Source organism: Pseudomonas sp. FP1154 (assembly GCF_030687245.1).
Taxonomy (GTDB): Bacteria; Pseudomonadota; Gammaproteobacteria; order Pseudomonadales; family Pseudomonadaceae; genus Aquipseudomonas; species Aquipseudomonas rhizophila.
In genome coordinates this window covers 402028-457776 of record NZ_CP117465.1, presented here as the reverse complement: position 1 = coordinate 457776, position 55749 = coordinate 402028, and the positions used below count along the sequence as shown (strand labels likewise).

The window sequence follows — 55749 nt, the reverse complement described above, 5'->3', positions numbered from 1 at the left end:
ATTGCGGCTATTCATCCTGCCCAGCGACGAAGGCCTGATGCTCGCCGCACACTGGGAAGCCGAGGCCCATTGCACCCTGCGCGCCCCGGCATCGAGCCTGGTGACCCTGGCCCTGAGCAAGGACAAGACCGCCGTGCTGCATGGCCCTGAGGTGGAACTGGACGGCGACAGCGGCGTGCTGCTGGAGCTGGCGGCGATTCTCCAGGACCTGGAGCTGGACTGGGAATATGAAGTATCCCGCTGGCTCGGGCCGGTGGCCACTCAGCTACTCAGTGGCCATCTGCGCAGCCGCACTCGCTGGTATCGCCAAGGCTTCGCCAGCCTGGGGCAGAATCTGAGTGAATACCTGGCCGAGGAATCGCGTACTCTCGTAGGCCAACGCGAAGCCGACGCCCGCTTTAATGAACTGGACCAGATCAAACTTGACCTGGAACGTCTCGAGGCGCGTTTCGAGCGCCTTTCCCGCTCCCTTGAAACCAAGCGATAACGCATGAAGCTGCTTGCCGTCCGCCGTTTGTTGCGCATCCAGCGCGTCGTGATCCGCTATCGCCTCGATGACCTGCTGTTCGCCCTGCCGCTGCCCTGGTTTTTGCTGGCGCTGCGCTTCGTGCTGCCGTGGCGCTGGTTTCCCCGGCGAACGCTGGACCTGAGTCGCGGCGCACGCCTGCGCCTGGCCTTGCAGGACCTGGGACCGATCTTCATCAAGTTCGGGCAGATCCTCTCGACTCGTCGCGACCTGTTGCCCGAAGACATCGCCGATGAATTGATGATGCTTCAAGACCGCGTGCCGCCGTTCGATTCAAAGGTGTCGGTGGCCCTGATCGAAGAGCAACTGGGCAAGAAGATCAGCGAAGTGTTCAGCCGTTTCGACGTCGAACCGCTGGCCTCGGCCTCCGTGGCCCAGGTTCACGCTGCGCAGCTCAAGAGCGGCGAAGAAGTGGTGGTGAAGGTTATCCGCCCGGGTCTCAAGCCGATCATTGCCCAGGACCTGGCGTGGCTGTTCATTCTCGCCCGGGCCGCCGAGCGGCTGTCGGCCGATGCGCGCCTGTTGCACCCGGTTGACGTGGTCCTGGATTACGAAAAAACCATTTACGACGAACTCGATCTGCTGCGCGAAGCCGCCAACGCCAGCCAACTGCGGCGTAACTTCGAAGGCTCGCCGCTGCTCTATGTGCCGCAAGTCTATTGGGACTGGTGCCGTCCGAAAGTGTTGGTGATGGAGCGTATCTACGGCATCCAGGTCACCGACCTGGCGACCCTGGCCGACCAGCGCACCGACATGAAACTGCTGGCCGAGCGCGGCGTGGAAATCTTCTTCACCCAGGTGTTCCGCGACAGCTTCTTCCACGCCGACATGCACCCGGGGAATATCTTTGTCAGCACCGTGCAACCGTGGAGCCCGCAATACATTGCCATCGACTGCGGCATCGTCGGCAGCCTGACTCCCGAAGACCAGGACTATCTGGCCCGCAACCTGTTCGCCTTCTTCAAGCGCGACTACCGCCGCGTCGCGCAACTGCACATCGACTCCGGCTGGGTGCCGGCCGAGACCAAACTCAACGAATTCGAAGCGGCGATCCGCACGGTATGCGAACCGATCTTCGAAAAACCGTTAAAAGATATTTCATTCGGCCAGGTGCTGATGCGCCTGTTCCAGACCGCGCGTCGCTTCAATATGGAGGTTCAGCCGCAGTTGGTACTGTTGCAGAAAACCTTGCTGAACATCGAAGGCCTTGGTCGCCAGCTATACCCGGACCTGGACCTGTGGAACACCGCCCAGCCGTTCCTCGAACGCTGGATGCGTGAGCGCGTGAGCCCCAAAACCTTGCTGGGCAACGTGCAGAGCCAGTTCGAGCAGCTCCCGCACCTGGCCAACATGACCCGCGACCTGCTCGAACGCATGTCCCAACCCCACGCCCACGATCCCGCGCCGCCGTGGAAAGAGCGCGGGGACGACTGGTTCATGCGCCTGCTCGGCGCCGCTCACCTGGGTGGCGGTGCAGTACTGGCGAGCGGGGGTCCGTTGAGTCAGCTGGGCCACTGGCCCGCCGGCATCATGGTCATCGTTGGTTTGTATCTGGTCGTTCGTCGATAGCCAGCACCGGTTCACGCTGGCACACTGTTTCAAGGCTGGGCCCGTCGACTTGAGATGCGCGGCCCATTGTCGGAGTCGAAGATGAAAAACTGGCAGGACGAGATCAAATGGGACGCTGACGGCCTGGTGCCGGCCATCGCCCAGGATCACAAGACCGGGCGCGTGCTGATGATGGCCTGGATGAACCGTGAAGCGCTGGCCCTGACCGCCGCTGAGAACCGCGCCATCTATTGGTCACGTTCGCGTGGCAAGCTGTGGCGCAAGGGTGAAGAGTCCGGGCACGTGCAGCACCTGCACGAGATGCGCCTGGACTGCGACGGCGACGTCATCATCCTGATGGTCGAGCAGGTCGGTGAGATCGCCTGCCACACCGGCCGTCAAAGCTGCTTCTATCGCGTCTTCGAGAACGGCGACTGGAAAACCGTCGACCCGGTGCTCAAGGACCCGCACGCCATTTATTCAGGACATACCCATGAGTGACACCCTGACCCGCCTGGCCCAGGTGCTGGAAGAGCGCAAAGGCGCAGCGGCCGACAGTTCCTATGTCGCCAGTCTGTACCACAAGGGTTTGAACAAGATTCTGGAAAAGGTCGGTGAAGAGTCGGTCGAGACCATCATCGCCGCCAAGGACGCTGCCATCAGCGGCGACTGCAGTGACGTGATCTACGAGACCGCCGACCTGTGGTTCCATAGCCTGGTCATGCTTGCCCAACTGGGGCAGCACCCGCAGGCTGTACTGGATGAACTGGACCGTCGTTTCGGTCTGTCCGGGCACGTCGAGAAAGCCTCGCGTCCGTCCGCCTGATCAACTTACGAGAGGAATAGCCACATGGGTATTTTTGACTGGAAACACTGGGTCGTCATTCTGGTGGTCGTGGTACTGGTGTTCGGCACCAAGAAACTCAAGAACCTGGGCACTGACGTTGGCGAGTCGATCAAGGGCTTTCGCAAGGCCATGAACGACGACGAAAAACCGGCCGACCCGGCAGCGACGCCCGCTCAACCAGCGCAGCCGAGCCAACCGGTTCACCCACAGGCCACTCAACCTGTGAATGCCCCGCACACCATCGATGTGCAGGCACAGAAAGTCGAAGAGCCGGCCCGCAAAGACTCGTGAGCACTGACTAATGTTTGGGATCAGCTTCACTGAACTGCTGCTCGTCGGCCTCGTCGCCCTGCTGGTACTGGGCCCCGAGCGGCTGCCGGGCGCTGCGCGCACCGCAGGTCTATGGATCGGGCGGCTCAAGCGCAGCTTCAATGCGATCAAACAGGAAGTTGAACGTGAAATCGGGGCCGACGACATTCGTCGGCAACTGCACAACGAACACATTCTGTCTCTGGAGCAGGAAGCGCGGAAAATCTTCACCCCGACCCAGCAGGAGCCGACACCGGTTCAGCCGGCGGTCGAGCCGACGATTGCCCCCCAGGCGCCGGTGGATGACACGCCGCCTGTAGCAGCCGCGCCCGCGAACCCCGTGGAGCCCGCCCCGACAGTGGCGGCACCAGCCGTTCCTAACGACCCTACTTTGCCGCCGCGAGCCCCATGAGCGATATTCCTGAAAACGACCAGCCGATGCCGCTGGTATCGCACCTCACCGAGTTGCGCACCCGCCTGTTGCGTTGCGTGGCGGCGATTTTCGTCATCTTCGCCGGGCTGTTTGCCTTCACCCAACAGATCTACACCTTCGTTTCCACACCGCTGCGCCAGTACCTGCCGGAAGGCGCGACGATGATCGCCACCGACGTGTCGTCACCGTTCCTGACGCCGCTCAAGCTGACGATGATGGTCTCGTTGTTCCTGGCGATCCCGGTGATCCTGCACCAGATCTGGGGCTTCATCGCGCCAGGCCTGTACAAGCATGAAAAACGCGTTGCCGTGCCGCTGCTGGTGTCCAGCATTCTGCTGTTCTACACCGGCATGGCCTTCGCCTACTTCTTCGTATTCCCGTTGATCTTCAAGTTCTTTGCCGCCGCCACTCCCGCGGGCGTGGAAATGATGACCGACATCACCAGCTACCTGGATTTCGTCATGACGCTGTTCTTCGCCTTCGGCGTGGCGTTCGAAATCCCAGTAGCCGTGGTACTGCTGGTGTGGATCGGCGTGGTCGACGTTGCGTACCTGAAGAAAATTCGTCCGTACGTGATCATCGGCTGCTTCGTGGTCGGCATGATCCTGACCCCGCCGGACATCTTCTCCCAGACCCTGCTCGCCGTGCCGATGTGGCTGCTGTTCGAGATCGGCATCCTGTTCGGCGGTCTGGTGCGCAAGCGCCGGGAAGAAGCAGACGATCAGCCGGTCGACGACCATAACGACCAGCCGCCAGCGACCCAAGCGTGAACCTGCTGCTGCTTGAAGAGGCCGACTTCATCGGGCCTGACCGCGTCGTGCTGAGCGATCGCCGCTTGACCCACATGCAGCAAGTGCACCGTAGCGCCGTCGGTGACAGCCTGCGGGTCGGGCGTATCGGCGGGTTGATGGGCACGGCCCAGGTGCTGCGCCTGGAAGCCCATGAAGCCGAACTGCAAGTGACACTCGACCAACCTGCGCCGGTCAAGCTGCCACTGACACTGGTGCTGGCCCTGCCTCGACCGAAAATGCTCCGGCGAGTGCTCCAGACCATCGCCAGCATGGGCGTGCCGCGCGTGGTACTGGTCAACAGTTACCGCGTGGAAAAGAGCTTCTGGCAGACCCCGTTCCTGGAGCCCGAGGCCATTCGCGAACAACTGATCCTTGGCCTGGAGCAGGCGCGCGACAGCGTGCTGCCAGAGATCATCATTGAAAAGCGCTTCAAGCCCTTCGTTGAAGACCGCCTGCCGGCCATGGCGAACGGCACCTGCGGTCTGGTCGGCCATCCGGGGAACTACCCCCCCTGCCCTCGCGCGCTGGAGGAACCCGTGACCCTCGCCATCGGCCCCGAAGGCGGCTGGATTCCTTACGAAATCGACCTGCTGGCCAAGGCCGGACTGCAACCGGTACAACTGGGCGAACGCATCCTGCGCGTCGAAACCGCCGTTACCGCGCTGCTCGCACGGTTGTTCTGACCCCCTGCCGCTTGCCCGTTTTTTGTGGCGAGCGCCAGGATTCTCAGTTCATTTCTACAGATCCCTCCCGCCCCGCCGATACAGCTCCCATAAAACCAATTCAGTGCAGCAAGGGAGAAATCAGCATGTTCCGAATGCTTACCCAGAGTCTGGGAAACGTAAGCGTCAATCGCAAACTCGGCTTCGGCTTCGGTCTGGTGCTATTTCTAACCTTGATGATCGCTTTCACCGGCTGGAGCGGCCTGGGCAATGTCATTAGCCGTGGCGACAAGCTGGGCTACATTTCCAGCCTGAACGAGTTGAGCAAGGACCTGCGCCTGGCACGCCTGGACTACTACACCACGCGGGGTGAAAACGGTCCGCAGGAAGTCAACGATCTGCTTGCCAAACTCGAGACCGGCCTGACCGCAGCCCGCCAGATGATCGAGCAGCCGGCCGACGTGGCGCTGATCGACAAACAACTGGCCGCTGTGGCCGAGTACAAAAGCGCCTTCGCCGAGATGGCCAGCGCCACCGTCAGTCGCGAAGATGCCCGCAGCAAACTCGGCGCCAGCGCCGACAACGCCGTGGCCCGCGTCGCCGAGGTTGAAAAAGCCACGCTGCAAAGCGAGAACGTCGCCCAATTCAACAGCGTGGTATCCCTGAGCAAGGCGATCCAGCAAGCGCGTTATCAGGTTCGCGGCTACACCTACAGCGGTAAGAACGAAGCCCAGCAACCGGCCCTTGACGCCATTACCGATGCCCTCAAACTTCTCGCACGCCTACCGGCGCAGTTGCCTGAGGAGCACTCCGCCAACCTGCAGCAAGCCAGCGATTCGATCAACGCCTACCGTGCGGCGGTCAGTCAGTTTCGCGATTCCCAGCTTGATACCGCCGCGGCGCTCAAGCGCATGACCGAGCAAGGCGAAGTATTGCTTGAGTCCAGCAAAAGCCTGACCGTGTCCCAGACCGCCGTGCGCGACCAGGACGCCGCCCAGGCCAAGACCGTCCTGGTATCGGCTGCCGTGCTGGCCATGTTGTTCGGCGTGATCGCAGCATTGGTCATCACCCGGCAGATCGTCGGCCCGCTGGACCAGACCCTCAAAGTCGCCGAGCGCATTGCCGCGGGCGACCTGACCCACAACCTCACCTCCGAGCGCCGCGACGAACTCGGTCAATTGCAGCGCGCCATGCAGAGCATGACCGTGGGCCTGCGGCAGTTGATCGGCGGCATCAGCGACGGCGTTACACAAATCGCCAGCGCCGCCGAACAACTCTCGGCCGTGACCGAGCAGACCAGCGCCGGGGTCAACAGCCAGAAAGTGGAAACCGACCAGGTCGCCACCGCCATGCACGAAATGACCGCCACGGTGCAGGAAGTGGCGCGCAATGCCGAGGAAGCTTCCGAAGCGGCCGTCGCGGCTGACCAGCAGGCACGCGAGGGTGAAAAAGTGGTCGGCGAAGCCATCGCCCAGATCGAACGCCTGGCCCTCGAAGTGGGTAACTCCACCACAGCCATGGGCGACCTCAAGCGCGAAAGCGACAAGATCGGCAGCGTGCTGGACGTGATCAAGTCCGTAGCCCAGCAAACCAACCTGCTGGCCCTCAACGCGGCCATCGAAGCGGCCCGTGCGGGCGAAGCCGGACGTGGTTTCGCGGTGGTGGCTGACGAGGTCCGCAGCCTGGCCCAGCGCACCCAGAAGTCCACAGAAGAAATCGAAGAACTGATCGTCGGCCTGCAGTCAGGCACCGAGCAGGTCGCGACCATCATGGACAACAGCCGCAGCCTGACCGACAACAGCGTCGAACTGACCCGCCGCGCCGGTGGTTCCCTGGAAAACATCACCCGCACGGTCTCGGCCATTCAGTCGATGAACCAGCAGATCGCCGCTGCGGCCGAGCAGCAGAGTGCCGTGGCCGAGGAGATCAACCGCAGCGTGCTGAATGTGCGCGATGTGTCGGAGCAAACTGCGTCGTCCAGTGAAGAGACGGCCGCTTCGAGCGCTGAATTGGCGCGGTTGGGGGTTCATTTGCAGACGTTGGTGGGGCGGTTCAGGGTTTGATGACTTGGGGCTGCTTACTTGAGTTTTGTGTGTATATCCGTTGCTGCGGTAACGGCGGCAATGGATATGTACTCAGTCAACAAAACCCTGGCCGGCTATCAGCCCGACTTCGCGAGCAAGCCCGCTCCCACAGGTACCGTGTCTGACCTAGCTTTTTGCCAACCCCGAGGCAACGACCAACTCTTCCAGGGCCAACAAATCCGGCACCTTCGCCACATGCTCTCGCCCACTTGTACCGCCGCCTGTTCCAGCCCACACAGCGGTACATCGACGTAGCTCAACTGGGTGTCGAGTTTGTAGGAACGCGGGATACCCTGGACCAGCAGCGCAATGAACCGCAACTCCGGGCGCCCGCCCAGGGCATTGAGCACGACGATGCGCGCACGCTCGCCGATCACGGTTTTCTGGCCGCAGGCCGACTCGAAACTCAGCAACGGGATTTGCCGTTCGCGCCAGCTCACCCAACCCAGGAACCACGGCGGAGTGTCCATATCGAACGCGCTGCTCTGGTAGTCGATCAGCTCGGCCACGGCCACGTTGGGTAAAATCAGATGCCGGTCGGCCAAGGGTAGCAGCAGCCCAGTGATGTGCCCGGTACGCGGGTGAAGGTCATGCATGGGTTTTGCTCCAGCGGGCGATGCTGTCGAGCAGCACCGATTCCTGGTACGGCTTGCCCAGGTAGTCGTTGACGCCGATGGCCATGGCGCGGTCGCGGTGTTTCTGGCCGGTGCGGGAGGTGATCATGATGATCGGCAGGTGGGCCAGGCGCGGGTCATTGCGTACTTGCGTGGCCACTTCGAAGCCGTCCATGCGCGGCATTTCGATGTCCAGCAACATCAGGTCGGGGGAGTGTTCGGCCAGCAGCGCCATGGCATCCACGCCGTCCTTGGCGGTGAGCACGTGCATGCCGTGGCGCTCCAGCAGGCGGCTGGTGACCTTGCGGACCGTCACCGAGTCGTCCACCACCAGCACCAGCAATGCTCGCGGGTGTTCGCCCTCGCCTTGCGCCGCTGCCGGGCGGCGTGGGACCTGATGAGGCAAGGCGCGGATCGGCGCCAACAGGTCGAGAATCAACACCACCCGGCCATCGCCCAGGATCGTCGCCCCCGACAAGCCCTGCACCGCCGAAAATTGCGGGCCGAGGCTCTTGACCACGATCTCCCGGGTCCCGGCGGTAGCGTCCACTTGCACCGCGATATGCCGCTCGCTGCATTGCATCAGCAGCACCGGCAACGGTTGGCTCTGGCCCAACAGTTTCGGGCGAGCGCCGGTTTTCAATAGCTCACCCAGGTAGCACAGCTCATAGCGTTGCCCGGCGTAGGTGTAGGTCGGCGGGTCGAGCTGGTAATAGCCATCCAGTTCAGCGGGCAACACCCGGACGATACTTTCGATGGTGTTCAGTGGGATCGCGTACTGGTCTTCGTGACATTGCACCATCAACGCCCGGTTCACCGCCACGGTAAACGGCAGGCGAATGCGGAAATGCACGCCCTGCCCCGGTGTGGAGTCGATGACCATGCTGCCGCCCAGTTGCCGCACCTCTTCGTGGACCACGTCCATGCCGACGCCGCGCCCGGAAATCTGGGTGATTTTTTCGGCGGTGGAAAAGCCCGGCTGCAAGATGAATTGCAGCACGTCGCGGTCGCTGATGTCGCTGTCCGGTGCCAGCAGACCACGCTTGATCGCCTTGCTGCGCACCGCCTCCAGCGGCACGCCGGCGCCGTCGTCGCGAATGTCGAAAATGATGTCGCCACCTTCCCGGGACAGGTCGAGGCTGATGCGCCCCCGGGCCGGTTTCCCGGCAGCGATGCGCACGTCGGCTGGCTCCAGGCCGTGGTCGACGGCGTTGCGCAGCATATGCTCCAAGGGCGCGGCCATGCGCTCCAGCACGCTACGGTCCATTTCGCCTTCAGCATTGCCAACCACGAACTCCACGTCCTTGCCCAACTCCTGCGCCACTTGCCGCACGATGCGTTTGAGGCGCGGCAACATGCGCTCGAACGGCACCATGCGCGTGCGCATCAACCCTTCCTGAAGTTCGGTATTGACCCGCCCCTGCTGTTGCAGCAGGTTCTCAGCGTCGTGATTGCTGCGTTCGAGGGTTTCCTTGAGATCGAGCAAGTCCGAGGCCGATTCGAACAGCGCCCGGGACAATTGCTGCAACTGGGAATGCCGGTCCATCTCCAGCGGGTCGAATTCTTCGTAGCCCAGGCGCTCGGCCTCGACCTGCTGGCGACTGAGGATCCGGCCCTGGGTTTCGGTATCAAGACGGCGCAACTGGTCGCGCATGCGCTCGATGGTGGTTTCCATCTCGCCCAGGGCCACGCGCGCGTCGTTGACCTGCTGTTCGATACGCCCACGGAAAATCGAGGTTTCCCCAGCCAGGTTCACCAGGTCGTCGAGCAGTTCGGCGGAGACCTTGACCATGTCCGCGCCGTCGCTCGGGGTGCCGGTCTCAGGCCTTGTGGGCGCAGGCGGCGGGGTCGGGGTCGGGGCCGGTTCCGGCGCGGGGACGACTTTGGGCGTCTCGCTGTCCTGCGGATGATTCACCGCCTGGATCTGCGCGATCAGCCGGTCGGCAACGGGGCAGGGGTGGCCGGCGCGTACCGCATCGAGCATCTGCGCCAGCCGGTCATGGCTGCTTTGCAGCAAGGCGAACAGCGCTGGAGTCGGTTGGAGCAGCCCCGCCGACAAGCCTTCATAGAGATTTTCCAGCTCATGGGCCAGGTCGCCGATGGGGACGATTTCCACCATCCGCGCACCACCCTTGAGGGTGTGCAAATCCCGCAACAGCGTTTCCAGGGCCTGACGGTTCGATGGTTCGTCCTGCCAGCGCAGCAGCGCTGAGCCTGCGCTGTCGAGAATGTCAAAACCTTCTTCGAGGAAGATTTCCAGCAGCTCCGGGTCATGTCCGGCCCCCTCGCCCTGGATCGCCCCTGCCGAATCGATTGGGTTCGGCTTGTCCTGACGGAACCGGCGAATGGCGTCGATCAGCGCAACGGGATCGCCCAACGGCTGGCCCTGCTGCAACTGCCCGAGCAGCAGATCGAGGCGTTCGTGACTGCTGCTGAGCAGTTGCTCGAGTTCCTCGCTGTGGCTGTAACGGCGGTCCACCAGCCCTTCGTAGAGATTTTCCAGCTCCTGGGCCAGGTCGCTCACCGGCCGGATATCGGCCATTCGTGCGCCGCCCTTGAGGGTGTGCAAGTCGCGTTGCAACGAGGACAGCGGCGCTGCGTTGTCCGGGTCGGCCAGCCAACGTTGCAGGGCCTGGGCGGCGCTTTCGAGGATGTCCTGCGCCTCTTCGAGGAAGATCGAGGCAATGTCGTCGTCCACTGAGGTCTCAGCAGGGGCGCTGCGCTGCAGTTCCGCTGTCGCGTTACCCAGTTCGCGGATGCTCAGGGTGCGGCTGCCATCGCTACGGATCAGGCCGGTGGCGGATGGGTCCAGGCTCTCTTGGAGCAAGCCGCGCAGGGCCTGCACCCGCTCGGGCTGCGAGTGCACGTGTTGCCCGGCGGCCAATTCATCGAGCATGTCGATCAAGGCTTCATGGGCGCGCTGCGCTTCCTGGAAAAACACGTCGCTGACTGCCAGGCTGCTTTCCTCCACTGCGCCATAGAGATCGAGCAAGGCTTCACAGAGCTCGTCCACCGGGTGCAAGTCGGCCAAGTGCGCGCCTTCGCCGAGGGTGGTCAGCTCGTCCAGCAGTGCACTGAGTTCCTGGCCTTCGCCGGGGTGCTGCTGCCAACGGCGCAACAGGTTTTCGGCATCGAGCAGGATGTCCATGCCCTGGGCGAGGAAGTTGTTGATCAGTTGGGGATCGCGCTTGGTCCGCAAGCCTTTGTCCGGTGCACTGAGGGCCGTTTGCAGGCGCTCGGCCAGCAGCGTTTGGGTTCGCTGGATCAGCTCTTCTGCGCCGGGGATCGGCGCCAGGGGGTCACCGTGCAACTGACGCAAGCCCAGGCGCAACAGGCCCTCGGCCTCCAGCAGCAATTCAGTTTCATCAAGGTCGAGGGCGATCAGGTGCGCCTTGTATTCCCGGGCCAACTGGTCCATCGCGCCGGCCAGCTCGGCAATCGGCAACACGCCGGCCATTGATGCGCTGCCCTTGAGGGTATGCAAGGCTCGCTGCAATTCGTCGTTGGCCTGCAGCGGCAAGTGTTCGGCGGCCTGGTCGAGAAAGCGATTGAGGCTGGCAAGGTGACCCTGGGCTTCGTTGTCGAATATCTTCAGCAACAACGGGTCGAGGGCGGCGACATCCTGGGCGTCTTCATCGTCATCGACGCCCTTTGCCAGCGCATGGGCACGGGCGGCCAGACGGTCGACATCGTCGCGCTGACGCTGGCGGTTGTCTGCAAACTCGCTCACCAGGGCCGGTAGCAACTGCACCGTGTCATCGAGCAACTGCCGGACCGCAGCACCCGGCTCAACACTGCGCTCCAGCACCCGGTTGAGCAGGTTTTCCACAGCCCAGGCCAGCTCACCCAAGACCAGCGCCCGCACCATCCGACCGCTGCCCTTGAGGGTATGGAAGGCCCTGCGCAATTCGGCCAGGGCGCCATGGTCGTCAGGGTGAGCGACCCAGCGCGGCAGGTATTCGCGCAAAACGTCGAGCACCTCGTCGGCTTCTTCAAGGAAGACCTCGCGCAGCTCGTCGTCCACCGGATGCTCGTCCAACGGCGGCGGCAGCAGGCTACCCGGCGTGCTCCGGGCCGGCGGGTTGACCGCCGAGACCGGGCTGGCCAGCATTTGGGCCAAGGACTGCACGGTCTGCGGGTCATCCAGCTCCTGCAAGTCCTGCATGACCTGGGCCTCGTTCGGGCTCAGCACATCGTCAAGCAACGGCACCCGGGCTTCGTCGGGGAAATAACCGAGGGCACCCAGGCTGCGCTCGACCACGTCCAACAAGGGTTCGCCGGGCGTTTCCGGGTCTTCGCTCAAACGTTCCAGGTAATATTCGAGGCCGGTGATTACGTCGGCCAGGTGATCGAGTTCTTCCCAGCCCGGCTGGGCGTGGTCCAACAGCAGATGCTCGCGAATGAAACCATTGCACGCCTCCACAAGGCTGGCGGCGCGGCTCAAGGGGATCATCGCCAGCGCGCCGCGCACCTGGGTCAGCAACGCCGGTAGCGCTTGCAGTTGTTCGCTGTTCCAGTCGGCGTCGATGTAGTCGACGATCATGTCCTTGGCCTGTTGCAGGCAGGTGTGGGCTTCCTTGATGACGATCTGGTGGATCTGGGTCAGGTCTGTGGTGGGCAGGTGGCTGTCTTCAGGGCTCTCGGGCTCGACGGTGCCGACCATGCCGGCCAGAGTGGCCTCGACGTAGAGCAAGGCCCCGGCGACATCCATGAGCGTCGCGTCATCCGGCTCGCGATGACCTTGGGCGAGGCTCAGGACCACCGCCAATTGATCGATGATCACTTTTCGCGGCTGACCGAAGCCGAGCACCGCCAGGGTGTCGGCGATCTGTCGCAGGGGCGCCAGCAGGCTGTCCAGCTCCGAGGCGTGCTGGCGGTCACTGCGTACGAACAGGTCGAGCCGCTCCTTGACCCGCACCAGCTCTTCGCAGAGTGCGGCGAGCACCGAGCGCATGGCATCGCGGTCCGGTCCGGCCAGGCGTGCGCGTTCTTCGTCGACCATGGCGCTGTCGGGCAGCGCGTCGTCCAGTGAGTAGCGTTCTTTCATGATCTGCATCTGCCCGCTGGGATGTTCGGCCTTGGCAATATAGAACAACAAACTCGTCAGCAACTGTGGCGGCGCCGGTTGATTGATGCCTTGCAGGCCCTGGTCCAACAGGCGCTTGAGTTCCTTGTCCGCTTCCTTGAATAAGCTGCGCAGGGCCGGGCTATTGGCGATACGCCCCTCGCGCATGCCTTCGACCAGGGCCGACGCCACCTGCCACAGCGCATTGAGCGGTGCGCCGGCGCACAGCCCTTCCAGGCGGTGGAAGACCTTGGCCAGATAGCCGAGATGGGTGGCGTCGTCCTGTTCGCGCAACAGCCCCACCAGAGCCACTTGCAGGGTCTGGCGCAGTTTGCGCAAGGTGTTGGGCAGGTCAGGCGGTTCGAGTCGCTTCAAGGCCTCGTCACTGAGCGGCGCGATCAGCGGTAACTCTGGACTGAACAGGCTGGTCTCCGACAACAGGCTCTCGCCCCGGGCGCTGCGCAAATCATTGATCAATGGCAGCACCACCAACGGCAGGTCGCGGCGGGCACCTTGGATGCGGTCCAGATAGATCGGCAACTGCCCAAGGGCCTGGCTCAACAGACTGATGGCTTCGTCGCGATGGGCGATGCGGTTGTCCTGCAGGGCGACGCACAGCTGTTCCATCTCCTCGGCCAGCAGCGCGGCACCATAGAACTCGACCATCTGCAGGCCGCCGTGCACCTGATGAATGCACGCCAGGCAATGCGCGAGGGCATCCGCCGCCTGCGGGTCGTCCACCAGGCGATTGAGCGCCAGATGGGCCTGCTTCAGCGTTTCGGCAATCTCGCCCTTGACCCACTCCAGGGCCACATAGTCGTGCCGATCACCCATAACCACTCCAAATCAACAGTCTAAGACGCAGGAACATCAGCCCTTGTGGCGAGGGGATTTATCCCCGCTGGGCTGCGAAGCGGCCCCCTGCAATGCAGAATCCAACATCTATGTCCCAGACCGGCTATTTTGGGACTGCTTCGCAGTCCAGCGGGGATAAATCCCCTCGCCACAAAAGCTTCCTCGCCACATGACCCTTCTCAATATACAGATCCAGCCAGTTACGCCTTGTTCTCATCCGCCGCAGCCGCCGCCGGCAAAGTAAACCCCGACACCGAACGACGCAGCTGACTGGCCATTTTCGCCAGGTTGCCGATGCTCTCGGCGGTGGCGGTGGAGCCGGAAGAGGTTTGCGTGGTGATCTGCTGGATCACGTTCATGGTCAAGGAAATCTGCCCCGCCGAGGTGGTCTGTTGCTGCGCCGCGTTGGAAATGCTCTGGATCAGCGCCGCCAGGGTCTTGGACACGCCTTCGATTTCTTCCAGGGCCACCCCGGCATCCTGGGCCAGTCGGGCGCCACGCACCACTTCGGTGGTGGTCTGTTCCATGGAAATCACCGCCTCGTTGGTGTCAGCCTGAATCGCCCGCACCAGGGTCTCGATCTGCCGGGTCGCCGCCGAAGAGCGCTCCGCCAGCCGCTGCACTTCATCGGCCACCACCGCGAACCCGCGCCCGGCGTCACCGGCCATGGACGCCTGGATAGCGGCGTTGAGGGCCAGGATGTTGGTCTGGTCGGCAATGTCATCGATCAGGCTGACAATGTCGCCGATTTCCTGAGACGACTCACCCAGGCGCTTGATGCGCTTGGCCGTGTCCTGGATCTGCTCGCGAATGTTGTCCATGCCATGAATGGTGTTGTGCACCACCTCGTTGCCTTTGTTGGCGATCTCCACGGAACGCTCGGCCACCGCCGACGACTCGGCGGCATTGGCCGAGACCTGATCGATGGACTGGGCCATTTCATTGATTGAAGTCGAAGCTTCGGATATCTGCTGGGCCTGATGTTCGGAAGCCTGCGCCAGGTGCATCGCCGTAGCCTGGGTTTCCTGCACCGCAGCGGCGACCTGGCCGGCGGTGAGGTTGATGGTGGCCACAAGGTCACGCAGTTGGTCCACCGAATAGTTGATGGAATCGGCGATGGTGCCGGTAAAGTCTTCGGTAACCGAGGCGGTCACGGTCAGGTCGCCATCGGCCAGGTCTTCGATCTCGTCCAGCAGACGCATGATCGCGTTCTGGTTGCGCTCATTCTTTTCTGCGGTTTCACGCAACTGCCGGTTGGTTTCGCGGACCATCACCAGCCCGATCAGGATGATCGACATCAGCGCCAACAGACCCAGCACATAACCACCGATGGCGTTTGCGGAACGCCCGCCGGCCAGGTTTTCGAACGCGGTGGCCAGGTGCGACGCTTCGTCCAGCAAGGTTTGCGACAGGTTGAAGATGTTGCCTGCCGACTCGCGCACCTTGAACAACTCAGGAGAGGTTTCGAGGATTTCGTCCACCGAGCCGGAGACGAATTCGAAGAGTTCGCTGATCTCACTCAGGCGGGCCCGGGCATCGCGGTCCTGTACTTGGGAGATCTTCAAGGCCGGGTCACCTTGCGACATGCCATTGAGCACCTGACCAAAACGTGCGGCATCGCGGCCAAAGGTATCGGCGGCCTGACTGGCGTTTTCATCCCCCGCCAGCACGGTGTTCACCGCCCCGAGAATCCGTTCGGCCAGCAACGACTGGCGCTGGGCCATGGCGACCTGCGCGGCGGGCGCGCCGCGCTGCAGGAGAATTTCGACGACTTTTTCGTACTCGACCTGCAACTGCGGCACGGTTTCGGCGAGGGTTGCCGCCACCTGATGCAGCGACAGCACAGTCTGTTCGCTGGACAGGATGGCATCGGTGTTCTTGAGCAAGCGTTCCCAGTCCAGCTGTACGGCACGCATCTGCGGGCGCAGGGCAGCAGGTGCCGGTGGCAGGCCGGTCACCGGGTCGCCTTGCTTCAGGTAGCCCCAGCGCTGGGCGAAATCATTGCGCGCCTCGCTCAGCAACTTGAACGCCGCAGCCTTGCCGGCGGCCGCCTCGGTGGCGTTCTTCGCGATGCGCTGGGACAGCACCCGCAACTCACCGGCGTGGCCGATGTACTGCTTGTCGTAGTTGGACTGGGTGTTGAGGTAAGCGAAGTTGGCGAACAGCAGCATGATGAAGACAATCAGCGCGACGAACAGCACGATGATCTGCGAACGACTACGCGACGCTTCCAGAGGCTTACCTGTATTTGCTTTGATCATCGGTTCTCGCCTGTACTGCCCAATCCAACCCACTCACCACTGCCAACTGTAAGCAAGCCCTTGTAGTGCAGCCTGCTCAATCAGTGTGACTCTGTGGGAGCAAGGCTTGCCTGCGATGAAAACAACACGGTTTCCCGCCAACCGAGGCGCCGCCATCGCGAGCAAGCTTTGCTCCCACTGGCTCGTTCCCACAAGGGACCGTGTGGCATCTCGTCAAACAGCTACATCCATGAACCCCGGCGAGCGCGTCAGCGCAAACGGGCTGAACACCTGCCACTGCCGTTCACCGCGAAACCGGCCCTTGACGAAGGCCGACTCCGGGCCGTCAAGGTCGTCCATCAGCGTCGGCTCCAGGCTGTCCTGGGCAAAATGCTGCAATCCGAGGACTTCATCCACCAGCAACCCGGTAAAGACCTCGTCATGATCCACCACCAGCACCCGCCGCTGCTTGCGCACGCTCGACAGCTCATGGCCGAAGAAACCGCACAAATCCATCAACGGCAATAAGCGCCCGCGCAGATTAGCCACACCACGAACCCATGGCTTGACCCCGGGCAAATGTGTGTAGCGCGGTTCGTGCAGCACTTCGCTGACTTCGCCCATGGGCGCCACGTACCAGTGTTCGCCGAGGCGAAAACCGATGCCGCTCCAGCTGTCGCCGTGGGTCGGTTGTGACGGCAGGTCCGCCCCCAGCAGCCGGCAACGCCGGTCGATCTGCAGGAGCAGTTCGAAAGCGGTCAGGGATTGGCTCATGGCCGTGTCATCAACCCGCCAGCACGTTGTTCAGGGTCTTGATCAGGGTTTCTTCGTCCACCGGTTTGGTCAGGTAGTCCTTCGCGCCTTGGCGAGTGCCCCAGACCTTGTCGGTGTCCTGGTCCTTGGTGGTGATGATGATCACCGGGATGTGCCCGGTGTCCGGATCCTTGGTCAACTGGCGCGTGGCCTGGAAACCGTTGAGGCCGGGCATGACGATATCCATCAGGACCGCGTCGGGCTTTTCCTGGCGAGCCAGGGCCACGCCGTCGGCGCCGTTTTCGGCCTTCAGGACCTGGTGGCCGTGCTTTTCCAGCATGCCGGTCAGTTTGTACATTTCGGTCGGCGAATCATCGACGATCAGAATTCGTGCCATGGTGTTCCCCATTTTTTGTTGACCCCAGGCCCGATGGCCGAGTGTCATTAATGTGCCTGGTGCGGCTGGACAGCGGCAAAGCCCGGAACATGAGCCCGTATCGCGCCCAGCAGTTCTTCCTTGCTGAAAGGCTTGGTCAAAAACTGATCGGAGCCGACGATGCGCCCCTTGGCCTTGTCGAACAAACCGTCCCGGGACGACAACATGATCACCGGCGTGGCCTTGAAAACGCTGTTGTTCTTGATCAGGGCACAAGTCTGGTAACCGTCCAGGCGCGGCATCATGATGTCGACAAAGATAATGCCCGGATGATGGTCGGCGATCTTGGCCAGGGCATCGAAGCCATCGACCGCCGTGATGACCTCGCAACCCACGTTGCGCAACAAGGTCTCGGCGGTGCGGCGGATGGTCTTCGAGTCGTCGATGACCATGACCTTCAAGGCGCTGGGTTGCTGCTGCGTAAGATGCTCTGCCATTGCCACTGCAAACCGGTTTTTAACGCGTAAGTGTGAACGACAGCGCAAACCCTTGATGTTCAAGGCCCGCACGTCACATGCCAGCCTTTTTAGCACAGTCTCCATCGCCGATCTATCGGCCGCTCGGTACAGTGGTTTTTCCTTGACCGCCAATCTTCCGGGCGCCACTCTGACGCCACTTTTTCACACCATTTGTGCCCATCAATTTTCGAGGAACCAAGCCATGAGCGTACGCGTCGGCATTGTCATGGACCCTATCGCCAGCATTTCCTATAAAAAGGATAGCTCGCTGGCCATGCTGCTGGCCGCTCAGAAGCGCGGCTGGGAGCTGTTCTACATGGAACAGGGCGACCTCTACCAGGCCGAAGGTCAGGCACGGGCGCGGATGAAGCCGCTGAACGTCTTCGCCAACCCCGAAAAATGGTTTGAGCTGGGCGCCGAACGCGATGCGCTGCTCAGCGACCTGGACGTGATCCTCATGCGCAAGGATCCGCCCTTCGACATGGAGTTCGTGTATTCCACCTACCTGCTGGAGCAGGCCGAAAACGCCGGTGTGCTGGTGGTCAACAAACCCCAGAGCCTGCGCGACTGCAACGAAAAGCTGTTCGCCACGCTGTTCCCGCAATGCACGCCGCCCACCATCGTCAGCCGTCGCCCGGACGTGCTGCGTGAATTCGCCGACCATCACGGCGACGTGATCCTCAAGCCCCTGGACGGCATGGGCGGCTCCTCGATTTTCCGTCACACCGCCGGCCACCCCAACCTGTCGGTGATCCTGGAAACCCTGACCCTGCACGGTCAGCAGCAGATCATGATCCAGGGATACCTGCCGGCCATCGTCGATGGCGACAAGCGCATCCTGATGATCGACGGCGAACCGGTGGACTATTGCCTGGCGCGCATTCCCGCAGCCGGCGAAACCCGCGGCAACCTGGCGGCCGGCGGGCGTGGCGAGGCGCGTCCGTTGACTGAAAAGGACCGCTGGATCGCGGCCCAGGTCGGCCCGACCCTGCGGGAGAAGGGTCTGCTGTTCGTGGGCCTGGACGTGATCGGCGAGCACCTGACGGAAATCAACGTCACCAGCCCGACCTGCATCCGCGAGATCGACAACGCCTTCGGCACCGACATCGGCGCGATGCTGATGGATGCCATCGATCAGAAGCTCAAGGCTCGTTGATCCAGATCCTGCTGAAGGAAACCCACATTGCGTTATCATGCCCGGCCTGAAAAAAACGCGATGTTGGTTTCCTTGCCATGACCCTCCCGTCCGATCTGCCCCAAGAGCTCGCCCATCGCGGCGTGCGCCCGGCTGATCGTCTCGGTTTTACCCTGTTCCTGGCGGCATTGATCCACTTGGCACTGCTGCTGGGCGTCGGGTTTGCCACGGTAGAACCCAAACAGATCAGCCAGACCCTGGAAATCACCCTGGCCACCTTCAAAAGCGAAGCCAAGCCACAAAAAGCGGACTTCCTCGCCCAGGAAAACCAGCAAGGCAGTGGCACCCTGGAAAAAAAGGCGACGCCCAAGACCACCCAGATCGCGCCATTCCAGGACAATAAAGTGCAGAAGGTCACACCGCCGCCAGCGGCCAAGCCCGAGGTCCGGGAGACGGCGCCCAAGGCCGCCGTGACCACCGTGGCGCCGAAGCCGAAAAAAGCCCCGGTCAAGGAAGAGGTCAGGCCCGACCCCAAACCCAAGGCCCCGGTGCCCACCTTCGACAGCGCCCAACTGTCCAGCGACATCGCCAGCCTGGAAGCCGAGCTGGCCCAGGAACAGCAGTTGTATGCCAAACGCCCGCGTATCCACCGCCTGAGCGCCGCCTCGACCATGCGCGACAAGGGCGCCTGGTACAAAGATGAGTGGCGCAAGAAAGTCGAGCGCATCGGCAATCTCAACTACCCCGACGAAGCCCGGCGCAAGCAGATCTATGGCAACTTGCGGCTGCTGGTCTCGATCAACCGCGACGGCTCGTTGTATGAAGTGCTGGTGCTGGAGTCCTCCGGCCAGCCATTGCTGGATCAGGCCGCCCAGCGGATCGTGCGCCTCGCCGCGCCGTTCGCACCGTTTACCGGGGACCTGTCGGACATCGACCGCCTGGAAATCATCCGCACCTGGAAGTTCGCCCGGGGCGATCGTCTCTCCAGCAACTGACCCCATCCCCTTGTGGGAGCGAGCCTGCTCGCGATAGCAATCGAACATCCAGCATTGATGTCGCCTGACACACCGCATCGCGAGCAGGCTCGCTCCAACAGGGGTTTCGTGACAGTCTCCGGCATTTGCTGCACATCCCCAGCTTGTCAGTTCGCCCCTGCGCCGCCACACTAGCGCCTATGAAAAACGTCAGCCCCACCTACCTCAAGCATCACTTCCTGATTGCCATGCCACACATGGCCGATCCGAACTTTGCCCACACCTTGACCTACATCGTCGAGCACACGGCCAATGGGGCCATGGGGCTGGTGATCAATCGACCGCAGGAACTGAACCTGGCGGACATTCTTGAGCAGTTGCGCCCGGATGTAGAACCGCCACTCTTGTGCCAGCACGTCCCGATTTTCATCGGCGGCCCGGTGCAGACCGACCGAGGCTTCGTGCTCCACCCGACGGGGCCGTCCTACCAGGCCACCGTGGACCTGGATGGCGTATCGCTGTCCACCTCCCAGGATGTGCTGTTCGCCATCGCTGACGGCGTAGGCCCGGAAAAAAGCCTGATCGCCCTCGGCTATGCCGGTTGGGAAGCCGGGCAATTGGAAGCCGAGCTGGCCGATAACGCCTGGCTGACCTGCCCGTTCGACGCCGACATCCTGTTCAACACCAGCAGCGAACTGCGCCTGGAAGCAGCGGCCAGCCGGCTGGGGGTCAACCTCAGTCTGCTCACCAGCCAGGCAGGACACGCCTGATGGCCCTGCGCTTGCTGCTGGGCTTCGATTACGGCACCAAACAGATCGGCGTGGCGGTCGGCCAGGTGATTACCGGCCAGGCCCGCGAGCTGTGCACCCTCAAGGCGCAGAACGGCGTTCCCGACTGGAACCAGGTCGAAGCGCTGATCAAGGAGTGGAAACCCGACGCCGTGGTGGTCGGCCTGCCCCTGAACATGGACGGCACGCCCAGCGAGATGTGCGTTCGTGCGGAGAAATTCGCCCGCAGGCTCAACGGCCGCTACAACCTGCCTTTCTATACCCACGACGAGCGTCTGACCACGTTCGAGGCCAAGGGCGAACGCCTGGTACGTGGCGGGCAGAAAGGCAGTTACCGCGACAACCCGGTAGACGCCATCGCGGCCGCCCTGCTGCTGCAAGGCTGGCTCGACGCCAACGCCGCTCTGTTCGAAACCTGATTTTTTTGAAAGCGCCGCCAGGGCGCTTTCTTTTAGCGATAAACCGGGCCTCTGACCACCGGCCCGGGAACCTGAAGGAGCCAGCATGAGCCTGCCCAATCCCGCCGAACTGATCAGCCAGATGGCGATTCGTCTCACGGCGCATCTGGAACAACGCGGCATCAGCGAACCGCGCTACATCGGCATTCGCACCGGTGGCGTCTGGGTCGCCCAGGCCTTGCTCGAAGAACTGGGCAGCGATGCGCCGCTGGGCACCCTCGATGTGTCGTTCTACCGCGACGACTTCAGCCAGAACGGCCTGCACCCGCAAGTGCGCCCTTCGGCCCTGCCGTTCGAGATTGAAGGCCAGCATCTGGTACTGATCGACGATGTGCTGATGAGCGGCCGGACCATCCGCGCCGCCATGAACGAACTGTTCGATTATGGCCGCCCCGCCAGCGTGACCCTGGTGTGCCTGCTGGACCTGGACGCCGGCGAGCTGCCGATCCGCCCGAACGTGGTCGGCGCGACGCTGACGCTGGCCGCTCACGAGCGAGTCAAGCTGTCCGGCCCCACGCCGCTGCAACTCGAACTGCAAGACCTTGCCCTTTAACTGCCCTTGTAAGAGTCCATTGCGATGACGCCTCTCGAAACCAAGCGAGCGCTACAGCTCAACGATCAGGGCCAGCTGCGGCACTTCCTGTCCCTCGACGGCCTGCGCCGCGAGCTGCTGACGGAAATCCTCGACACCGCCGATTCGTTCCTCGAAGTCGGGGCCCGGGCGGTCAAGAAAGTCCCGTTGCTGCGCGGCAAGACCGTGTGCAACGTGTTCTTCGAAAACTCCACCCGCACCCGCACCACCTTCGAACTGGCGGCCCAGCGACTGTCGGCGGACGTGATCACCCTGAACGTGTCCACCTCCTCGGCGAGCAAGGGCGAAACCCTGCTCGACACCTTGCGCAACCTCGAGGCCATGGCGGCCGACATGTTCGTCGTGCGTCACGGTGATTCCGGCGCGGCGCATTTCATTGCCGAGCATGTATGCCCACAAGTGGCGATCATCAACGGCGGCGACGGCCGTCACGCCCACCCAACCCAGGGCATGCTGGACATGCTGACCATCCGTCGGCACAAGGGCAGCTTCGAGAACCTGTCGGTGGCTATCGTCGGCGACATCCTGCACTCGCGGGTGGCCCGTTCGAACATGCTCGCCCTCAAGACCCTCGGCTGCCCGGACATCCGCGTGATCGCGCCGAAAACCCTGCTGCCCATTGGCGTCGAGCAGTATGGCGTGAAGGTCTACACCGACATGACCGAAGGCCTCAAGGACGTGGACGTGGTGATCATGCTGCGCCTGCAGCGCGAACGCATGACCGGCGGCCTGCTGCCGAGCGAAGGCGAGTTCTACCGCCTGTTCGGCCTGACCACCGCGCGCCTGGCCGGGGCCAAGCCGGACGCCATCGTCATGCACCCGGGGCCGATCAACCGCGGGGTGGAGATCGAGTCGGCAGTGGCCGACGGACCACATTCGGTGATCCTCAACCAGGTGACCTACGGCATCGCCATCCGTATGGCCGTGCTGTCCATGGCCATGAGCGGGCAAACGGCCCAGCGCCAATTCGACCAGGAGAACGCCCAGTGAAGCTCAGCATTCTCGGCGCACGCGTGATCGATCCGGCCAGCGGCCTGGATCAAGTGACTGACATCCATATCGATGCCTGCAAAATTGTCGCCCTTGGCGCCGCTCCGGCCGGTTTTACCGCCGTCGATACCCTCAACGCCCAAGGCCTGGTGGCCGCCCCTGGCCTGGTGGACCTGAACGTCGCCCTGCGCGAACCCGGTTACAGCCGCAAAGGCAGTATCGTCAGCGAAACCCAGGCCGCCGCCGCCGGTGGCGTGACCAGTTTGTGCTGCCCGCCGCAGACCAAGCCGGTACTGGACACCTCGGCCGTGGCCGAGCTGATCCTTGATCGCGCCCGCGAAGCCGGCAACACCAAGGTCTTCCCTATCGGCGCCTTGAGCAAAGGCCTCGATGGCGAGCAATTGGCAGAACTCATTGCGCTACGCGACGCCGGTTGCGTGGCGTTCGGCAATGGCCTGAACAGTTTTCGCAATACCCGCACCCTGTGCCGCGCCCTGGAATACGCCGCGACCTTCGGCCTGACGGTGATCTTCAACTCCCAGGATCACGATCTGGCTGAAGGCGGGCTGGCCCACGAAGGCCCGACCGCCAGTTTCCTCGGCCTGCCGGGCATTCCGGAAACCGCCGAGACCGTGGCCCTGGCCCGGGACCTGCTGCTGGTGGAACAAAGCGGCGTGCGCGCACACTTCAGCCAGTTGACCAGCGCCCGCGGCGCCGCACTGATCGCCCAGGCCCAGGCTCGCGGCCTGCCCGTCACCGCCGATGTGGCACTGTACCAACTGATCCTGACCGACGAAGCTCTGATCGACTTCAACAGCGTCTATCACGTCCAACCGCCGCTGCGCACCCGCGCCGACCGCGATGGCTTGCGCGAGGCTGTGAAGTCCGGGGTGATCTCGGCCATCTCCAGCCATCACCAGCCCCACGAGCGCGATGCCAAGCTGGCACCATTCGGCGCCACGGAACCGGGCATCAGCAGTGTCGAACTGTTGCTGCCACTGGCCATGACACTGGTGGAAGACGGATTGCTGGACCTGCCGACCCTGCTCGCACGCCTGAGCAACGGCCCGGCCGACGCGCTGCAATTACCGGTGGGTAAACTGGCAGTGGGCGCGGCGGCGGACCTGGTGCTGTTCGACCCGGCGGCGTCCACTGTGGCGGGTGAAGCCTGGCGCTCCAAGGGTGACAACTGCCCGTTCCTTGGCCACAGTTTGCCGGGGGTGGTGCGTTATACGCTGATGGATGGGCGGATTACTCACCAGGCCTGACATCGCGTCGGTCTTATCGCGAGCAGGCTCGCTCCCACAGGGATCTTCGGTGAACACATAACCTGTGAACACCTTGATCCAGTGTGGGAGCGAGCCTGCTCGCGATGCAGGCGACTCGGTCTTAGTGAAAAGCCCCGCGCTTCTGCGCATTGCGAATCGAGACCTGATCGTTCAGCGTCCAGAAGTCATACAGCACCCCCAGGAAAAACACCCCGCCAGTCAGCAGGTAAAGGATGCCGGTGAGCCATTTGCCCTGGTACATGCGGTGCACACCCAGCACACCGAGAAACGTCAGCAGAATCCACGCCACGCTGTACTCGAGGGGACCCGGGGTGAAGCGCAGATCGGCCTCCCGATCCATGGCCGGAATCAGGAACAGGTCGATCAGCCAGCCGATGCCCAACAGGCCGAAGGTGAAAAACCAGATCGTGCCGGTGACCGGCTTGCCGTAGTAGAAGCGGTGGGCGCCGGTAAAGCCGAAAATCCACAAGAGATAGCCGATCACTTTGCTGTGGGTATCGCGTAAAGCGTCCTGCTGATAGCTGTTCATGAATCGCCTCTTTTGCCTCGATAGATAAATTTGTTCGGATTATTTGTGACTTTTTTATGGATTGCCGACAAGCGGTCTCCAGCGTCAGGAACCCGGTAAACCCCCGTGCTGTCTGGGTTCTGTCAGACAATCAGGTCAATATGTCGCAATTATGCGGGTTTCACCTGGGGTTGCGATTCGACAAACGGCCTCGGAACAGTAAAAAAAGCTGTTATAAAGTTGCGCGCTTACCTTCAAGAGCCCTGCCTAATGCGTCCATTTATCAAGACATGGCTAACCATTTGCCTATTATTGCCCCTGGCCGCCCACGCCACCAATCGTGAGCAACGTCTTCCCAACGTCAACGGCTACACCCCCAAATCCCATGTTTCTGCTCCTTCGAGCAAGAACAAGCGAAACGCCCAGCGTTTGAGCACCGCCAATAGCAAGCTGGTTCCGGTCATGACCGCCAAGACAAGCAGCAACGTCTTGAGCCGTGCCGTGAACGTACTGGGAACACCTTACCGTTGGGGCGGCAGTAGCCCAAGCAAAGGTTTCGATTGCAGCGGCCTGGTGAAGTACGCCTTCAACGATGCCACCTTCGACCTGCCGCGCACTTCCAATGCGATGGCCAGCGGTCACGGCCAGAAGGTCGATCGCAAGGACCTCAAGCCCGGCGATCTGATCTTCTTCAAGCTCAAGAGCCGCCGGGTCAACCACGTGGCCATCTACCTGGGTAACGACCGCTTCATCCACGCCCCGCGCCGTGGCAAGTCGGTGACCATCGACACCTTGAACAAGCCGTACTGGAACAGCCACTACGTCCTTGCCAAGCGAGTGCTGCCCAAAGAGTCGAAAGGGATGCAGCTGGTTCAGCGCTGATTTGAAAGTGGCACATTTGCCAGTTCAAGCAAACTGTGGGAGCTAGCCTGTTCGCGATAGCGGTACATCCGTCAACTTCAATGTTGGCTGATCCAACGCTATCGCGAGCAAGCTCGCTCCCACAGGAGGTTTTGTGGCCGATCCTCAGAAGTTATCCGGCGTACGCGCCCGCTCCCGCGCATGTTCGCGACTGATCAGCCCCTTGTTCAGCAAATCCTTCAAACACATATCCAATGTCTGCATCCCCAGCGACCCACCGGTCTGGATCGCCGAGTACATCTGCGCCACCTTGTCCTCGCGGATCAGGTTACGGATCGCCGACGTTCCCAGCATGATTTCATGAGCCGCGACCCGGCCGCCGCCAATCTTCTTGACCAGCGTCTGTGAAATCACCGCCTGCAAGGATTCGGACAACATCGAACGAACCATGGATTTCTCATCCCCCGGGAACACGTCCACCACCCGGTCGATGGTCTTGGCCGCCGAGGTGGTGTGCAAGGTGCCAAACACCAGGTGACCGGTTTCGGCGGCGGTCAGGGCAAGGCGGATGGTCTCCAGGTCACGCATCTCCCCCACCAGAATCACGTCCGGGTCTTCGCGCAGGGCTGAGCGCAGGGCCGTGGAGAAACTTTGGGTGTCGCGGTGCACTTCGCGCTGGTTGATCAGGCATTTGCGCGGCTCGTGGACAAACTCGATGGGATCTTCGATGGTGAGGATGTGATGGTGTTTGTGGGTGTTGAGGTAGTCGATCATCGCCGCCAGGGTGGTGGACTTGCCGGAGCCGGTCGGCCCGGTCACCAACACCAGCCCGCGAGGCGCCTCGGTCACCTTGCGAAACACATCGCCCATCCCCAGGTCTTCCATGGTCAGGACTTTCGACGGGATGGTCCGGAACACCGCACCTGCACCGCGATTCTGGTTGAACGCATTGACCCGGAACCGTGCGACGCCCGGCACGTCGAAGGAAAAGTCGGTTTCCAGAAACTTCTCGTAATCTACCCGCTGCCGGTCGTTCATGATGTCGTAGATCAGCTCATGGACCTGCTTGTGGTCCAGGGCCGGCAGGTTGATCCGCCTCACATCGCCATCGACACGGATCATCGGCGGCAGCCCGGCGGACAAGTGCAGGTCCGATGCGCCCTGTTTGGCGCTGAACGCCAGTAGCTCAGTGATATCCATAGCGCTCCTCAATTCCAGTAGAATGCCGCGAACCTCACCGCTGGCGCTTCTTTAATGTCCACGATAGCAGACAACATTGCTCAGGTTAGATCGCGTATCCGCGCAGCCGAACAAGCCGCCCACCGCGACGAACACAGCGTGCAGCTGCTGGCGGTGAGCAAGACCAAGCCCGCCCAGGCCCTGCGTGAAGCCTATGCCGCCGGCCTGCGGGACTTTGGCGAGAACTATCTGCAGGAGGCGCTGGGCAAACAGGCCGAACTGACCGACCTGCCCTTGATCTGGCACTTCATCGGCCCCATTCAATCGAACAAGACGCGCGCTATCGCCGAACATTTCGACTGGGTGCATTCCGTGGATCGTTTGAAAATTGCACAACGCCTGTCCGAGCAGCGCCCGGCCGACCTACCGCCGCTGAATATCTGCATCCAGGTCAACGTCAGCGGTGAAGACAGCAAATCCGGCTGCACCGCGGCGGACCTGCCCGCTCTGGCCAGCGCCATCAGCGCGTTGCCACGCCTGAAGCTGCGTGGGTTGATGGCGATTCCCGAACCGACCGAGGAGCGTGCCGCCCAGGATGCCGCCTTCGCAGCGGTTCAACGCTTGCAAGCCGATCTGAAGCTACCGCTGGACACCCTTTCCATGGGCATGAGCCATGACCTCGAGTCGGCCATTGCCCAGGGCGCCACCTGGGTGCGGATCGGTACCGCGCTGTTTGGTGCGCGCGACTATAGCCGTAGCTAGCCGTACGCCATGCTGACTCAACTCTCTAATCAAGGACCTGTCATGAGCAACACACGTATTGCCTTCATCGGCGCCGGCAACATGGCCGCCAGCCTGATCGGCGGCCTGCGGGCCAAGGGTCTGGACGCTTCGCAGATCCGCGCCAGCGATCCGGGGGCCGAGACTCGCGCCCGGGTGAGCACAGAGCACGGCATCGAAACGTTCGCCGACAACGCCCAGGCCATCGAGGGCGCGGACGTCGTCGTGCTGGCGGTCAAGCCACAGGCGATGAAAACTGTCTGCGAGGCCATTCGTCCAAGCCTCAAACCCCATCAGATGGTGGTGTCGATCGCCGCCGGCATTACCTGCGCCAGCATGAACAACTGGCTCGGGTCCCAGCCGATCGTGCGCTGCATGCCCAACACCCCGGCGCTGCTGCGCCAGGGCGTCAGTGGGCTGTTCGCGACCGCACAAGTGACCGCCGAACAGCGCCAGCAGGCCGAAGAGCTGCTCTCGGCCGTAGGCCTGGCACTGTGGCTGGAAACCGAGCAGCAACTGGATGCGGTGACGGCCGTGTCCGGCTCGGGCCCGGCATACTTTTTCCTGCTGATCGAAGCCATGACCGCCGCCGGTGAAAAACTCGGCCTGCCGCGCGAAACCGCCGCCAAACTGACGTTGCAGACCGCCCTGGGCGCCGCCCACATGGCAGTGTCCAGCGATGTCGATGCGGCCGAACTGCGGCGCCGGGTGACTTCGCCAGCCGGCACCACCGAAGCCGCCATCAAATCGTTCCAGGCCGGGGGCTTCGAAGCCCTGGTGGAAAAAGCACTCGGCGCCGCCGCGCACCGCTCGGCCGAAATGGCCGAACAACTGGGCCAATAAGGAGCCATTCATGATCGGATTGAACACTGCAGCGGTCTACGTGCTGCAAACCCTCGGCAGCCTGTACCTGCTGATCGTACTGCTGCGCTTTGTGCTGCAACTGGTGCGCGCCAACTTCTACAACCCGCTGTGCCAGTTCATCGTCAAGGCCACCCAGCCATTGCTCAAGCCACTGCGCCGGATCATTCCGAGCGTGTTCGGCCTGGACATGTCGTCGCTGGTACTGGCGATCATCGTGCAACTGGCGCTGATGGCCCTGACCCTGCTGCTGACCTACGGCACCACCGGCAACCCGCTGCAACTGCTGATCTGGTCGATCATTGGCGTGACCGCGCTGTTCCTGAAGATTTTCTTCTTCGCCCTGATCATCAGCGTGATCCTGTCCTGGGTCGCTCCCGGCAGCCACAACCCGGGCGCCGAACTGGTGAACCAGATCTGCGAGCCGGCGCTGGCACCGTTCCGCCGCATCGTGCCGAACCTCGGCGGCCTGGATATCTCGCCGATCCTGGCGTTCCTGGTGCTCAAGCTGATCGACATGCTGGTGATCAACAACCTGGCGGCGATGACCATGATGCCGGAAATCCTGCGCCTGCTGATCTAAAACGCTGCAGCCTTTCCTGTGGCGAGGGAGCTTGCTCCCGCTGGGCTGCGAAGCAGCCCCAAAGCGGGCGCCACCGTATCCCGGACAGTCACGGGCAGCAGCTTTCAGGGCCGCTTCGCGCCCCAGCGGGAGCAAGCTCCCTCGCCACGGGTAAAGCGGCGGACAATCAGCTCCGCCCTTTGCTTGCCGCTTGCCACAGCGGTCTTTAGACTTACGCCTCATTTCAACGAGAGCAGGGTCGATGCCAGCTGCCTTTCCCCCCGATTCCGTTGGTCTGGTGACGCCGCAAATGGCGCATTTCAGCGAGCCCCTGGCCCTGGCCTGCGGTCGTTCGTTGCCAGCCTATGACCTGATTTTCGAAACCTACGGCACCCTCAATGCCACGGCGAGCAATGCCGTGCTGATCTGCCATGCCTTGTCGGGGCATCACCACGCCGCCGGCTATCACAGTGTCGACGACCGCAAGCCGGGCTGGTGGGACAGTTGCATCGGCCCGGGCAAGCCCATCGACACCAACAAGTTCTTCGTGGTCAGCCTGAACAACCTCGGCGGCTGCAACGGCTCCACCGGCCCCAGCAGCGTCAACCCGGACACCGGCAAACCCTTCGGCGCCGACTTTCCGGTGCTGACCGTGGAAGATTGGGTCCACAGTCAGGCACGCCTGGCGGACCGCCTCGGTATCGCCCAGTGGGCCGCAGTGATCGGCGGCAGCCTGGGCGGCATGCAAGCCCTGCAATGGACCATCACTTACCCGGACCGTGTGCGCCACTGCCTGGCAATCGCCTCTGCCCCCAAGCTGTCGGCGCAGAACATCGCCTTCAACGAAGTGGCGCGCCAGGCGATCCTCACCGATCCGGAATTCCACGGCGGCTCGTTCCAGGAACACGGCGTGATTCCCAAGCGCGGGCTGATGCTGGCGCGGATGGTCGGGCATATCACCTACCTGTCCGATGATTCCATGGGCGAGAAATTCGGCCGCGGTCTCAAGAGCGAAAAGCTCAACTACGACTTCCACAGCGTCGAATTCCAGGTGGAAAGCTACCTGCGCTACCAGGGCGAAGAATTCTCCGGACGCTTCGATGCCAACACCTACCTGTTGATGACGAAAGCCCTGGACTACTTCGATCCGGCGGCGAACTTCGACGATGACCTGGCAAAAACCTTTGCAGGCGCCACCGCCAGGTTCTGCGTGATGTCGTTCACCACCGACTGGCGCTTCTCCCCGGCCCGCTCACGGGAGCTGGTGGACGCGCTGATGGCTGCCCGCAAGGACGTCTGCTACCTGGAAATCGACGCGCCCCAGGGTCACGACGCCTTTCTGATCCCGATCCCGCGCTACCTGCAGGCGTTCGGCAACTACATGAACCGTATAACGCTGTGAGGACGCCATGAGAGCCGATCTGGACATCATCCAGGAATGGATCCCCGCCGGCAGCCGCGTGCTCGACCTGGGCTGCGGCAACGGCGAACTGCTGACCTGGCTGCGCGACCACAAGCAAGTCACCGGCTACGGCCTGGAAAACGACCCGGACAACATCGCCGAGTGCGTGGCCAAGGGCATCAACGTGATCGAGCAGGACCTGGACAAGGGCCTGGGCAACTTCGCCAGCAACAGCTTCGACATCGTGGTCATGACCCAGGCGCTGCAAGCGGTGCACTACCCGGACAAGATCCTCGACGAAATGCTGCGGGTCGGGCGCCAGTGCATCATCACCTTCCCCAACTTCGGTCACTGGCGCTGCCGCTGGTACCTGGCGAGCAAGGGCCGCATGCCGGTGTCGGAGTTTCTGCCCTACACCTGGTACAACACGCCGAACATCCACTTCTGCACCTTCGAGGATTTTGAGGCGTTGTGCCGCGAACGCCAAGCCAAGGTCATCGATCGCCTGGCGGTGGACCAGCAGCACCGCCACGGGTGGGCCAGCAAGCTATGGCCTAATCTGTTAGGTGAAATAGGCATCTATCGGGTCAGCAGCCCAGGCCTTGCCGATCATCAGGTCGCGGTGTGAAGCCCGGCCTTACCAGGAGCACGACATGAAACGTCTAGCGTTGTTTCTCATTACCGCCTGCCTGAGCGCCGGAGCCATGGCCGCGGATGTCATCAAGAGCGATCGCAAGGAAGTGTTCGGCGACATCACCGTGCACTACAACACCTTCAATTCCACCTTCCTGACGCCGGATATTGCCGACGCCGCCGGATTGATCCGCGACAAGACCCAGGGCGTGATCAACGTTTCGGTACTCAAGGATGGCAAACCCTTGAAGGCCGAGGTCAGCGGGACAGTCAAGGACCTTACCAGCAGCAGTGTCACGCTGAACTTCAAGGAGGTGGCCGAACCCAACGCGACCTATTACATCGCCCAATACCCGGTGAAACAGCAGGAAACCCGCACCTTCAACATCCAGGTGAAAACGGGCGATAAGATCAACACCCTCAACTTCAACCAGGAACTGTTCCCCGGCGAATGATGAATTTCACCCAACTCGTACTGGCCAGCCACAACGCCGGCAAACTCAAGGAACTCCAGGCCATGCTCGGCGGGTCGGTGCAACTGCGCTCGATTGGCGAGTTCAGCCAGGTCGAACCTGAAGAAACCGGCCTGTCGTTCGTCGAGAACGCCATCATCAAGGCCCGCAACGCCGCGCGTATTTCCGGCCTGCCGGCGCTGGCCGACGACTCCGGGCTGGCGGTGGACTTTCTCGGCGGCGCGCCGGGCATCTATTCAGCCCGCTACGCAGATGGCAAAGGCGACGCGGCGAACAACGCCAAGCTGCTCGAGGCCCTCAAGGATGTGCCCGAAGCCGAGCGCGGCGCACAGTTCGTCTGCGTCCTGGCCCTCGTCCGTCATGCCGACGATCCACTGCCGATCCTCTGCGAAGGCTTGTGGCACGGGCGCATTCTCACCGAAGCCAGCGGCGAGCACGGTTTTGGCTACGATCCGCTGTTCTGGGTGCCAGAGCGCAACTGCTCCAGCGCCGAACTGGGCCCGGTGGAAAAAAACCAGCTGAGTCACCGCGCCCGCGCCATGGCTTTGCTGCGCCAACGCCTGGGCCTGCAATGATCGATGAGTCCCCCGCACCTCTGATCCATGGCGGTGCGCAAACGCCTCGGGCACCGCTGCCAGTGCTGCCGCCTTTGGCGTTGTACATCCACATTCCGTGGTGTGTACGCAAATGCCCGTATTGCGATTTCAATTCCCATGCCGCCAGCCCGCAGTTGCCGGAAGAAGAATACGTCGACGCCTTGCTGGCCGATCTCGACCAGGACCTGCAGGCGGTGTATGGCCGGGAACTGAGCTCGATCTTTTTCGGCGGCGGTACTCCAAGCCTGTTCAGCGCCCAGGCCCTGGGCCGGCTGCTCAAAGGTGTCGAGGCGCGAATCCCCTTCGCCCATGACATTGAAATCACCCTGGAAGCCAACCCAGGGACCTTCGAGCAAGAGAAATTTGTCGCTTACCGGGCACTGGGCATCAATCGCCTGTCCATTGGCATCCAGAGCTTTCAGGAAGCCAAGCTCAAGGCTTTGGGCCGGATTCATAACGGTGACGAAGCTGTGCGCGCCGCCGGCATGGCCCGTCAGGCCGGGTTCGACAACTTCAACCTGGACCTGATGCATGGCCTGCCCGATCAGTCCCTGGACGACGCCTTGAGCGACTTGCGCCAGGCCATTGCACTGAAGCCCACGCATCTGTCCTGGTATCAGTTGACCCTGGAGCCAAACACGGTGTTCTGGAACCAGCCGCCGACCTTGCCGGAGGACGACACGCTGTGGGACATCCAGGAAGCCGGGCAAGCGCTGCTGGCCGAACATGGCTACAGCCAATACGAAGTCTCGGCCTACGCCCAGCCCGGGCGACCGGCGCGGCATAACCTCAATTACTGGAGTTTCGGCGACTTCATCGGCATCGGCGCGGGCGCCCACGGCAAGCTCAGCCATCCGGACGGGCGTATTGTGCGCACCTGGAAAACCCGCCTGCCCAAGGACTACCTCAACCCAGCCAAACGCTTCCTGGCCGGCGAGAAAACCCTGAGCAATGAAGAACTGCCCTTCGAGTTCCTGATGAACGCGCTGCGCCTGACCGAAGGTGTGGACGCGCGGCTTTACCCCGAACGCACCGGCCTGCCTTTGCAGAGTCTGGCTGAAGGCCGACGCGAGGCCGAACAAAGCGGGTTGTTGCGGGTCGAACCGGCACGTCTGGCAGCCACCGAGCGCGGACAGTTGTTTCTCAATGACCTGTTGCAGAAATTTTTGAGCTAATCACACAAGGAAACCCCATGGATCTGGTACTCGACCTGCTCGCCACCGTGTCCCGCTGGAGCCGCAGCAACCTGTCGGAAATCTCCCTGGCATTGGTAGGCTGTCTGCTGGTGCTGTTTGGTGCCGACATCAAGGGCTGGGTCGAACAACGCCTTGGCAATATTGCCGGGGCCTTGCGCGTCCCGCTGATCGCCCTGCTGTGCATGATCGGCAGCGGCGCGGCCTTGATCTACGCCACGCCGTGGGTCGTCCGGGGCTTGAGCCAGTTCAACAACTACAGCCTGGCACCGGTGCTATTGGTGGTGCTGGTGTTGATTGGGGTGGTCGCTGACCGTCGCTGATTTTCGATGTAGCACAGAACGAAATGTGGGAGCGAGCTTGCTCGCGATGGCGGCCTGACAGTCAACATTGATATTGAATGTTATGGCCTCATCGCGATCAAGCTCGCTCCCACAGGGGATCCCATTTCAGCAGGATCTTCTGGTGTTTAAGCCACCTTCTCGAACTTCAAATCCCAAACCCCATGCCCCAAGCGTTCGCCACGGCGTTCGAACTTGGTGATCGGTCGTTCGGCCGGGCGCGGTACGCACTTGCCGTCTTCGGCCAGGTTACGGTAACCCGGGGCGACGTTCATCACTTCCAGCATGTACTCGGCGTAGGGTTCCCAGTCGGTGGCCATGTGCAGCACACCGCCGACCTTCAACTTGCTGCGCACCAACTCAGCGAACGACGCCTGGACGATACGGCGCTTGTGATGGCGGCTCTTGTGCCATGGATCCGGGAAGAACAGCATCAGCCGGTCGAGGCTGTTGTCGGCCACACAGCGGTTGAGCACTTCGATGGCGTCGCAGTCGTAGACCCGCAGGTTGGTCAGTCCTTGGGTCAGTACGCCGTTGAGTAGCGCGCCCACACCGGGACGATGAACTTCCACACCGATGAAATCCTGTTCCGGCGCCGCGGCGGCCATTTCCAGCAGCGAGTGGCCCATGCCGAAGCCGATTTCCAGCGAGCGCGGCGCCGAGCGGCCGAACACCTGGTCAAAGTCCACCGGCGCATCGGCCAGGGGCAGGACAAACAGCGGCGTGCCCTGTTCCAGGCCGCGTTGCTGGCCTTCGGTCATGCGCCCGGCGCGCATCACGAAACTCTTGATGCGGCGGTGTTGGCGCTCTTCGCCTTCTTCCGGGAGGACAGGCGTGTCGTTCGATTCAGTCATCAATGGCTCTTACTTGATCAGACCATCCAGCGGCGAAGATGCGCTGGCGTAGAGTTTTTTCGGCATGCGGCCGGCGAGGTATGCCAGGCGACCGGCCACAATGGCGTGCTTCATGGCTTCGGCCATCAGGATCGGTTGCTGGGCATGGGCGATGGCCGAGTTCATCAGCACTGCTTCACAGCCCAGTTCCATGGCGATGGTGGCGTCGGAGGCGGTGCCAACACCGGCATCCACCAACACCGGAATCTTGGCTTCTTCCAGGATGATCTGCAGGTTGTACGGGTTGCAGATCCCCAGACCCGTGCCGATCAGGCCAGCCAGCGGCATCACCGCGATGCAGCCGATTTCCGCCAGTTGACGGGCAATGATGGGGTCATCGCTGGTGTAGACCATCACGTCGAAACCTTCCTTGACCAGGGTTTCGGCGGCCTTGAGGGTTTCGATCACGTTGGGAAACAGGGTTTTCTGGTCCGCCAGCACTTCCAGTTTCACCAGGTTGTGGCCGTCGAGCAGCTCACGGGCCAGGCGGCAGGTGCGCACGGCCTCGATGGCGTCGAAGCAACCGGCGGTGTTGGGCAGGATGGTGTAGCGATCTGGCGGCAGGATATCCAGCAGGTTCGGTTCGCCCGGGTTCTGGCCGATGTTGGTGCGGCGCACGGCAACGGTCACGATTTCAGCGCCCGAGGCTTCGATGGCCAGGCGGGTTTCTTCCATGTCGCGGTATTTGCCGGTGCCAACCAGCAGACGCGACTGGTAGGTACGACCGGCCAGGACGAAGGGCTTGTCGCTACGAACGATGCTCATGGGAAATCCTCTGTTGGGGTGAGGTTCTTGCGAAATACTGGAAAACCGCAGGGACTAGCCGCCGCCGATGGCGTGGACCACTTCGACGCTGTCGCCATCGTTCAACGTGGTGTCGGCGTGCTGGCTGCGCGGGACGATATCCAGATTGAGCTCCACCGCGACGCGGCGTCCGGTCAGTTCCAGACGGGTCAGCAGGGCCGCAACGGTTTCACCGTCGGGCAGATCAAGGGGTTCGCCGTTCAATTGAATGCGCATGCCGGATGCCGCCATCATTTTTAGGGGCTGGCATTCTAGCCCGATCAGTCTGGACGACCCAAGCCATTCGTCATGAATTGGACCGTGCGGTCAGCCCAACCGCCAGGCGGCAAGCCCCAGGCACAACCAGCCGATCAGGAACGCCACCCCACCGAACGGCGTGATAATGCCCAGTTTGCTGATGCCCGTGAGCGTCAGCAGATACAGACTCCCGGAGAACAGCAGGATACCGATGACAAACGAAATCCCGGCCCAGGTGACGATACGTCCGGGGATGTGCGTGGCCAGCAGCGCGACGCCCAGCAACGCCAGGGTGTGTACCAACTGATAGGTGACGCCGGTATGGAAGATCGCCAGGTAATCGGCGCTCAGGCGATTTTTCAGGCCGTGGGCGGCAAACGCTCCCAGTGCCACGCCGGTGAAGCCGAAAAAAGCAGCCAGCATCAGAAAACTACGCAGCATGAGAACTCCAGTCAGACTCGGTGGACAGGGTCTGTATAATGGCCCGCTCGACGGGTTCGGCCAAGCCATCTCTATGTTGCGTTCATTGTTTCGACGATTCGTTAAAGCCCTGCTCTGGTTCGCCGTCGGCAGCGTTGTGCTGGTGCTGTTGTTTCGCGTGGTGCCGCCGCCGTTCACCGCGCTGATGATCGAGCGCAAGGTTGAATCCTGGTTCGGTGGCGAGCCGATCGACCTGCAGCGTACCTGGCAACCCTGGGATCAGATTTCCGACAACCTCAAAATCGCGGTAATCGCAGGTGAGGACCAGAAATTTCCAGAGCACTGGGGCTTCGACTTCGGTGCGATCCAGGCCGCGCTTACCCATAACGGACGTGGCGGCTCGATTCGCGGCGCCAGCACCCTCAGCCAGCAAGTGTCCAAGAACTTGTTCCTGTGGCCGGGCCGCAGCTGGCTGCGCAAGGGCCTGGAAGCCTGGTTTACCGCGCTGATCGAAATACTCTGGCCCAAGCAGCGGATCCTCGAGGTGTACCTCAACAGCGTCGAGTGGGATGACGGTGTGTTCGGTGCCGAAGCCGCGGCGCGGCATCACTTTGGGGTAAGCGCCGCTGCATTGTCCCGGCAACAGGCCAGCCTGCTGGCGGCGGTCCTGCCCAACCCCCGGGTATGGAGCGCCGCACGCCCAAGCCCTTATGTACTGCGGCGCGCGAACTGGATCCGCCGGCAGATGAGCCAGTTGGGGGGTGACAGCTACCTGCTGGGGCTCAATGACTCGCGGCGGGCGCCTTGGGCCCAATAGCCGAGGCGCTGAAGATCCCCTGTGGGAGCGAGCCTGCTCGCGATGGCGTCGGATCATTCGACATCGTCATCGATTGACCCGACGCCATCGCGAGCAGGCTCGCTCCCACATCAGGGATCTGCGTGGCGTCAAACATTGGCGCACAAAAAAACGCCCCGATCATCACTGATCGGGGCGTTTTTTATTACCGCTACCGCAGGTCAAGCCGCAATCGACACCTTGAGCTTGTTCATCGCGCTCTTCTCAAGCTGGCGAATCCGCTCGGCCGACACGTTGTACTTCTGCGCCAGGTCGTGCAGCGTGGCTTTTTCCTCGGCCAGCCAGCGCTGGTAAAGGATGTCACGGCTGCGCTCGTCCAGCACTTCCAGAGCTTCGTGCAGGTTGGTGTTGGAGTTGTCGCTCCAGTCGGCGTCTTCCAGTTGACGCGCCGGGTCATACCGGTGGTCTTCCAGGTAGTTGGCCGGCGACTGGAAAGCGCTGTCGTCGTCCGCTTCGGCGGCCGGGTCAAAGGCCATGTCATGGCCGGTCAGGCGACTTTCCATCTCGCGTACTTCCCTCGGCTCGACGCCCAGGCTCTCGGCCACACGATGGACTTCTTCATTGTTCAGCCAGGCCAGACGTTTCTTCTGGCTGCGCAGGTTGAAGAACAGCTTGCGCTGGGCCTTGGTGGTCGCGACTTTCACGATGCGCCAGTTGCGCAGGATGAACTCGTGGATTTCCGCCTTGATCCAGTGCACTGCAAACGACACCAGGCGCACACCCATTTCCGGGTTGAAACGCTTGACCGCCTTCATCAGGCCGACGTTGCCTTCCTGGATCAGGTCGGCCTGGGCCAGCCCGTAGCCGGAATAGCTGCGGGCGATATGTACAACAAAACGCAGGTGGGCGAGCACCATCTGCCGAGCCGCCTCAAGATCCTGCTCATAATAGAGACTCTCGGCCAGTTCACGCTCCTGCTCGGGCGTCAGCAAAGGGATGCTGTTCACCGTGTGCACATAAGCCTCCAGGTTCGCACCCGGGACCAGAGCATAAGCAGGTTGCAAAGAAGTGGTCATACGAAAAAACCTCCGACTCACATAACTCGTGCAGTTCAGCACTGCGAAAATTGACCGGGAACCGTAGGACAAGTTCCCACAAAAACCGAAAGGTCAATACGCGCAAAAAACACTATTTTGGAGCAAGCTCACGCAAGTGGCGTGCTACCGCAATCCATGCACCGATATAACCCAACAGCACCGCGCCAAGCAAGAGCGACAGACCGTCGGCGGCTGGCACTCCGGCCAGGGAAAAATCACTGCCGTACAAACCGGCCAGCCCCACTACCGCGTCATTCAGCCAGTCCAGGCCAAACGCCAATACGCCCCAGGACAGAATCCCCGCACCGAAGCCATACAGCGCTCCCATATAAAGGAAGGGCCTGCGTACATAACTGTCCGTACCGCCGACGAGTTTAATCACTTCTATCTCGGTGCGGCGGTTTTCAATATGAAGACGAATGGTATTGCCTATCACCAAAAGTAATGCAGAAACCAGAAGCACCGTCAGACCGAAGACAAATCGGTCGCCGAGCTTGAGGATCGCCGCAAGACGCTCGACCCAGACTAGATCAAGTTGCGCCTGTTGTACCTTCGGCAACTCGGAAAGTCTTTGTCTTAATGCTTCAAGGGTCGGCTTGTCGACTTCGTCGGGTGTCACCAGTACCACACCTGGCAGCGGGTTTTCCGGCAGTTCCTTGAGGGCATCGCCCAGGCCGGACTGCTGCTGGAATTCTTCCAGCGCCTGCTCGCGACCAATGTATTCGGCGTCGGCCACGCCCGGCATGGCCTTGATCTGCTCGCGCAACGCCTGGCCTTCGGCAGGGCTCGCTTCCAGCTGCAAATACAGGGAAATCTGCGCGGCACGCTGCCAGGAGCCACCCAGGCGCTCCACATTACTTAGCAATAATGACAGGCCCATGGGCAAACTCAGGGCCACCGCCATCACCATGCAGGTAAAAAAGCTGCCGATCGGCTGCTTGCCCAGACGCTTGAGGCTGTCCAGCAGGCTGGCGCGATGGCTTTCGACCCAGGCGTGAAACAGTGTCGCGAAATCCGGGCCGTCGTCATCGTCGCGCTTCTTCTTTGGCGGCTGCGGATCGGAGGCTTTCGGAGCCACGCGCTCGGCCACCTTGGGGCTGCGGGTCGCACTCATACGCCAGCCTCCCCGTCACCGATCAGTCGACCGCGTTGCAAGGTGAGCATGCGGTGACGCATGCGCGCGATCAGGGCCAAGTCGTGACTGGCAATCAGCACGCTGGTGCCCAAGCGATTGATGTCTTCGAATACGCCCATGATTTCCGCCGCCAGACGCGGGTCCAGGTTACCGGTGGGTTCGTCCGCCAACAGCAAGGCCGGGCGATGAACGATGGCGCGGGCGATGCCCACGCGCTGTTGCTGGCCGGTGGACAGGTCGCCGGGGTACAGATCGGTCTTGTCCGACAGCGCCACACGCTCCAGGGCCGAATCCACGCGCTTGTTGATCTCGGCCTTGGACAGGCCAAGGATCTGCAAGGGCAACGCCACGTTGTTGAACACCGTGCGATCGAACAGCAACTGGTGATTCTGGAACACCACGCCGATCTGCCGACGCAAGTAAGGAATCTGGGCATTGCTGATGGTGCTCAGGTCCTGGCCGGCCAACAGCAGTTTGCCGGTGGTGGGCCGTTCCATCGCCAGCAGCAGGCGCAGCAAGGTACTTTTACCGGCGCCAGAATGGCCGGTGACAAACAGAAACTCGCCACGACGGACCCGAAAGCTCAGCTCATGCAAGCCGACGTGACCGTTCGGATAGCGTTTACCGACCTGTTCGAAACGAATCATGAGTGCTCCCGCTCGGCAAACAGTGCCTGGACAAAGGGCTCGGCTTCAAAGGTGCGCAGATCGTCGATGCCTTCACCCACGCCGATGTAGCGAATCGGCAGGCCGAACTGCTTGGCCAGGGCGAAAATCACCCCGCCCTTGGCGGTCCCGTCGAGCTTGGTCAGGGCCAGTCCGGTCAGTTGGACGGTCTGGTTGAACTGCTTGGCCTGGTTGATGGCGTTCTGGCCAGTGCCGGCGTCCAGCACCAACAGCACCTCATGGGGTGCGTCGGCATCGAGCTTGCCGATCACCCGGCGAACCTTCTTCAGCTCTTCCATCAGGTTGTCTTTGGTGTGCAGGCGACCGGCCGTGTCGGCAATCAGCACATCGATGCCACGGGCCTTGGCGGCCTGCACGGCGTCGAAAATCACTGAAGCGGAGTCGGCGCCGGTGTGCTGGGCGATTACCGGAATCTTGTTGCGCTCGCCCCACACTTGCAGCTGTTCGACCGCAGCGGCGCGAAAGGTGTCGCCGGCGGCGAGCATGACTTTCTTGCCCTCCAACTGCAGCTTCTTCGCCAGTTTGCCAATGGTCGTGGTCTTGCCGGCGCCGTTGACGCCCACTACCAGGATCACGAACGGCTTGTTCTGCGAGGCAATCACCAGCGGCTGTTCCACCGGTTTGAGCATGTTGGTCAACTCGCCCTGCAAAGACTTGTACAAAGCGTCGGCGTCGGTGAGCTGCTTGCGCGCCACCTTTTGAGTCAGGCTCTGGATGATCACCGACGTCGCCTCGACGCCGACATCGGCGGTCAGCAAGCGCGTTTCGATGTCTTCCAGCAATTCGTCGTCGATGACTTTCTTGCCCAGAAACAGGCTGGCCATGCCTTCGCCGATGCTGGCGCTGGTCTTGGACAGGCCTTGCTTGAGGCGGGCGAAGAAGCCGACCTTGTTCTCTTCGGCGGCAGGCGCGGGCTCTGCGAGAGCTGGTAATTCAACTGCAACAGGCTCCGGTTCAGGGGCAACTGGGGCAGCGACAGGCATGATGGCAGGCGCTGGCACTTCGACGATCGGCTCCACGGCCGGGGCCGCGACAGATGGGGTCAGTGCCGGAATCGGCGGGGCGATATGCGACGCCTGCGCGTCCTCCACCAACGCTACCGGCTCTTCCGCCACGGGCAAGGTCAGCCAGGGGGTTTGCCCTTCGGGTGGGGTCAGCGGTTGCTCGGCCACCGGTTCAGCGCTCGACTCCGGCTCGGGCTCGGCCGGTTGCAATACCGGCTCGGCAATCGGCAGGACAATCGGGGCAGCTTGTTCGGCCACCGCCTCGGCATCGGGCTCAGGCAGCGGTTGCGGCTGTTCGACGACAGTTTCCTGCGGCTTCTTGCGCAGCCATCCGAACAGGCCTTTTTTCTCGCCAGCCGCAGCTGGGGTCTTCTTGTCGTCGTTGGAACCAAACATGGAGGACGGCTATCTCACGGTAGCGACGCGCCACCAGGGCGCCTCGGTGATAAATATTCGATGCTGAACAGACTGCGTTTCACCCAGCTTGTTCACGCGCAACATTTTGTCGAGTTGTCCCCAGGACACCTCAAGGTCGATTTTTTCGAAGGACTGGCACGGCATCATCGGCGAAAACGCTGGGATCAACGAACAAACCCAGGGCTTCTTCCGAGAACCCAAACAACCCCGGACCGAGAAAAGGCCCGATAGGCGTGGCCGCCAGTAAAACGGATCAGTATCCTAGCACCCTCTCGCCCGCCGACGCTAAGACCTAGCGGGCAGCCCAACAGGTTTAAACACGAATGAATGCTCTTGCCCGCCGTGCTGCAGGCCTGCTGCTCAGCACAGTTTGTCTGCCTTTTTCAGCCTTGGCTGCCGATCCACAACCCACCCATGAATTTACCCTCGACAACGGCCTGAAGGTCGTGGTGCGCGAAGATCATCGCGCACCGGTGGTGGTGTCCCAGGTCTGGTACAAGGTTGGCTCCAGTTATGAAACCCCGGGCCAGACCGGTTTGTCCCACGCGCTGGAACACATGATGTTCAAGGGCAGCTCGAAAGTCGGCCCCGGCGAAGCTTCGCTGATCCTGCGCGACCTTGGCGCCGAAGAAAACGCTTTCACCAGCGATGACTTCACCGCTTACTACCAGGTGCTGGCCCGCGATCGCCTGGGCGTTGCCTTCGAACTGGAAGCCGACCGCATGGCCAGCCTGCGCCTGCCGCCGGAGGAGTTCAGCCGCGAGATCGAGGTGATCAAGGAAGAGCGCCGCATGCGCACCGACGACAAGCCGATGTCCAAGGCCTATGAGCGCTTCAAGGCCATGGCTTACCCGGCCAGCGGCTACCACACGCCGACCATCGGCTGGATGGCCGACCTGGAGCGGATGAAAGTCGAGGAACTGCGCCACTGGTACGAATCCTGGTACGCGCCGAATAACGCAACCCTGGTGGTGGTCGGCGACGTCACGCCCGACGAGGTCAAGACGCTGGCCCAGCGTTACTTTGGCCCGGTTGCCCGGCGCGACGTACCGCCAGCGAAGATCCCCTTGGAACTGGCCGAACCTGGCGAGCGGCAGATTACCCTGCATGTGCAGACCCAACTGCCAAGCCTGATGCTGGCCTTCAACGTACCGAGCATCGCCACCGCGACCGACAAACGCTCGGTCAATGCCCTGCGGCTGATCTCGGCCTTGCTGGATGGCGGCTACAGCGGGCGGATCCCGACCCAGCTGGAACGCGGCGAAGAGCTGGTGTCCGGCGGTTCGTCGAGCTACGACGCTTATACCCGTGGCGACACGCTGTTCACCTTGTCGGCCACGCCCAACACCCAGAAAAACAAGACAATGGCCCAGGCCGAGGCCGGTCTGTGGCGCTTGCTCGAACAGTTGAAAACCACTGCCCCGACCGCCGAGGAACTGGAGCGCGTCCGCGCCCAGGTCATCGCTGGCCTGGTGTACGAGCGCGATTCGATCACCAGCCAGGCCACCGCCATCGGCCAGCTGGAGACGGTCGGTTTGTCCTGGAAACTGATGGACACCGAACTCGCCGAACTGCAAAGCGTGACCCCGCAAGATATCCAGAAGGCAGCCCAGCTGTATTTCACCCGCTCGCGCCTGAGCGTCGCGCACGTCCTGCCCGAGGAGAAAGCTCATGAGTGAGCGCAAATCATCGCGTCTTGTGCTGATCGGTGTGGTGTTGATCGCCCTGATCGGCGCCTTGGCCTTTTACCTGTCGCCATCCAATGACACCAACGCCAGCCAGGCGCTGGACAAAGCCAAGGCCAGCAACAAGCTGCAATCTTTGGCCGAACTGGACGGCAAGGCACCCAGCCGTCGCCAGCTCGACGTACAAACCTGGACAACCGCTGACGGCGCCAAAGTGTTGTTCGTCGAAGCCCGGGAATTGCCAATGTTCGACCTGCGCCTGACATTCGCCGCCGGCAGCAGCCAGGACGGCGATACACCCGGCCTGGCGCTGTTGACCAACGCCATGCTCAATGAGGGCGTAGCGGGCAAGGATGTCAGCGCCATTGCCCAGGGGTTCGAAAGCCTCGGCGCCGACTTCGGCAACGGTGCCTTGCGGGACATGGCCCTGGCGTCACTGCGCAGTCTCAGTGCGGTGGACAAGCGCGAGCCGGCGCTGAAGCTGTTCGCCGACGTCGTTGGCAAACCGACCTTCCCCGCCGACTCCTTTGCGCGCATCAAGAATCAGCTGCTGGCAGGTTTCGAGTACCAGAAGCAGAACCCCGGCAAACTGGCGGGGCTGGAACTGATGAAGCGTCTGTACGGTGATCATCCGTATGCCCATTCCAGTGACGGCACCGCGCAAAGCATTCCTGCGATCACGCTGGCCCAGGTCCAGGCTTTCCACGCCAGGGCCTATGCCGCCGGCAACGCGGTGATTGCGCTGGTGGGGGACCTGTCCCGCGCCGAAGCCGAAGCGATTGCCAATCAGGTGTCCGCCGCACTGCCGAAGGGCCCGGCGCTGGCAAAGACCGTGCAACCGGTTGAACCGAAGGCGAGCATCGGTCACATCGAGTTCCCGTCCAAGCAGACCAACCTGATGCTCGCGCAACTGGGCATCGATCGGGACGACCCGGACTATGCGGCCGTGTCCCTGGGCAACCAGATCCTCGGCGGTGGTGGTTTCGGCACGCGACTGATGACCGAAGTCCGGGAAAAGCGTGGCTTGACCTACGGCGTGTATTCCGGCTTCTCGCCGATGCAGGCCCGTGGCCCGTTCATGATCAACCTGCAGACCCGCGCCGAAATGAGCGAAGGCACGCTGAAACTGGTGCAGGAAGTTTTCGCCGATTACCTGAAGAACGGCCCGACCCAAAAAGAGCTCGATGACGCCAAGCGCGAGCTGGCCGGCAGTTTCCCGCTGTCCACCGCCAGCAACGAAGACATCGTCGGCCAGCTCGGGGCCATGGGTTTCTATGACTTGCCGCTCAGCTACCTGGAAGACTTCATGCGTCAGTCCCAGGAACTGACCGTCGAACAGGTCAAGGCCGCGCTGAACAAACACCTGAGCACGGATAAAATGGTCATCGTCACCGCCGGCCCGACCGTGCCGCAAAAGCCGCTGCCGGCACCCACTGAAAAACCTGCCGAGCAACCGCTCGGGGTTCCGGAGCACTAATGGCCCGCCCATCCAATTCCAGCAAGAAACCCGTGCATAACGGTGTGAATCAATTGCGCATCATCGGCGGCCAATGGCGCAGCCGGCGCTTGAGCTTCCCCGACGCGCCGGGCCTGCGCCCAACCCCGGACCGGGTACGCGAAACCCCTGTTCAATTGGCTCGCGCCCTACGTGGCCGGTGCTCGGGTACTCGACCCGTTTGCCGGCAGCGGTGCATTGTTTCTTGAGGCGTTGTCTCGTGGCGCCGCCATGGGGCAGGCGCTGGACGCCAGCAGCCTGGCGGTCTCCAGCCTGAAAGAGCACCTGGGCACACTGCGCTGCACCGTCGGTCAGGTGCAGACCGCCGACGCGCTGCGTTATCTGGACAGCCAGCCAGCGACGCCTTTCGACTTGGTGTTCCTCGACCCGCCTTTCAATCAGAACCTGCTGCCGGCCGTTTGCACTCTGCTCGAAGAACGTCATTGGCTGGCCGACGATGCCTGGGTCTACACTGAAAGCGAAGCCGCCCCGTCCACATTGGGGTTGCCGGGTAACTGGCGCCTGCATCGTGAACAGAAATCCGGACGGGTGTATTACGCGTTGTGGCAACGTGTGGCCGAGGCCGTTGGCTGAACGGCTGGCCAGTGCATCGAGAAATGATCGTGTCTGCTGCATCTGAACACTTCGTCCCGGCCCTGGGCCTTGGCAACCCGCACTTGCAAACCTTGTGGGGACCGCTGTGGCGCAAGACCATCCATATCGCTCGGGAACGTGAGCGCCTGTGGCTGGAAGACGGCGACTTTCTCGATCTCGACTGGCATGGCCCCCACCGAGTCGACGCGCCACTGGTGCTGGTGCTTCACGGGCTGACCGGCTCTTCCAACTCGCCCTACGTGGCCGGCCTGCAACAGGCTCTTGGCAATCAGGGCTGGGCCAGCGTGGCGTTGAACTGGCGCGGTTGCTCGGGAGAACCGAACCTGTTGCCCCGCAGCTATCACTCGGGGGCCAGCGAAGACCTGGCCGCCGCCATCGCCCATCTGCGGTCCCGCCGCCCCTTGGCACCGCTGTTTGCGGTGGGCTATTCACTGGGCGGCAACGTGCTGCTCAAGCACCTGGGGGAAACGGGGGGCGACAGTCAGTTGCAAGGAGCGGTCGCGGTGTCGGTACCGTTTCGCCTCGACCAGTGTGCCGATCGCATCGGACAGGGATTTTCCAGGTTTTATCAGGCCCATTTCATGCGCGAGATGGTGGCCTACGTGCGCAACAAGCAGCGCCAGTTCCAGCACGACGGACGCCACGAGGGTCTGGCGACCCTCACAGCACTGGGCCCCCTGGAAAACATGCGCACCTTCTGGGACTTCGATGGACGGGTGACGGCGCCGCTGCACGGCTTCTCTGACGCGGCGGACTATTACCGCCGCGCCTCCAGTCGCTACTTTCTGGGCGAGATCAGTACGCCGACCCTGGTCATCCAGGCCTGCGACGATCCTTTCGTATTCCCCCACAGCGTGCCCGAACCTGGCGAGCTGTCCGCCTCTACCCAGCTTGAACTGCATGCACAAGGCGGGCATGTGGGCTTTGTCGACGGGAGCTTGCGCCGCCCAGGGTATTATCTGGAGCGGCGAATCCCCGGTTGGCTGGCGGGCCTGTCCTGTAGGAGCTGAGGAGCGCAACAAGGCTGCGATCTCCTGCGGGGCCTGCGTTCAGTCACCGACCGCCACTTGCCTTTGGGGATCGGTGATCCACTCACTCCATGAACCGGCGTACAACCTCCCCAACGGATACCCCGCCAGGCACAAGGCAAACAGGTTATGGCATGCCGTCACGCCAGAGCCGCAATAGGCCACCAGTTCCGTCGGCGAGCGTCCTCCCAATTTCTCGGCAAAGCGCTGCTTGAGCTGGTCGACTGGCAGGAAGCGCCCATCAGCACCCAGGTTCTCGGTGAACGCTGCGCACTGCGCGCCCGGAATATGTCCGGCCACCGGATCGATCGGCTCGACCTCACCCTTGAAACGCGGCAACGCCCGGGCATCGAGCAAGGTCATGTCCGGATCACCAAGACGCTGCTCAAGCGCCTCGGCACTGAGCAACAGGGTCGCGTCCGGCGAACCACTGAAGGTCCCGGGACCGTTGACCGGTGGATCGAGACTCAAGGGCAAACCGGCAGCATGCCAAGCCTTGAGCCCGCCATCGAGGATATAAACGCCAGCGCGCTTACCCAGCCAGGCCAGCAACCACCAGGCCCGGGCGGCATAGGCGCCAGGGCCGTCATCGTACAAAACGATGTCACTGTCGTTGCCGATCCCCCAGGCCCGCAAACGCTTCATCAGGGCCTCAGGCTCCGGCAGCGGATGGCGGCCGGTCACGCCTTTGGTGACCGGCCCACTCAGGTCCCGTTCGAGGTCAGCGAAGGACGCCCCGGCAATATGGCCTTCGGCGTAACTGCGCTGGCCGTAGTCCGAGTCCTCCAGGGCAAAACGACAATCGAGGATCACCAGTCCGGGCTGCGACCGCCTGTGTTCCAGGGCTTGAGGACTGATGAGTTGCGCAATGGGCATAACGGGCTCCTGTGGCTCGATCGAATTTGAATCTTACGCCCCTTCTTCCAGGGTCTGGGCCAGGGGGACATAGAACTCCTTGAACAGCGCATCCACCGCTTCGCGGGCCTGCTCAGTCACGAAACCGGCCTCCAGCACCAGCACTTGATAGACCCCACGCTTGATGGCCTGCTCGCTCAAATGGTTGGAATTTTCCCGTGTGGTGCAGAGGAAACGGACCCAGGACGTGAGGATGATCCAGGCATTGAGGGTGAGGGACTCGATTTGCACCCGGTCCATTTTCAGAATACCGGCGGCCACGAAGCCCTCGTAGATAGCGGTGCCGTGAATCAGGCTACGCTGGGAAAACCGACGATAGCGCGCGGCAAGGTCCGGGTCGCTGTCGAGCAGATGCTCCAGGTCTCGGTGCAGGAAGCGGTAGCGCCACATCGCCGAGAGCAACTCCTGCAGATAGAAACGCTTGTCCTCGACAGTAGCCGCACGGCCTTGGGGCGGACGCAGGAAACTGTCCACCAGGTTTTCGTATTCACTGAACAATACGGCGATGATCGCCTGCTTGTTGGGGAAGTGGTAGTAGAGATTGCCCGGGGACATGTCCATGTGGGCGGCGATATGGTTGGTGCTGACGCTGCGCTCACCCTGCTGATTGAACAGCTCAAGGCTGTTCTGCACGATGCGCTCGCTGGTTTTTATTCGTATGGCCATGGCTTGAGCTTTAATTCGACGAAAGCATTGAACGGCATCTTACGACCTATCGGTCACGGGACAAACCCAAAGGCGTCACGGATGTCGGTTGACTTTTTAGAGCACAAGCTCTAGAAAACACTCACTCTAATACTATCGGTGCCCGCCCATGCCTGCCGACGTTGCTTACCTGCGCGAATCTCAACAGCACCTGGGCGAACTGCAAGCGCTTTTCGACACCCAGCGCCAGGCCTATGCCGCCCACCCCATGCCACCTGCCGAGCAGCGGCGGCAATGGCTCAAGGCGTTGCGCGAGTTACTGAGCAACGAGCGACAAGCACTGATCGACGCTATCAGCCAGGACTTCAGCCACCGCAGTGCGGACGAAACGCTGCTGGCCGAGCTCATGCCGAGCCTGCACGGCATCCATTACGCCAGCCGACACCTCAAGGGCTGGATGAAACCTTCCCGGCGCAAGGTAGGCGTGGCCTTCCAGCCGGCGTCAGCCAAAGTGGTGTACCAACCGCTGGGCGTGGTCGGGGTCATCGTGCCTTGGAACTACCCGCTGTTCCTGGCTATCGGGCCGCTGGTGGGAGCATTGTCGGCGGGTAACAGGGTGATGCTCAAGCTGAGCGAATCGACCCCTGCCACCGGGTTGCTGCTCAAACAACTGCTGGCGCGCATTTTCCCTCAGGATCTGGTGTGCGTGGTGCTCGGCGAGGCTGAGGTCGGCATGGCGTTTTCCAGGTTGCCCTTCGACCACTTGCTGTTCACCGGCGCCACCAGCATTGGCAAGCACGTGATGCGCGCCGCCGCCGAGAACCTGACCCCGGTCACGCTCGAACTGGGAGGCAAATCGCCCGCCATCGTATCCGCGGACGTGCCCGTCAAAGACGCCGCCGAGCGCATTGCATTCGGCAAAACCCTGAATGCCGGACAAACCTGTGTCGCGCCAGACTACGTACTGGTGCCGCAGAACCGTGTCGGCGAATTCGTTGAAGCGTATCGCGAAGCGGTTCGCGGGTTTTATCCGACCCTGACTGACAATCCGGACTACACCGCGATCATCAACGAACGACAATTGGCGCGACTCAACGGCTACATAAGCGATGCCACCAGCAAGGGCGCATTGCTGATCGAGTTGTTCGATCGAGGTCAGGGGCGACGCATGGCCCACAGCCTGTTGCTCAACGTCAGCGATGACATGACCGTCATGCAGGACGAAATCTTCGGCCCGCTGCTGCCCATCGTGCCTTATCAGGACCTGGACCAGGCATTTGCCTACATCAATCAGCGGCCTCGCCCGCTGGCGCTCTACTACTTTGGCTACAACAAGGCCGAACATCATCGCGTGCTCAACGAGACCCATTCCGGTGGCGTTTGCCTGAACGATACGCTGCTGCACGTCGCCCAGGACGACCTGCCCTTCGGCGGCATTGGCGCCTCGGGGATGGGGCACTACCACGGTCACGAAGGCTTCCTGACGTTCAGCAAGGCCAAGGGCGTACTGAGCAAACAGCGGTTCAACGCGGCGAAACTGATTTATCCACCATACGGCAAGCCCCTCCAGAAACTGATCCAGAAGTTGTTTGTCCGTTAGCAGCAGTCTTTCCGGGTAATAACAATAATGAATCCAAGCCTGACCGATACACCTGCCCTCTCACGACGCGGCCTGTTGCAGTTCAGCCTCGGCGCCAGCGCCTTCCTGGTCACCGTCGGGCTGGGTGCCAGCCTGAGCGGTTGCGGCCCCAGCCGCTCGGCCAGCGGTTTTGTAGCCTTGCGTGACAACGACCTGCCGTTTTTGCGCGCCGTCATTCCCGTGATGCTGGACGGCTCCGTGGTCGCTGAAAAGCTTCCTGGCGCCGCTGAAGCGACCTTGCAAAGCCTGGACACCACCCTGGTTCATCTGTCCCCATCCATGCTCAAGCTCACGCACCAGTTATTCGACGTGCTCACGCTGGGCGTTACCCGTGGGCCACTGACCGGAATCTGGGGCTCGTGGGAAAACGCCAGCGTCGATGACATCCAGAAATTTCTCGGTCGGTGGGAAAACAGCTCGCTGGACCTGCTTCGCCAGGGGCACAGCTCGTTGCTGCAAATGGTCATGATGGCGTGGTACAGCCAGGCCGAGGCCTGGGCGCATTGTGGATACCCGGGACCGCCAACGGTTTAACAGTCACATCCAAACCCTGTGGGAGCGAGCCTGCTCGCGATGGCGGTATGTCAGTCAATACAGATGCAGCTGATCCGACGCCATCGCGAGCAGGCTCGCTCCCACAAGGGGGCATCACATACTCATAACAATAAGAGAGCACCAACATGCCCGTACTCGACCCCTTCCGCGAAGGTCTTGCCCGCGGCTGGACCACCTACAACGGTGCGCAGTTGACCCAGGACCTGACCCTGGAAGCGGACGTTGCGATCATCGGCAGCGGCGCCGGCGGGGGCACCACGGCAGAAATTCTCAGCGCCGCCGGCTACAAGGTGGTGTTGATCGAGGAGGGTCCCCTCAAGACCAGCCATGACTTCAAGCTGCTCGAGGACCAGGCCTACACCAGCCTTTACCAGGAAGGCCTCGGACGCATGAGCAAGGACGGCGCCATCACCATTCTTCAGGGTCGCGCGGTGGGTGGCACGACATTGATCAACTGGACCTCCTGTTTCCGCACGCCCGATCAGACCCTGGATCACTGGGCCACCGAGCACAACGTCAAGGGCCACAGCCCCGAGGAAATGGCGCCCTGGTTCGAAAAAATGGAACAGCGCCTTGGGGTGGCGCCCTGGCAGGTTCCGCCCAATGCCAACAACGACGTGATCCGCAAAGGCTGTGAACAGCTGGGCTATAGCTGGCACGTCATCCCGCGCAATGTGCGCGGTTGCTGGAACCTGGGCTATTGCGGCATGGGCTGCCCGACCAACGCCAAGCAGTCGATGCTGGTCACCACCATTCCGGCCACGCTGGACAAGGGTGGCGCGCTGCTTTACCTGGCACGGGCCGAACGGCTGATGATCAAAAACGATGCGGTTGTCGGCCTCGAATGCCTGGCCATGGACGAACGTTGTGTGGCACCGACAGGACGGCACGTCACGGTCAAGGCGCGGCACTACGTAATGGCCGGCGGTAGCATCAACAGCCCGGCCTTGCTGTTGCGCTCCGAAGCGCCCGACCCGCACGGACGCCTGGGTAAACGCACCTTCCTGCACTTGGTAAACATGTCGGCCGGTCAATTCGACGAGGTGATCAATCCGTTCTACGGCGCACCACAATCGATTTATTCAGATCATTTCCAGTGGCAGGACGGCGCCACCGGCAAGATGTCCTACAAACTGGAAGTTCCGCCCCTGCACCCGGCCCTCGCCGCCGCGCTACTGGGCGGGTTTGGCAGCGAGAACGCCGGGCATATGGCGCAACTGCCCCACACCCACGCCATGCTGGCGCTGTTGCGCGATGGTTTTCACCCGGACAGCAGCGGCGGCAACGTTCAGTTGCGCAGCGACGGCACACCTGTGCTCGACTATGCGGTGTCTCCTTATGCCTGGGACGGTTTGCGCCGGGCGTTTCACAGCATGGCCGAGATTCAGTTTGCCGGCGGCGCCAGGGCGGTCATGCCAATGCACAGTGACGCCCGTTACGTGAAAAACCTGGCCCAGGCCCGTACGCTGATCGACGGCCTGGACCTGGCCTTGTACCGCACGCGCCTGGGCAGCGCTCACGTGATGGGTGGTTGCGCCATGGGCGAAGATCCGAAAAGCGCCGTCACCGACAGCCTTGGGCGACATCATCAATTGAGTAATCTTTCCATCCATGACGGCTCGCTGTTCCCCACCAGCATTGGCGCCAATCCGCAATTATCGGTGTATGGGCTGACGGCACAATTGGCCACATCCCTGGCCGATCGCTTGAAAAACCCATGAGTTGGCGGATTATTCGCACTGTCTATAGTGCTTACTTACCTTACAGCCGACTTGGCCGACCGAGTAGGCTGCGATACCATCCGACTCCCCAACGGACACCCGCCAGGACGACGCGATGAACCGAGTGTTGTACCCAGGTACCTTCGACCCTATTACCAAGGGCCATGGCGATCTGGTCGAACGCGCCTCGCGCCTGTTCGACCATGTGATCATCGCCGTCGCCGCCAGCCCGAAGAAAAACCCGCTGTTCCCGCTGGAGCAACGTGTGGAGCTGGCCCGCGAGGTCACCAAACATCTGCCCAATGTGGAAGTGGTCGGCTTCTCGACGCTGCTGGCGCACTTTGCCAAGGAAAAGAACGCCAATGTGTTCCTGCGTGGCCTGCGTGCGGTCTCGGACTTCGAATACGAGTTCCAACTGGCCAACATGAACCGCCAGTTGGCGCCGGACGTCGAAAGCCTGTTCCTGACGCCGTCGGAGCGCTACTCCTTCATTTCCTCGACCCTGGTGCGGGAAATTGCGGCGTTGGGCGGCGATATCACCAAGTTCGTCCACCCGGCCGTGGCCGATGCGTTGACCCTGCGCTTCAAGAAATAACCCGCTGGCTGCGGTCCGCTTCGCAGCCGGCACAGCGCAGTCCATCGCGCCCGCGTGCACTGCGCTCGCCAATGCGGCACAATTGCGCACATACGTTTTTCAGATGCCCGGGCCCAACGCCCCGGCAGGAGCCTGCATGTCCCTGATCATCACCGACGACTGCATCAATTGCGACGTCTGCGAACCCGAGTGCCCGAACGAGGCCATCTCCCAAGGCGAAGAGATCTACGTCATCGACCCGAACCTGTGCACCCAGTGCGTCGGCCATTACGACGAACCTCAGTGCCAACAGGTCTGCCCGGTAGATTGCATTCCGCTGGACGAGGCCCATCCGGAAACGGAAGAACAGTTGATGGCGAAATATCGCAAGATTACTGGCAAGGTTTGAGCCAGGTAGTTTTGTAGGGGCTGTGCCGGCCTCATCGCGAGCAGGCTCGCTCCCACAGGGTTCTGTGGTGGCGACACCATTCATGTCTTAAGCAAAATCCCTTGTGGGAGCGATCCTGCTCGTGATGAGGCCAACAGCCACAGCGACATCACTCCTGCTCAAACCCCTCCCCAACACACCCCAGGCACCGCACAAACGTCGCCTTCACCGGGTCCACCACCAACGCCTTCCCCGCATCGCCGACGCCACCGCCCAACGCCGTAAAGGGTAACGACACCACAAATGCCCCGGCACCGATCACGGTGGCGGCGAGCAACAATGGACGGGCGATCAGCAGGTCGCCGATCATGGCGTAGGCCGGGGGATTCTGGATGGTGTAGCGCGGGTCGCCGCTGCCGCTGTTCGCCTGGGCAGGCAAACCGAGACACAACAGCAGCGCGAGAACGACAGGTCGGAGCAGATTCATCGGGCGATCCTTCGGCTAGGCAGTATGACAACTGACTATAAGACTATAGACCGCAGGACGGATCAGCTCTGACAGCGTGGGCACCAGACGCTGGCGCGCTGGCCCAGGCGAATCTCCCGCAGCCCCGTACCGCAGACCTTACATGACTCGCCGCCCCGGCCATACACGAAGAGTTCCTGCTGGAAGTAACCCGGCTGGCCGTCTCCCCCGATGAAATCACGTAGCGTCGTACCGCCGCGCTCGATGGCATGGGCAAGGATGCGTTTGATCTCGATCGCCAGTTTCAGATAGCGCGCCCGGGAAATGCCCCCGGCTTCGCGGCGTGGGTCGATCCCGGCGGCGAACAGCGCTTCGGTCGCATAGATATTGCCCACCCCCACCACCACCGCGTTATCCATGATGAACGGCTTGACCGCCATGGAGCGTCCTCGGGAAAGCTGGAACAGACGCTCGCCATCGAATAGATCGGTCAACGGTTCCGGCCCGAGGCGAATCAGCAATTCGTGGTTGAGCGGGTCGAGGCTCCAGAGCATCGCCCCGAAGCGGCGCGGGTCGGTGTAGCGCAAGGCCAGGCCGGATTCCAGTTCGATGTCCACATGCTCATGTTTGGCGGCAGGCATGCCGACTTCCACCAAGCGCAGGTTACCGGACATGCCCAAGTGGCTGATCAAGGTGCCAACTTCGGCGTTGATCAGCAGGTACTTGGCCCGCCGCTCCACCAGCACTATCCGCTGACCCGACAGTCGCACATCAAGGTCTTCGGGGATCGGCCAGCGCAAGCGCCGGTCGCGTACGACCACACGGCTGACACGCTGCCCTTCCAGGTGGGGCGCAATTCCGCGGCGGGTGGTTTCGACTTCCGGCAGTTCTGGCATGGGGGTTCTCGAATAAGGCGAAGGCCTGGTGCTGGTTTTCGATGCTTAGCGCGTGGCGAGGTCGCGAATTTCCTGCTTCTGGGTCTGGAAATCGTATTCCGACAAACCGATGTAATCGAGCACCAGAGCGCCGACACAGGCCCACTCATGATCGACCGGCTGATTGCCCAGGACCCGGTGCGATGAGCAGATGTTTTCGGACATTTTCAGGATCGCCAGCAGGTTTTTCAGCTGACTGTTGTTGCGTGACGTCTCATCGCTGAAAATCGCCAGGGCGTTGTGATGGTTGGCGATGGCCTGGCTGACATGGTCCGGCAGGCGCCAGGATTTGGAAGTGTAGTACCCGACCACCGCATGGTTGGTGTTGAATTCGCGGTTCTCGGTGTCCACCACCCGGCACTCGGCGCTGGCATTGGCGTAGGCCTGCTCCAGCACACTCATGTAGTTGGGGAACTGCTTGAGCATCAACGGCACGCCGCAATCATGGAACAGCCCCAAGGCGTAGGCTTCATCACCGTTTTCCAGACCGACGCGCTTGGCCAGGGTCAGGCAGGTCATCGCCACGTCCTGGGCCGTATCCCAGAAGCGATTGAGGGTGACGATGGCATCATCGTGCAGCTCGCCCTTGATCGACTGCGCGTTGATCAGGTTGATGATCGAACGGCTGCCCAGCAGGTTCACCGCGCGCTGGATCGAAGTGATCTTGTTGCGCAGGCCGTAGTACGGCGAATTGACGATCTTGAGCAAGGCACCCGAGAGGCCCGGGTCATGGGAGATCAGCTTGGCAATGGTCTCCAGGTCCGGATCAGGCATGTACTGCTCCATCTGCAGATCCACCATGATCTGCGGCTGGGGCGGCACACTGATGCCTTGCAGGGACTGTTGGATCTGTTCGGCGGAAAGCTCTTGGGACATGGGCATACACTCTGGGTCAGGCGGCGATTCTAACCCTTAAAGATGGATCCGATACACCGTCGGGCAAATCGCGCCACATGTCCATCACAAGCCCCGCACAGGCCGCAACACGCTATACTCCCGCTCTTTTTTCCGGAGCGACGTCATGTCCCTGCCCAGCCTGCGCCTCAAAGCCAACGCCGACCGTCGCCTGCGCGCCGGCCATCTGTGGGTCTACAGCAACGAAATCGATGTAGCCGCTACCCCGCTGCACGGCTTCAAGGCCGGCGACCAGGCCATCCTCGAAGCCGCTGGCGGCAAGCCGTTGGGCATCGTCGCGATGAGCCCCAACAACCTGATCTGCGCCCGCCTGCTGTCCCGTGACGTGAAGCTGCCGCTGGACAAATCCCTGCTGGTGCATCGTCTCAACGTGGCGCTGTCGTTGCGTGAGCGCTTGTTCGACAAGCCGTTCTATCGCCTGGTCTACGGCGACTCCGACCTGCTGCCTGGCCTTGTAGTCGACCGTTTCGGCGACATCCTGGTGGTGCAGATCGCCTCGGCCACCATGGAAGCCCACAAGGACGACGTGATCGCCGCCCTGACCCAGGTGCTCAAGCCCAGCGGCATCCTGTTCAAGAACGATTCCGCCGCCCGCGATGCCGAAGGCCTGAACCGCTACGTCGAGACAGTGTTCGGCCTCGTACCGGAGTGGGTCGCCCTGGAAGAGAACGGCGTGAAGTTCGAAGCTCCAGTCATGGCAGGTCAGAAAACCGGCTGGTTCTACGACCACCGCATGAACCGCGCACGCCTGGCGCCGTATGCCAAAGGCAAGCGCGTACTGGATCTGTTCAGCTACATCGGCGGTTGGGGCGTGCAGGCCGCGGCGTTCGGTGCCAGCGAAGTATTCTGCGTCGACGCCTCGGCCTTCGCCCTCGATGGCGTAGAGCGCAACGCGGCGTTGAATGGCTTTGCCGAAAAGCTGACCTGCATTGAAGGCGACGTGTTCGAAGCCCTGAAAGAACTCAAGGCCAGTGAAGAGCGTTTCGACGTCATCGTTGCCGACCCGCCAGCGTTCATCAAGCGCAAGAAAGACCTGAAAAACGGTGAAGGCGCCTATCGCCGCCTCAACGAACAGGCCATGCGCCTGCTCAGCAAGGATGGCATCCTGGTCAGCGCTTCGTGCTCGATGCACCTGCCCGAAGACGACCTGCAAAACATCCTGCTGACCAGCGCCCGGCACCTGGACCGCAACATCCAGCTGCTCGAACGCGGGGGCCAGGGACCGGACCATCCGGTACACCCAGCCATCGCCGAGACCCGCTACATCAAGAGCATCACCTGCCGGTTGCTGCCCAACAGCTGAATCATTTGCTGACCCTTATTAAACGCAGCCCTGGCTGCGTTTTTTTTGCACGTGTGAAAAGTTACCGAGCGCTTAAGCAAAAGCCTACAAAATAACTTTTTGTATGAGTCATCCCACATTATTACTGGAACTTTCCTACTCAATA

At 62.0% G+C, this 55749-nt stretch carries 55 protein-coding genes and 3 pseudogenes (1 of these 58 only partly in view); 37 read left to right on the top strand and 21 right to left on the bottom strand.

Going from position 1 to position 55749, the window contains the following annotated elements:
- The 9 genes and pseudogenes from PSH91_RS02080 to PSH91_RS02040 form a co-directional block, all read left to right on the top strand.
- Positions 1-494: pseudogene (locus tag PSH91_RS02080) on the top strand (SCP2 domain-containing protein) (it extends 131 nt beyond the left edge of the window).
- Positions 491-2095, top strand: coding sequence for a ubiquinone biosynthesis regulatory protein kinase UbiB (gene ubiB / locus PSH91_RS02075; protein WP_047225986.1), 1605 nt, complete (start codon positions 491-493; stop codon positions 2093-2095). The pseudogene PSH91_RS02080 and the gene ubiB overlap by 4 nt, the downstream one beginning before the upstream one ends.
- An 81-nt stretch (positions 2096-2176) precedes the next feature.
- Positions 2177-2575: a phosphoribosyl-AMP cyclohydrolase gene (hisI, locus tag PSH91_RS02070; RefSeq protein ID WP_003196931.1), complete on the top strand. Its 399-nt coding sequence runs from the start codon at positions 2177-2179 to the stop codon at positions 2573-2575.
- Positions 2568-2900, top strand: coding sequence for a phosphoribosyl-ATP diphosphatase (locus tag PSH91_RS02065; RefSeq protein ID WP_003186671.1), 333 nt, complete (start codon positions 2568-2570; stop codon positions 2898-2900). Before hisI ends, PSH91_RS02065 begins: the two co-directional genes overlap by 8 nt.
- A gap of 24 nt (positions 2901-2924) precedes the next feature.
- Positions 2925-3212, top strand: a complete 288-nt coding sequence (locus PSH91_RS02060; protein WP_047225988.1) for a twin-arginine translocase TatA/TatE family subunit — start codon at positions 2925-2927, stop codon at positions 3210-3212.
- 10 nt (positions 3213-3222) lie between these two features.
- A complete protein-coding gene (tatB, locus tag PSH91_RS02055; RefSeq protein ID WP_047225989.1) occupies positions 3223-3642 on the top strand; it encodes a Sec-independent protein translocase protein TatB in 420 nt (139 codons plus the stop codon).
- Positions 3639-4433, top strand: a complete 795-nt coding sequence (gene tatC / locus PSH91_RS02050; RefSeq protein ID WP_076383016.1) for a twin-arginine translocase subunit TatC — start codon at positions 3639-3641, stop codon at positions 4431-4433. Before tatB ends, tatC begins: the two co-directional genes overlap by 4 nt.
- A complete protein-coding gene (locus PSH91_RS02045) occupies positions 4430-5137 on the top strand; it encodes a 16S rRNA (uracil(1498)-N(3))-methyltransferase (protein WP_076383018.1) in 708 nt (235 codons plus the stop codon). The genes tatC and PSH91_RS02045 overlap by 4 nt, the downstream gene beginning before the upstream one ends.
- 134 nt (positions 5138-5271) lie before the next feature.
- Entirely contained in the window at positions 5272-7179 is a 1908-nt protein-coding gene (locus PSH91_RS02040; protein WP_370695183.1) for a methyl-accepting chemotaxis protein, read from the top strand.
- Positions 7180-7326: 147 nt separating this feature from the next.
- Here the strand turns inward: PSH91_RS02040 and PSH91_RS02035 are convergent.
- From PSH91_RS02035 to PSH91_RS02010, 6 genes and pseudogenes are all read right to left on the bottom strand, one after another.
- Positions 7327-7796, bottom strand: a pseudogene (locus PSH91_RS02035) (chemotaxis protein CheW).
- Positions 7789-13713: an Hpt domain-containing protein gene (locus tag PSH91_RS02030; protein WP_305467147.1), complete on the bottom strand. Its 5925-nt coding sequence runs from the start codon at positions 13711-13713 to the stop codon at positions 7789-7791. Before PSH91_RS02030 ends, PSH91_RS02035 begins: the two are co-directional and overlap by 8 nt.
- Positions 13714-13934: 221 nt before the next feature.
- Positions 13935-15995: a methyl-accepting chemotaxis protein gene (locus PSH91_RS02025; protein WP_173407474.1), complete on the bottom strand. Its 2061-nt coding sequence runs from the start codon at positions 15993-15995 to the stop codon at positions 13935-13937.
- Between the two features lie 213 nt (positions 15996-16208).
- Positions 16209-16748, bottom strand: a complete 540-nt coding sequence (locus tag PSH91_RS02020) for a chemotaxis protein CheW (protein WP_047225996.1) — start codon at positions 16746-16748, stop codon at positions 16209-16211.
- 10 nt (positions 16749-16758) lie between these two features.
- The gene (pilH, locus tag PSH91_RS02015) at positions 16759-17124 is read right to left on the bottom strand and encodes a twitching motility response regulator PilH (RefSeq protein WP_047226188.1); all 366 of its coding nucleotides are present in this window, start codon (positions 17122-17124) and stop codon (positions 16759-16761) included.
- A gap of 47 nt (positions 17125-17171) precedes the next feature.
- Complete coding sequence (locus tag PSH91_RS02010) at positions 17172-17600, bottom strand: PleD family two-component system response regulator (RefSeq protein WP_047225997.1); 429 nt, start codon at positions 17598-17600, stop codon at positions 17172-17174.
- A 223-nt stretch (positions 17601-17823) separates the two neighbouring features.
- Between PSH91_RS02010 and gshB the strand changes: the two genes are divergently transcribed.
- The 7 genes from gshB (at position 17824) to PSH91_RS01975 (ending at position 23826) form a co-directional block, all read left to right on the top strand.
- Positions 17824-18777: a glutathione synthase gene (gshB, locus tag PSH91_RS02005; protein ID WP_047225998.1), complete on the top strand. Its 954-nt coding sequence runs from the start codon at positions 17824-17826 to the stop codon at positions 18775-18777.
- Between the two features lie 77 nt (positions 18778-18854).
- Positions 18855-19751 carry an energy transducer TonB gene (locus PSH91_RS02000; protein ID WP_047225999.1) on the top strand — a complete coding sequence of 299 codons (897 nt, stop codon included), beginning with the start codon at positions 18855-18857 and terminating at the stop codon, positions 19749-19751.
- A gap of 179 nt (positions 19752-19930) precedes the next feature.
- Complete coding sequence (locus PSH91_RS01995) at positions 19931-20500, top strand: YqgE/AlgH family protein (RefSeq protein ID WP_047226000.1); 570 nt, start codon at positions 19931-19933, stop codon at positions 20498-20500.
- On the top strand, positions 20500-20937 hold the full coding sequence (gene ruvX / locus PSH91_RS01990; protein WP_047226001.1) for a Holliday junction resolvase RuvX: 438 nt from the start codon (positions 20500-20502) through the stop codon (positions 20935-20937). The genes PSH91_RS01995 and ruvX overlap by 1 nt, the downstream gene beginning before the upstream one ends.
- Positions 20938-21022: 85 nt before the next feature.
- On the top strand, positions 21023-21529 hold the full coding sequence (pyrR, locus tag PSH91_RS01985; protein WP_274090489.1) for a bifunctional pyr operon transcriptional regulator/uracil phosphoribosyltransferase PyrR: 507 nt from the start codon (positions 21023-21025) through the stop codon (positions 21527-21529).
- A gap of 24 nt (positions 21530-21553) precedes the next feature.
- Positions 21554-22558, top strand: coding sequence for an aspartate carbamoyltransferase catalytic subunit (locus PSH91_RS01980; protein ID WP_047226003.1), 1005 nt, complete (start codon positions 21554-21556; stop codon positions 22556-22558).
- Positions 22555-23826, top strand: a complete 1272-nt coding sequence (locus PSH91_RS01975; RefSeq protein WP_076383024.1) for a dihydroorotase — start codon at positions 22555-22557, stop codon at positions 23824-23826. Before PSH91_RS01980 ends, PSH91_RS01975 begins: the two co-directional genes overlap by 4 nt.
- Before the next feature lie 121 nt (positions 23827-23947).
- Here the strand turns inward: PSH91_RS01975 and PSH91_RS01970 are convergent, their stop codons facing one another.
- A complete protein-coding gene (locus tag PSH91_RS01970) occupies positions 23948-24376 on the bottom strand; it encodes a TM2 domain-containing protein (RefSeq protein ID WP_047226005.1) in 429 nt (142 codons plus the stop codon).
- 249 nt (positions 24377-24625) lie between these two features.
- Between PSH91_RS01970 and PSH91_RS01965 the strand changes: the two genes are divergently transcribed.
- On the top strand, positions 24626-25237 hold the full coding sequence (locus PSH91_RS01965; protein ID WP_173407475.1) for a C40 family peptidase: 612 nt from the start codon (positions 24626-24628) through the stop codon (positions 25235-25237).
- Between the two features lie 144 nt (positions 25238-25381).
- On the opposite strand, the gene PSH91_RS01960 is transcribed toward PSH91_RS01965, so the two are convergent.
- On the bottom strand, positions 25382-26416 hold the full coding sequence (locus PSH91_RS01960; RefSeq protein WP_107321399.1) for a type IV pilus twitching motility protein PilT: 1035 nt from the start codon (positions 26414-26416) through the stop codon (positions 25382-25384).
- A 54-nt stretch (positions 26417-26470) separates the two neighbouring features.
- Here PSH91_RS01960 and PSH91_RS01955 point away from each other — a divergent pair, with 54 nt between their 5' ends.
- The 9 genes from PSH91_RS01955 to PSH91_RS01915 all read left to right on the top strand — a co-directional run bounded on the left by PSH91_RS01955 (position 26471) and on the right by PSH91_RS01915 (position 33218).
- Positions 26471-27157, top strand: a complete 687-nt coding sequence (locus PSH91_RS01955; RefSeq protein ID WP_047226008.1) for a YggS family pyridoxal phosphate-dependent enzyme — start codon at positions 26471-26473, stop codon at positions 27155-27157.
- Positions 27158-27199: 42 nt separating this feature from the next.
- Positions 27200-28018: a pyrroline-5-carboxylate reductase gene (proC, locus tag PSH91_RS01950; RefSeq protein WP_047226009.1), complete on the top strand. Its 819-nt coding sequence runs from the start codon at positions 27200-27202 to the stop codon at positions 28016-28018.
- A 10-nt stretch (positions 28019-28028) separates the two neighbouring features.
- The gene (locus PSH91_RS01945; protein ID WP_047226010.1) at positions 28029-28619 is read left to right on the top strand and encodes a YggT family protein; all 591 of its coding nucleotides are present in this window, start codon (positions 28029-28031) and stop codon (positions 28617-28619) included.
- Between the two features lie 241 nt (positions 28620-28860).
- Positions 28861-30000, top strand: a complete 1140-nt coding sequence (locus PSH91_RS01940) for a homoserine O-acetyltransferase (RefSeq protein ID WP_047226011.1) — start codon at positions 28861-28863, stop codon at positions 29998-30000.
- 7 nt (positions 30001-30007) lie between these two features.
- On the top strand, positions 30008-30628 hold the full coding sequence (gene metW, locus PSH91_RS01935) for a methionine biosynthesis protein MetW (protein WP_047226012.1): 621 nt from the start codon (positions 30008-30010) through the stop codon (positions 30626-30628).
- Positions 30629-30653: 25 nt separating this feature from the next.
- On the top strand, positions 30654-31088 hold the full coding sequence (locus tag PSH91_RS01930) for a DUF4426 domain-containing protein (protein ID WP_047226013.1): 435 nt from the start codon (positions 30654-30656) through the stop codon (positions 31086-31088).
- A complete protein-coding gene (rdgB, locus tag PSH91_RS01925; RefSeq protein ID WP_173407476.1) occupies positions 31085-31681 on the top strand; it encodes an RdgB/HAM1 family non-canonical purine NTP pyrophosphatase in 597 nt (198 codons plus the stop codon). The genes PSH91_RS01930 and rdgB overlap by 4 nt, the downstream gene beginning before the upstream one ends.
- Positions 31678-32877, top strand: coding sequence for a radical SAM family heme chaperone HemW (gene hemW, locus PSH91_RS01920; RefSeq protein WP_047226015.1), 1200 nt, complete (start codon positions 31678-31680; stop codon positions 32875-32877). Before rdgB ends, hemW begins: the two co-directional genes overlap by 4 nt.
- A gap of 17 nt (positions 32878-32894) precedes the next feature.
- Positions 32895-33218 carry a DUF3392 domain-containing protein gene (locus PSH91_RS01915; RefSeq protein ID WP_047226016.1) on the top strand — a complete coding sequence of 108 codons (324 nt, stop codon included), beginning with the start codon at positions 32895-32897 and terminating at the stop codon, positions 33216-33218.
- 146 nt (positions 33219-33364) lie between these two features.
- Here PSH91_RS01915 and trmB read toward each other — a convergent pair whose 3' ends face one another.
- From trmB to PSH91_RS01895, 4 genes are all read right to left on the bottom strand, one after another.
- Positions 33365-34090, bottom strand: coding sequence for a tRNA (guanosine(46)-N7)-methyltransferase TrmB (gene trmB, locus PSH91_RS01910; RefSeq protein ID WP_047226017.1), 726 nt, complete (start codon positions 34088-34090; stop codon positions 33365-33367).
- Between the two features lie 9 nt (positions 34091-34099).
- Positions 34100-34894 (bottom strand): thiazole synthase, encoded by a 795-nt coding sequence (locus PSH91_RS01905; RefSeq protein ID WP_003177480.1) that lies wholly within the window; start codon positions 34892-34894, stop codon positions 34100-34102.
- A 54-nt stretch (positions 34895-34948) separates the two neighbouring features.
- Positions 34949-35149 (bottom strand): sulfur carrier protein ThiS, encoded by a 201-nt coding sequence (thiS, locus tag PSH91_RS01900; RefSeq protein WP_160893822.1) that lies wholly within the window; start codon positions 35147-35149, stop codon positions 34949-34951.
- Between the two features lie 90 nt (positions 35150-35239).
- A complete protein-coding gene (locus tag PSH91_RS01895) occupies positions 35240-35611 on the bottom strand; it encodes a DUF423 domain-containing protein (RefSeq protein ID WP_047226019.1) in 372 nt (123 codons plus the stop codon).
- A 73-nt stretch (positions 35612-35684) separates the two neighbouring features.
- Between PSH91_RS01895 and mtgA the strand changes: the two genes are divergently transcribed.
- Entirely contained in the window at positions 35685-36407 is a 723-nt protein-coding gene (gene mtgA, locus PSH91_RS01890; RefSeq protein WP_281459626.1) for a monofunctional biosynthetic peptidoglycan transglycosylase, read from the top strand.
- Between the two features lie 200 nt (positions 36408-36607).
- On the opposite strand, the gene rpoH is transcribed toward mtgA, so the two are convergent.
- The 4 genes from rpoH to ftsY all read right to left on the bottom strand — a co-directional run bounded on the left by rpoH (position 36608) and on the right by ftsY (position 40704).
- The gene (gene rpoH / locus PSH91_RS01885; RefSeq protein WP_003177476.1) at positions 36608-37462 is read right to left on the bottom strand and encodes an RNA polymerase sigma factor RpoH; all 855 of its coding nucleotides are present in this window, start codon (positions 37460-37462) and stop codon (positions 36608-36610) included.
- Between the two features lie 112 nt (positions 37463-37574).
- The gene (gene ftsX / locus PSH91_RS01880; protein WP_047226021.1) at positions 37575-38597 is read right to left on the bottom strand and encodes a permease-like cell division protein FtsX; all 1023 of its coding nucleotides are present in this window, start codon (positions 38595-38597) and stop codon (positions 37575-37577) included.
- Positions 38594-39265: a cell division ATP-binding protein FtsE gene (gene ftsE / locus PSH91_RS01875; protein WP_024778908.1), complete on the bottom strand. Its 672-nt coding sequence runs from the start codon at positions 39263-39265 to the stop codon at positions 38594-38596. Before ftsE ends, ftsX begins: the two co-directional genes overlap by 4 nt.
- The gene (gene ftsY / locus PSH91_RS01870) at positions 39262-40704 is read right to left on the bottom strand and encodes a signal recognition particle-docking protein FtsY (protein WP_305467138.1); all 1443 of its coding nucleotides are present in this window, start codon (positions 40702-40704) and stop codon (positions 39262-39264) included. The genes ftsE and ftsY overlap by 4 nt, the downstream gene beginning before the upstream one ends.
- Positions 40705-41048: 344 nt before the next feature.
- Between ftsY and PSH91_RS01865 the strand changes: the two genes are divergently transcribed.
- From PSH91_RS01865 to PSH91_RS01850, 4 genes and pseudogenes are all read left to right on the top strand, one after another.
- Positions 41049-42404 carry a pitrilysin family protein gene (locus tag PSH91_RS01865; protein ID WP_047226023.1) on the top strand — a complete coding sequence of 452 codons (1356 nt, stop codon included), beginning with the start codon at positions 41049-41051 and terminating at the stop codon, positions 42402-42404.
- Positions 42397-43887, top strand: a complete 1491-nt coding sequence (locus tag PSH91_RS01860; protein WP_107321395.1) for a pitrilysin family protein — start codon at positions 42397-42399, stop codon at positions 43885-43887. Before PSH91_RS01865 ends, PSH91_RS01860 begins: the two co-directional genes overlap by 8 nt.
- A pseudogene (rsmD, locus tag PSH91_RS01855) lies at positions 43887-44499 on the top strand (16S rRNA (guanine(966)-N(2))-methyltransferase RsmD). Before PSH91_RS01860 ends, rsmD begins: the two are co-directional and overlap by 1 nt.
- A gap of 29 nt (positions 44500-44528) precedes the next feature.
- A complete protein-coding gene (locus tag PSH91_RS01850; RefSeq protein ID WP_047226190.1) occupies positions 44529-45530 on the top strand; it encodes a hydrolase in 1002 nt (333 codons plus the stop codon).
- A 39-nt stretch (positions 45531-45569) separates the two neighbouring features.
- On the opposite strand, the gene PSH91_RS01845 is transcribed toward PSH91_RS01850, so the two are convergent.
- Together PSH91_RS01845 and PSH91_RS01840 are read right to left on the bottom strand one after the other, a co-directional pair.
- Complete coding sequence (locus PSH91_RS01845) at positions 45570-46424, bottom strand: sulfurtransferase (protein WP_305467135.1); 855 nt, start codon at positions 46422-46424, stop codon at positions 45570-45572.
- Positions 46425-46457: 33 nt separating this feature from the next.
- Complete coding sequence (locus PSH91_RS01840; protein ID WP_047226027.1) at positions 46458-47129, bottom strand: TetR/AcrR family transcriptional regulator; 672 nt, start codon at positions 47127-47129, stop codon at positions 46458-46460.
- A gap of 148 nt (positions 47130-47277) precedes the next feature.
- Between PSH91_RS01840 and PSH91_RS01835 the strand changes: the two genes are divergently transcribed.
- From PSH91_RS01835 to PSH91_RS01815, 5 genes are all read left to right on the top strand, one after another.
- The gene (locus tag PSH91_RS01835; protein WP_305467133.1) at positions 47278-48708 is read left to right on the top strand and encodes a coniferyl aldehyde dehydrogenase; all 1431 of its coding nucleotides are present in this window, start codon (positions 47278-47280) and stop codon (positions 48706-48708) included.
- Between the two features lie 27 nt (positions 48709-48735).
- The gene (locus PSH91_RS01830; RefSeq protein WP_305467131.1) at positions 48736-49281 is read left to right on the top strand and encodes a twin-arginine translocation pathway signal protein; all 546 of its coding nucleotides are present in this window, start codon (positions 48736-48738) and stop codon (positions 49279-49281) included.
- A gap of 146 nt (positions 49282-49427) precedes the next feature.
- Positions 49428-51023 (top strand): GMC family oxidoreductase, encoded by a 1596-nt coding sequence (locus PSH91_RS01825; RefSeq protein ID WP_274090479.1) that lies wholly within the window; start codon positions 49428-49430, stop codon positions 51021-51023.
- A gap of 115 nt (positions 51024-51138) precedes the next feature.
- Entirely contained in the window at positions 51139-51618 is a 480-nt protein-coding gene (coaD, locus tag PSH91_RS01820; RefSeq protein ID WP_007897855.1) for a pantetheine-phosphate adenylyltransferase, read from the top strand.
- Between the two features lie 136 nt (positions 51619-51754).
- Entirely contained in the window at positions 51755-52006 is a 252-nt protein-coding gene (locus tag PSH91_RS01815) for a YfhL family 4Fe-4S dicluster ferredoxin (protein ID WP_047226031.1), read from the top strand.
- Positions 52007-52154: 148 nt separating this feature from the next.
- Here the strand turns inward: PSH91_RS01815 and PSH91_RS01810 are convergent, their stop codons facing one another.
- The 3 genes from PSH91_RS01810 to PSH91_RS01800 form a co-directional block, all read right to left on the bottom strand.
- A complete protein-coding gene (locus tag PSH91_RS01810; protein WP_305467128.1) occupies positions 52155-52472 on the bottom strand; it encodes a multidrug transporter in 318 nt (105 codons plus the stop codon).
- Between the two features lie 62 nt (positions 52473-52534).
- Positions 52535-53347: a bifunctional DNA-formamidopyrimidine glycosylase/DNA-(apurinic or apyrimidinic site) lyase gene (gene mutM / locus PSH91_RS01805; RefSeq protein ID WP_047226033.1), complete on the bottom strand. Its 813-nt coding sequence runs from the start codon at positions 53345-53347 to the stop codon at positions 52535-52537.
- Positions 53348-53392: 45 nt separating this feature from the next.
- A complete protein-coding gene (locus tag PSH91_RS01800) occupies positions 53393-54208 on the bottom strand; it encodes an HDOD domain-containing protein (RefSeq protein WP_171061309.1) in 816 nt (271 codons plus the stop codon).
- Positions 54209-54407: 199 nt separating this feature from the next.
- On the opposite strand from PSH91_RS01800, the gene PSH91_RS01795 reads away from it, so the two are divergent.
- Entirely contained in the window at positions 54408-55604 is a 1197-nt protein-coding gene (locus tag PSH91_RS01795) for a class I SAM-dependent rRNA methyltransferase (protein ID WP_047226035.1), read from the top strand.
- The last annotated feature ends 145 nt before the right edge of the window (positions 55605-55749 follow it).

Bases quoted from the DNA above. Each gene is read 5' to 3' on its own strand.
- ruvX (WP_047226001.1), top strand. From the start codon at position 20,500: ATGGCCCTGCGCTTGCTGCTGGGCTTCGATTACGGCACCAAACAGATC.
- hisI (WP_003196931.1), top strand. From the start codon at position 2,177: ATGAAAAACTGGCAGGACGAGATCAAATGGGACGCTGACGGCCTGGTG.
- PSH91_RS02065 (WP_003186671.1), top strand. From the start codon at position 2,568: ATGAGTGACACCCTGACCCGCCTGGCCCAGGTGCTGGAAGAGCGCAAA.
- PSH91_RS01970 (WP_047226005.1), bottom strand. From the start codon at position 24,376: ATGAACAGCTATCAGCAGGACGCTTTACGCGATACCCACAGCAAAGTG.
- PSH91_RS02040 (WP_370695183.1), top strand. From the start codon at position 5,272: ATGCTTACCCAGAGTCTGGGAAACGTAAGCGTCAATCGCAAACTCGGC.
- PSH91_RS01815 (WP_047226031.1), top strand. From the start codon at position 51,755: ATGTCCCTGATCATCACCGACGACTGCATCAATTGCGACGTCTGCGAA.
- tatC (WP_076383016.1), top strand. From the start codon at position 3,639: ATGAGCGATATTCCTGAAAACGACCAGCCGATGCCGCTGGTATCGCAC.
- PSH91_RS01930 (WP_047226013.1), top strand. From the start codon at position 30,654: ATGAAACGTCTAGCGTTGTTTCTCATTACCGCCTGCCTGAGCGCCGGA.
- PSH91_RS01860 (WP_107321395.1), top strand. From the start codon at position 42,397: ATGAGTGAGCGCAAATCATCGCGTCTTGTGCTGATCGGTGTGGTGTTG.
- PSH91_RS02020 (WP_047225996.1), bottom strand. From the start codon at position 16,748: ATGAGCCAATCCCTGACCGCTTTCGAACTGCTCCTGCAGATCGACCGG.
- coaD (WP_007897855.1), top strand. From the start codon at position 51,139: ATGAACCGAGTGTTGTACCCAGGTACCTTCGACCCTATTACCAAGGGC.
- ftsY (WP_305467138.1), bottom strand. From the start codon at position 40,704: ATGTTTGGTTCCAACGACGACAAGAAGACCCCAGCTGCGGCTGGCGAG.
- proC (WP_047226009.1), top strand. From the start codon at position 27,200: ATGAGCAACACACGTATTGCCTTCATCGGCGCCGGCAACATGGCCGCC.
- hemW (WP_047226015.1), top strand. From the start codon at position 31,678: ATGATCGATGAGTCCCCCGCACCTCTGATCCATGGCGGTGCGCAAACG.
- PSH91_RS02030 (WP_305467147.1), bottom strand. From the start codon at position 13,713: ATGGGTGATCGGCACGACTATGTGGCCCTGGAGTGGGTCAAGGGCGAG.
- PSH91_RS01980 (WP_047226003.1), top strand. From the start codon at position 21,554: ATGACGCCTCTCGAAACCAAGCGAGCGCTACAGCTCAACGATCAGGGC.
- metW (WP_047226012.1), top strand. From the start codon at position 30,008: ATGAGAGCCGATCTGGACATCATCCAGGAATGGATCCCCGCCGGCAGC.
- PSH91_RS01905 (WP_003177480.1), bottom strand. From the start codon at position 34,894: ATGAGCATCGTTCGTAGCGACAAGCCCTTCGTCCTGGCCGGTCGTACC.
- ftsE (WP_024778908.1), bottom strand. From the start codon at position 39,265: ATGATTCGTTTCGAACAGGTCGGTAAACGCTATCCGAACGGTCACGTC.
- mtgA (WP_281459626.1), top strand. From the start codon at position 35,685: ATGTTGCGTTCATTGTTTCGACGATTCGTTAAAGCCCTGCTCTGGTTC.
- PSH91_RS01955 (WP_047226008.1), top strand. From the start codon at position 26,471: ATGTCCACGATAGCAGACAACATTGCTCAGGTTAGATCGCGTATCCGC.
- ftsX (WP_047226021.1), bottom strand. From the start codon at position 38,597: ATGAGTGCGACCCGCAGCCCCAAGGTGGCCGAGCGCGTGGCTCCGAAA.
- thiS (WP_160893822.1), bottom strand. From the start codon at position 35,149: ATGCGCATTCAATTGAACGGCGAACCCCTTGATCTGCCCGACGGTGAA.
- PSH91_RS01915 (WP_047226016.1), top strand. From the start codon at position 32,895: ATGGATCTGGTACTCGACCTGCTCGCCACCGTGTCCCGCTGGAGCCGC.
- PSH91_RS02060 (WP_047225988.1), top strand. From the start codon at position 2,925: ATGGGTATTTTTGACTGGAAACACTGGGTCGTCATTCTGGTGGTCGTG.
- PSH91_RS01840 (WP_047226027.1), bottom strand. From the start codon at position 47,129: ATGGCCATACGAATAAAAACCAGCGAGCGCATCGTGCAGAACAGCCTT.
- trmB (WP_047226017.1), bottom strand. From the start codon at position 34,090: ATGACTGAATCGAACGACACGCCTGTCCTCCCGGAAGAAGGCGAAGAG.
- PSH91_RS01865 (WP_047226023.1), top strand. From the start codon at position 41,049: ATGAATGCTCTTGCCCGCCGTGCTGCAGGCCTGCTGCTCAGCACAGTT.
- PSH91_RS01940 (WP_047226011.1), top strand. From the start codon at position 28,861: ATGCCAGCTGCCTTTCCCCCCGATTCCGTTGGTCTGGTGACGCCGCAA.
- PSH91_RS01995 (WP_047226000.1), top strand. From the start codon at position 19,931: ATGAAAAACGTCAGCCCCACCTACCTCAAGCATCACTTCCTGATTGCC.
- PSH91_RS02025 (WP_173407474.1), bottom strand. From the start codon at position 15,995: ATGATCAAAGCAAATACAGGTAAGCCTCTGGAAGCGTCGCGTAGTCGT.
- mutM (WP_047226033.1), bottom strand. From the start codon at position 53,347: ATGCCAGAACTGCCGGAAGTCGAAACCACCCGCCGCGGAATTGCGCCC.
- PSH91_RS01825 (WP_274090479.1), top strand. From the start codon at position 49,428: ATGCCCGTACTCGACCCCTTCCGCGAAGGTCTTGCCCGCGGCTGGACC.
- PSH91_RS01810 (WP_305467128.1), bottom strand. From the start codon at position 52,472: ATGAATCTGCTCCGACCTGTCGTTCTCGCGCTGCTGTTGTGTCTCGGT.
- PSH91_RS01960 (WP_107321399.1), bottom strand. From the start codon at position 26,416: ATGGATATCACTGAGCTACTGGCGTTCAGCGCCAAACAGGGCGCATCG.
- PSH91_RS02000 (WP_047225999.1), top strand. From the start codon at position 18,855: ATGACCCTCCCGTCCGATCTGCCCCAAGAGCTCGCCCATCGCGGCGTG.
- rpoH (WP_003177476.1), bottom strand. From the start codon at position 37,462: ATGACCACTTCTTTGCAACCTGCTTATGCTCTGGTCCCGGGTGCGAAC.
- PSH91_RS02010 (WP_047225997.1), bottom strand. From the start codon at position 17,600: ATGGCAGAGCATCTTACGCAGCAGCAACCCAGCGCCTTGAAGGTCATG.
- PSH91_RS01835 (WP_305467133.1), top strand. From the start codon at position 47,278: ATGCCTGCCGACGTTGCTTACCTGCGCGAATCTCAACAGCACCTGGGC.
- PSH91_RS01830 (WP_305467131.1), top strand. From the start codon at position 48,736: ATGAATCCAAGCCTGACCGATACACCTGCCCTCTCACGACGCGGCCTG.
- PSH91_RS01795 (WP_047226035.1), top strand. From the start codon at position 54,408: ATGTCCCTGCCCAGCCTGCGCCTCAAAGCCAACGCCGACCGTCGCCTG.
- gshB (WP_047225998.1), top strand. From the start codon at position 17,824: ATGAGCGTACGCGTCGGCATTGTCATGGACCCTATCGCCAGCATTTCC.
- PSH91_RS01965 (WP_173407475.1), top strand. From the start codon at position 24,626: ATGCGTCCATTTATCAAGACATGGCTAACCATTTGCCTATTATTGCCC.
- tatB (WP_047225989.1), top strand. From the start codon at position 3,223: ATGTTTGGGATCAGCTTCACTGAACTGCTGCTCGTCGGCCTCGTCGCC.
- PSH91_RS01945 (WP_047226010.1), top strand. From the start codon at position 28,029: ATGATCGGATTGAACACTGCAGCGGTCTACGTGCTGCAAACCCTCGGC.
- ubiB (WP_047225986.1), top strand. From the start codon at position 491: ATGAAGCTGCTTGCCGTCCGCCGTTTGTTGCGCATCCAGCGCGTCGTG.
- PSH91_RS01845 (WP_305467135.1), bottom strand. From the start codon at position 46,424: ATGCCCATTGCGCAACTCATCAGTCCTCAAGCCCTGGAACACAGGCGG.
- pyrR (WP_274090489.1), top strand. From the start codon at position 21,023: ATGAGCCTGCCCAATCCCGCCGAACTGATCAGCCAGATGGCGATTCGT.
- rdgB (WP_173407476.1), top strand. From the start codon at position 31,085: ATGATGAATTTCACCCAACTCGTACTGGCCAGCCACAACGCCGGCAAA.
- pilH (WP_047226188.1), bottom strand. From the start codon at position 17,124: ATGGCACGAATTCTGATCGTCGATGATTCGCCGACCGAAATGTACAAA.
- PSH91_RS01895 (WP_047226019.1), bottom strand. From the start codon at position 35,611: ATGCTGCGTAGTTTTCTGATGCTGGCTGCTTTTTTCGGCTTCACCGGC.